The 57,671-nt window shown below is 41.8% G+C and carries 50 protein-coding genes and 3 pseudogenes (1 of these 53 running past the window's edge); 22 read left to right on the plus strand and 31 right to left on the minus strand.

The features are described 5' to 3' along the window. Nucleotides 1–189, plus strand: a pseudogene (locus B9T38_RS05970) (IS256 family transposase); the annotation flags it as partial. Nucleotides 190–221: 32 nt separating this feature from the next. Here B9T38_RS05970 and B9T38_RS05975 read toward each other — a convergent pair. After that, nucleotides 222–797, minus strand: a pseudogene (locus tag B9T38_RS05975) (P-loop NTPase fold protein); the annotation flags it as partial. A gap of 323 nt (nt 798–1,120) precedes the next feature. On the opposite strand from B9T38_RS05975, the gene B9T38_RS05980 reads away from it, so the two are divergent. After that, entirely contained in the window at nt 1,121–1,561 is a 441-nt protein-coding gene (locus tag B9T38_RS05980; protein ID WP_086195921.1) for a universal stress protein, read from the plus strand. A gap of 76 nt (nt 1,562–1,637) precedes the next feature. Here B9T38_RS05980 and B9T38_RS05985 read toward each other — a convergent pair whose 3' ends face one another. Both B9T38_RS05985 and B9T38_RS05990 read right to left on the minus strand, forming a co-directional pair. Continuing rightward, entirely contained in the window at nt 1,638–1,973 is a 336-nt protein-coding gene (locus tag B9T38_RS05985; protein WP_086195922.1) for an MGMT family protein, read from the minus strand. A gap of 82 nt (nt 1,974–2,055) precedes the next feature. After that, a complete protein-coding gene (locus tag B9T38_RS05990) occupies nt 2,056–3,555 on the minus strand; it encodes a cation:proton antiporter (protein ID WP_086195923.1) in 1,500 nt (499 codons plus the stop codon). A 237-nt stretch (nt 3,556–3,792) separates the two neighbouring features. On the opposite strand from B9T38_RS05990, the gene B9T38_RS05995 reads away from it, so the two are divergent. Continuing rightward, nucleotides 3,793–4,350 carry a hypothetical protein gene (locus tag B9T38_RS05995; RefSeq protein WP_086195924.1) on the plus strand — a complete coding sequence of 186 codons (558 nt, stop codon included), beginning with the start codon at nt 3,793–3,795 and terminating at the stop codon, nt 4,348–4,350. A gap of 46 nt (nt 4,351–4,396) precedes the next feature. On the opposite strand, the gene ypfJ is transcribed toward B9T38_RS05995, so the two are convergent. Further along, complete coding sequence (gene ypfJ, locus B9T38_RS06000; protein WP_086195925.1) at nt 4,397–5,302, minus strand: KPN_02809 family neutral zinc metallopeptidase; 906 nt, start codon at nt 5,300–5,302, stop codon at nt 4,397–4,399. Between the two features lie 51 nt (nt 5,303–5,353). Further along, nucleotides 5,354–6,280, minus strand: a complete 927-nt coding sequence (locus B9T38_RS06005; protein WP_086195926.1) for a DUF808 domain-containing protein — start codon at nt 6,278–6,280, stop codon at nt 5,354–5,356. 198 nt (nt 6,281–6,478) lie between these two features. Between B9T38_RS06005 and trpS the strand changes: the two genes are divergently transcribed. Further along, nucleotides 6,479–7,492, plus strand: coding sequence for a tryptophan--tRNA ligase (gene trpS / locus B9T38_RS06010; protein ID WP_086195927.1), 1,014 nt, complete (start codon nt 6,479–6,481; stop codon nt 7,490–7,492). A 336-nt stretch (nt 7,493–7,828) separates the two neighbouring features. On the opposite strand, the gene lysS is transcribed toward trpS, so the two are convergent. After that, nucleotides 7,829–9,358 carry a lysine--tRNA ligase gene (gene lysS, locus B9T38_RS06015; protein WP_086195928.1) on the minus strand — a complete coding sequence of 510 codons (1,530 nt, stop codon included), beginning with the start codon at nt 9,356–9,358 and terminating at the stop codon, nt 7,829–7,831. A 786-nt stretch (nt 9,359–10,144) separates the two neighbouring features. Between lysS and B9T38_RS06025 the strand changes: the two genes are divergently transcribed. Next, nucleotides 10,145–10,651, plus strand: coding sequence for a YqiA/YcfP family alpha/beta fold hydrolase (locus B9T38_RS06025; protein ID WP_086195930.1), 507 nt, complete (start codon nt 10,145–10,147; stop codon nt 10,649–10,651). Between the two features lie 41 nt (nt 10,652–10,692). On the opposite strand, the gene B9T38_RS06030 is transcribed toward B9T38_RS06025, so the two are convergent. After that, entirely contained in the window at nt 10,693–11,235 is a 543-nt protein-coding gene (locus B9T38_RS06030; protein WP_086176209.1) for an adenine phosphoribosyltransferase, read from the minus strand. A gap of 521 nt (nt 11,236–11,756) precedes the next feature. On the opposite strand from B9T38_RS06030, the gene rubA reads away from it, so the two are divergent. The 4 genes from rubA (at nt 11,757) to oxyR (ending at nt 15,086) form a co-directional block, all read left to right on the plus strand. Next, nucleotides 11,757–11,921 carry a rubredoxin RubA gene (rubA, locus tag B9T38_RS06035; protein WP_086195931.1) on the plus strand — a complete coding sequence of 55 codons (165 nt, stop codon included), beginning with the start codon at nt 11,757–11,759 and terminating at the stop codon, nt 11,919–11,921. Between the two features lie 73 nt (nt 11,922–11,994). Next, a complete protein-coding gene (locus tag B9T38_RS06040) occupies nt 11,995–13,173 on the plus strand; it encodes an NAD(P)/FAD-dependent oxidoreductase (protein ID WP_086195932.1) in 1,179 nt (392 codons plus the stop codon). Between the two features lie 56 nt (nt 13,174–13,229). Then, nucleotides 13,230–14,174, plus strand: coding sequence for an esterase EstB (estB, locus tag B9T38_RS06045; protein ID WP_086195933.1), 945 nt, complete (start codon nt 13,230–13,232; stop codon nt 14,172–14,174). A gap of 6 nt (nt 14,175–14,180) precedes the next feature. After that, nucleotides 14,181–15,086 (plus strand): LysR family transcriptional regulator OxyR, encoded by a 906-nt coding sequence (gene oxyR / locus B9T38_RS06050; protein WP_086195934.1) that lies wholly within the window; start codon nt 14,181–14,183, stop codon nt 15,084–15,086. 915 nt (nt 15,087–16,001) lie between these two features. Here the strand turns inward: oxyR and ppk1 are convergent. Together ppk1 and mtgA are read right to left on the minus strand one after the other, a co-directional pair. After that, a complete protein-coding gene (gene ppk1, locus B9T38_RS06055) occupies nt 16,002–18,083 on the minus strand; it encodes a polyphosphate kinase 1 (protein WP_086195935.1) in 2,082 nt (693 codons plus the stop codon). A gap of 116 nt (nt 18,084–18,199) precedes the next feature. Next, the gene (gene mtgA, locus B9T38_RS06060; RefSeq protein WP_086195936.1) at nt 18,200–18,874 is read right to left on the minus strand and encodes a monofunctional biosynthetic peptidoglycan transglycosylase; all 675 of its coding nucleotides are present in this window, start codon (nt 18,872–18,874) and stop codon (nt 18,200–18,202) included. A 79-nt stretch (nt 18,875–18,953) separates the two neighbouring features. Here mtgA and B9T38_RS06065 point away from each other — a divergent pair, with 79 nt between their 5' ends. After that, on the plus strand, nt 18,954–19,766 hold the full coding sequence (locus B9T38_RS06065; RefSeq protein ID WP_086195937.1) for a rhomboid family intramembrane serine protease: 813 nt from the start codon (nt 18,954–18,956) through the stop codon (nt 19,764–19,766). Nucleotides 19,767–19,799: 33 nt separating this feature from the next. On the opposite strand, the gene B9T38_RS06070 is transcribed toward B9T38_RS06065, so the two are convergent. Next, complete coding sequence (locus tag B9T38_RS06070; RefSeq protein WP_086195938.1) at nt 19,800–22,280, minus strand: ABC transporter permease; 2,481 nt, start codon at nt 22,278–22,280, stop codon at nt 19,800–19,802. A gap of 1 nt (nt 22,281) precedes the next feature. Continuing rightward, a complete protein-coding gene (locus tag B9T38_RS06075; RefSeq protein WP_086195939.1) occupies nt 22,282–23,010 on the minus strand; it encodes an ABC transporter ATP-binding protein in 729 nt (242 codons plus the stop codon). 56 nt (nt 23,011–23,066) lie between these two features. On the opposite strand from B9T38_RS06075, the gene B9T38_RS06080 reads away from it, so the two are divergent. Continuing rightward, nucleotides 23,067–23,651: an arylesterase gene (locus tag B9T38_RS06080; protein WP_502687112.1), complete on the plus strand. Its 585-nt coding sequence runs from the start codon at nt 23,067–23,069 to the stop codon at nt 23,649–23,651. 35 nt (nt 23,652–23,686) lie between these two features. Here the strand turns inward: B9T38_RS06080 and B9T38_RS06085 are convergent, their stop codons facing one another. Continuing rightward, complete coding sequence (locus B9T38_RS06085; protein ID WP_086195941.1) at nt 23,687–24,301, minus strand: carbonic anhydrase; 615 nt, start codon at nt 24,299–24,301, stop codon at nt 23,687–23,689. A gap of 384 nt (nt 24,302–24,685) precedes the next feature. Here B9T38_RS06085 and B9T38_RS06090 point away from each other — a divergent pair, with 384 nt between their 5' ends. Together B9T38_RS06090 and B9T38_RS06095 are read left to right on the plus strand one after the other, a co-directional pair. Continuing rightward, a complete protein-coding gene (locus B9T38_RS06090) occupies nt 24,686–25,639 on the plus strand; it encodes an alpha/beta fold hydrolase (RefSeq protein WP_251992215.1) in 954 nt (317 codons plus the stop codon). Nucleotides 25,640–25,654: 15 nt separating this feature from the next. Further along, nucleotides 25,655–26,662: a hypothetical protein gene (locus tag B9T38_RS06095; protein ID WP_086195943.1), complete on the plus strand. Its 1,008-nt coding sequence runs from the start codon at nt 25,655–25,657 to the stop codon at nt 26,660–26,662. Between the two features lie 101 nt (nt 26,663–26,763). Here the strand turns inward: B9T38_RS06095 and nfuA are convergent, their stop codons facing one another. Continuing rightward, nucleotides 26,764–27,402 carry a Fe-S biogenesis protein NfuA gene (nfuA, locus tag B9T38_RS06100; RefSeq protein ID WP_086195944.1) on the minus strand — a complete coding sequence of 213 codons (639 nt, stop codon included), beginning with the start codon at nt 27,400–27,402 and terminating at the stop codon, nt 26,764–26,766. A 158-nt stretch (nt 27,403–27,560) separates the two neighbouring features. Here nfuA and B9T38_RS06105 point away from each other — a divergent pair, with 158 nt between their 5' ends. Beyond that, nucleotides 27,561–28,178, plus strand: coding sequence for a rhomboid family intramembrane serine protease (locus tag B9T38_RS06105; RefSeq protein ID WP_086195945.1), 618 nt, complete (start codon nt 27,561–27,563; stop codon nt 28,176–28,178). A gap of 232 nt (nt 28,179–28,410) precedes the next feature. Further along, the gene (locus tag B9T38_RS06110; RefSeq protein ID WP_086195946.1) at nt 28,411–29,961 is read left to right on the plus strand and encodes a hypothetical protein; all 1,551 of its coding nucleotides are present in this window, start codon (nt 28,411–28,413) and stop codon (nt 29,959–29,961) included. A gap of 321 nt (nt 29,962–30,282) precedes the next feature. Here the strand turns inward: B9T38_RS06110 and B9T38_RS06115 are convergent, their stop codons facing one another. Continuing rightward, nucleotides 30,283–31,902, minus strand: coding sequence for an inorganic phosphate transporter (locus B9T38_RS06115; protein WP_086195947.1), 1,620 nt, complete (start codon nt 31,900–31,902; stop codon nt 30,283–30,285). Between the two features lie 468 nt (nt 31,903–32,370). On the opposite strand from B9T38_RS06115, the gene metH reads away from it, so the two are divergent. After that, a complete protein-coding gene (gene metH, locus B9T38_RS06120) occupies nt 32,371–36,060 on the plus strand; it encodes a methionine synthase (protein ID WP_086195948.1) in 3,690 nt (1,229 codons plus the stop codon). A 228-nt stretch (nt 36,061–36,288) separates the two neighbouring features. Continuing rightward, a complete protein-coding gene (locus B9T38_RS06125; protein ID WP_086195949.1) occupies nt 36,289–37,293 on the plus strand; it encodes a DUF2971 domain-containing protein in 1,005 nt (334 codons plus the stop codon). Nucleotides 37,294–37,329: 36 nt separating this feature from the next. Here the strand turns inward: B9T38_RS06125 and B9T38_RS06130 are convergent. From B9T38_RS06130 to def, 3 genes and pseudogenes are all read right to left on the minus strand, one after another. Then, nucleotides 37,330–37,587 (minus strand): annotated as a pseudogene (locus B9T38_RS06130) (endonuclease domain-containing protein); the annotation flags it as partial. A gap of 285 nt (nt 37,588–37,872) precedes the next feature. Further along, the gene (locus B9T38_RS06135) at nt 37,873–38,805 is read right to left on the minus strand and encodes a GGDEF domain-containing protein (protein ID WP_171263185.1); all 933 of its coding nucleotides are present in this window, start codon (nt 38,803–38,805) and stop codon (nt 37,873–37,875) included. Nucleotides 38,806–39,164: 359 nt separating this feature from the next. Continuing rightward, entirely contained in the window at nt 39,165–39,644 is a 480-nt protein-coding gene (gene def, locus B9T38_RS06140; protein WP_086195952.1) for a peptide deformylase, read from the minus strand. A 219-nt stretch (nt 39,645–39,863) separates the two neighbouring features. Between def and B9T38_RS16955 the strand changes: the two genes are divergently transcribed. Further along, nucleotides 39,864–40,067: an amino acid transport protein gene (locus B9T38_RS16955; RefSeq protein WP_086195953.1), complete on the plus strand. Its 204-nt coding sequence runs from the start codon at nt 39,864–39,866 to the stop codon at nt 40,065–40,067. Nucleotides 40,068–40,559: 492 nt separating this feature from the next. Here B9T38_RS16955 and B9T38_RS06150 read toward each other — a convergent pair whose 3' ends face one another. From B9T38_RS06150 to pnuC, 3 genes are all read right to left on the minus strand, one after another. Then, nucleotides 40,560–41,057, minus strand: coding sequence for a DUF2505 family protein (locus B9T38_RS06150; RefSeq protein ID WP_086195954.1), 498 nt, complete (start codon nt 41,055–41,057; stop codon nt 40,560–40,562). Nucleotides 41,058–41,193: 136 nt separating this feature from the next. After that, the gene (locus tag B9T38_RS06155; RefSeq protein ID WP_086195955.1) at nt 41,194–41,469 is read right to left on the minus strand and encodes a hypothetical protein; all 276 of its coding nucleotides are present in this window, start codon (nt 41,467–41,469) and stop codon (nt 41,194–41,196) included. Between the two features lie 17 nt (nt 41,470–41,486). After that, entirely contained in the window at nt 41,487–42,071 is a 585-nt protein-coding gene (gene pnuC, locus B9T38_RS06160) for a nicotinamide riboside transporter PnuC (RefSeq protein ID WP_086196098.1), read from the minus strand. A 222-nt stretch (nt 42,072–42,293) separates the two neighbouring features. On the opposite strand from pnuC, the gene B9T38_RS06165 reads away from it, so the two are divergent. Beyond that, nucleotides 42,294–43,079, plus strand: coding sequence for a crotonase/enoyl-CoA hydratase family protein (locus B9T38_RS06165; protein WP_086195956.1), 786 nt, complete (start codon nt 42,294–42,296; stop codon nt 43,077–43,079). A 189-nt stretch (nt 43,080–43,268) separates the two neighbouring features. On the opposite strand, the gene B9T38_RS06170 is transcribed toward B9T38_RS06165, so the two are convergent. Beyond that, nucleotides 43,269–43,751: a hypothetical protein gene (locus B9T38_RS06170; protein WP_086195957.1), complete on the minus strand. Its 483-nt coding sequence runs from the start codon at nt 43,749–43,751 to the stop codon at nt 43,269–43,271. Between the two features lie 117 nt (nt 43,752–43,868). Between B9T38_RS06170 and B9T38_RS16730 the strand changes: the two genes are divergently transcribed. Continuing rightward, nucleotides 43,869–44,012 carry a hypothetical protein gene (locus tag B9T38_RS16730; protein ID WP_171263186.1) on the plus strand — a complete coding sequence of 48 codons (144 nt, stop codon included), beginning with the start codon at nt 43,869–43,871 and terminating at the stop codon, nt 44,010–44,012. Between the two features lie 75 nt (nt 44,013–44,087). After that, nucleotides 44,088–45,038 (plus strand): DMT family transporter, encoded by a 951-nt coding sequence (locus B9T38_RS06175; protein WP_086195958.1) that lies wholly within the window; start codon nt 44,088–44,090, stop codon nt 45,036–45,038. Between the two features lie 79 nt (nt 45,039–45,117). On the opposite strand, the gene pgaD is transcribed toward B9T38_RS06175, so the two are convergent. The 7 genes from pgaD to B9T38_RS06210 all read right to left on the minus strand — a co-directional run bounded on the left by pgaD (nt 45,118) and on the right by B9T38_RS06210 (nt 53,469). Continuing rightward, on the minus strand, nt 45,118–45,531 hold the full coding sequence (pgaD, locus tag B9T38_RS06180) for a poly-beta-1,6-N-acetyl-D-glucosamine biosynthesis protein PgaD (protein WP_086195959.1): 414 nt from the start codon (nt 45,529–45,531) through the stop codon (nt 45,118–45,120). Then, a complete protein-coding gene (gene pgaC, locus B9T38_RS06185) occupies nt 45,521–46,813 on the minus strand; it encodes a poly-beta-1,6-N-acetyl-D-glucosamine synthase (RefSeq protein ID WP_086195960.1) in 1,293 nt (430 codons plus the stop codon). The genes pgaD and pgaC overlap by 11 nt, the downstream gene beginning before the upstream one ends. Before the next feature lie 11 nt (nt 46,814–46,824). Beyond that, a complete protein-coding gene (gene pgaB / locus B9T38_RS06190) occupies nt 46,825–48,759 on the minus strand; it encodes a poly-beta-1,6-N-acetyl-D-glucosamine N-deacetylase PgaB (RefSeq protein ID WP_502687113.1) in 1,935 nt (644 codons plus the stop codon). A 334-nt stretch (nt 48,760–49,093) separates the two neighbouring features. Next, nucleotides 49,094–50,968: a sensor domain-containing diguanylate cyclase gene (locus tag B9T38_RS06195; protein ID WP_086195962.1), complete on the minus strand. Its 1,875-nt coding sequence runs from the start codon at nt 50,966–50,968 to the stop codon at nt 49,094–49,096. Nucleotides 50,969–51,095: 127 nt separating this feature from the next. Continuing rightward, nucleotides 51,096–51,434 carry an FKBP-type peptidyl-prolyl cis-trans isomerase gene (locus B9T38_RS06200; RefSeq protein WP_086195963.1) on the minus strand — a complete coding sequence of 113 codons (339 nt, stop codon included), beginning with the start codon at nt 51,432–51,434 and terminating at the stop codon, nt 51,096–51,098. A gap of 430 nt (nt 51,435–51,864) precedes the next feature. Further along, a complete protein-coding gene (locus B9T38_RS06205) occupies nt 51,865–52,395 on the minus strand; it encodes a YaeQ family protein (RefSeq protein ID WP_086195964.1) in 531 nt (176 codons plus the stop codon). 63 nt (nt 52,396–52,458) lie between these two features. Continuing rightward, entirely contained in the window at nt 52,459–53,469 is a 1,011-nt protein-coding gene (locus B9T38_RS06210; RefSeq protein ID WP_086195965.1) for a CobW family GTP-binding protein, read from the minus strand. A 478-nt stretch (nt 53,470–53,947) separates the two neighbouring features. On the opposite strand from B9T38_RS06210, the gene B9T38_RS06215 reads away from it, so the two are divergent. Continuing rightward, nucleotides 53,948–55,555 carry a bifunctional 3-(3-hydroxy-phenyl)propionate/3-hydroxycinnamic acid hydroxylase gene (locus B9T38_RS06215; protein WP_086195966.1) on the plus strand — a complete coding sequence of 536 codons (1,608 nt, stop codon included), beginning with the start codon at nt 53,948–53,950 and terminating at the stop codon, nt 55,553–55,555. A 451-nt stretch (nt 55,556–56,006) separates the two neighbouring features. Here the strand turns inward: B9T38_RS06215 and B9T38_RS06220 are convergent, their stop codons facing one another. The 3 genes from B9T38_RS06220 to B9T38_RS06230 form a co-directional block, all read right to left on the minus strand. After that, nucleotides 56,007–56,621 carry a glutathione S-transferase family protein gene (locus B9T38_RS06220; protein ID WP_086196099.1) on the minus strand — a complete coding sequence of 205 codons (615 nt, stop codon included), beginning with the start codon at nt 56,619–56,621 and terminating at the stop codon, nt 56,007–56,009. 141 nt (nt 56,622–56,762) lie between these two features. Continuing rightward, entirely contained in the window at nt 56,763–57,656 is an 894-nt protein-coding gene (locus B9T38_RS06225) for a LysR substrate-binding domain-containing protein (protein WP_086195967.1), read from the minus strand. Nucleotides 57,657–57,669: 13 nt separating this feature from the next. After that, on the minus strand, nt 57,670–57,671 hold a 2-nt sliver of the coding sequence (locus B9T38_RS06230) for an MFS transporter (RefSeq protein WP_086195968.1). The gene runs 1,192 nt beyond the window's last position; only 2 of the gene's 1,194 nt are visible here; its start codon lies beyond the right edge, outside the window; only part of the stop codon is in view: it crosses the right edge, with 2 bases visible at nt 57,670–57,671.

Consider the following 57,671-nt stretch of genomic DNA (forward strand, 5'->3'; position numbering starts at 1 on the left):
TTAAACAGCGTAATACGCCAAGCGATCAAAAAACGTAAAGTCTTTCCAACGGATGATTCTGTACGTAAAGTGATTTACCTGGCAATTGATGCAGCGTCTAAAAAGTGGAATATGCCTATTCGCGACTGGCGTTTAGCCATGAGCCGCTTTATTATTGAATTCGGTGACCGCTTAAGCAATCACCTTTAAATTTATGAAAAGCAATTACACAAAATTATTTACAGGCTCTTTTTATCTGCTTCATGTGCTTCTATTTTTTCTTCAATGCTTTCTTTTATTTTATCGCCTATTTCATCAGTTGCAGACTCAACAGCTTTCTCTCCAACCTTATAAGCCTCTTGTACAGCTGTACCTAAAACTCCACCACTAATTAAATTCAATCCTAAAGTTAATAGAACCTTAGGTAAACTAGGTAACAATGCGTGATATGCAGCTGCAGCTTTTCCTTTAAAAGCATCTATATGTTTTTGGTCAAGATCACAATCTTTAGATAAACAACTTGTGATCTCAGAACTAATCACTAAAAAAGGATCATCTAAATAATCATTTGCAAAAGCGTCCAGATAAATCACATTATGATCCGTATCACTTAAATGTTTAGCCCAATGCCGAACAAACCATGTTTTACCTTCACCCCAACGTGCATCCAAAGCCAATACCGCACCGCATTGCAAACGATCTACATAGTTAGTCAGTTGTTCCCCTAAACGTTTCCGATCCCATAAATCTCCTTCCCAGGCTTCATTAATATTTTCAAAATTGTCACGTTGCCAATTTAATTGATCTTTTTCATGCATTTTTTAATTCATTATTAATAAGTTACTACATTTATGATATGACAATTTTAAAGAACTGTTCACATCTATTTTTACAGATGGTTGCAAATAAAAAATCTGCTTACAATTTCCTCAGACTTTAGTTTTAAGCCCGCTAGTTTTTAAACAAAATCATGATAGATTAAATTATAAAATTGTTTTAGGGAATAAATTATCCCCATGAAATTACTAGGTTTTATTTTAATAGAAATACAGCTAGTATCAAATTTCAAACGTTTTTATTGAACAAGAAGTTCTAGTCTTAATACGATACATTTTAGTAAGGATTATAAGGAGAAATACACATGGCTTATCAAAATATCTTAGTACCAGTTGACGGTTCAGAAACAGCTTATGCAGCAGTGGCCAAAGCAGCTGAGTTTGCTAAAGCATTTGGCAGTAAAATTACAGTAGTTCAAGTTTTAGCACTTGATCCGTATATCGCAGCAGAATACATTTCTGCTAGCCAAACCAATGACTTGATTGAACGTGCTCGTAATGCGATTGTTGATTCGCTAGCAACAGCAAAGGCAAAATTCAATGAACAAGGCCTTGAGGTGGAAACTAAACTTCTTGAAGGACAAGTGATTCACCGTGAAATTGTGAGAGCTGCTGAAGATAGCCATGCTGATTTGATCATCATTGGTTCACATGGCCGTACAGGTCTGAAAAAATTGTTCCTGGGTAGCGTTGCTCAAAGCGTACTCGGAGAATCTCATATTCCGGTGCTGATTGTTCGCCAATAATATTCCATTATATTTCCCATCTTTAACTAAAGGTGGGAAAATTTTATTCCGATAATCAATCTACCTACAGCTTCTATCAACTATTCATCCACTGATATTGTTTTAAATTAATTTTATCTCCAATCACCATTACCCCTTCTGCCACTAATTTTAATCGTTGAATATTTTCTCCGCTTTCATTTAATTTGCTTAGGCTAATTTTTCCTTGAGAGTTGATAACCCTATGCCAGGGAATATCCGCCTCTGCCTCCAGATGCTTTAATACATAACCGACTAAACGCGCATGTTTGGGCAAACCTGCCATACGGGCAATCTGCCCATAACTGGCCACTTTAGCATATGGAATTAAGGCAACCACTTGCAGAATTTGACGCGCCAACTCATCACTGGAGCGACCTGAATGTTCTGGCATATAAGCTCCCTAAATCATCCCATTTAAACTTTCAAGCTATAAAAAAAGCCCGTTATGAGCTTCTTTTATCCGTGTTTTACGCTTAGAAATTATCCGGACTTTCCAAACGTTTCACCACTTGCACCTTCTCTGGATTATGCATGACTGCAACACCATCTTCGGCTTTTTTATCAATTAAGGCATCCGGGTTATATACGGTAATAGTTTCATTGCCGTTGGTATCTTCACCGACAATATACTGAAAGCCTTTGCGATTCATTTTATGACACAAGCGTTGATACCAGCCCTTAAAACCCGTGGTTTCTTCATTGGGGTTATAATAAAAGGCATTCATGACCGCAGGCAAACCCAGTCCACAGACTACGCCGGAAAGTAGAACGGCAATAAAGGTATAGCCTACCAGGATACTGCTGTACTCACTGAGTTCAGGAATATTCGCCACCGCCAGAATCAAGGCAAGCGAGATTCCGCCACGTACCCCACCCCATGATAAAATTGCTAAACTACCATTATAGCTTTTGTTTCTAAAGTTCGGAAAAAAGGCAAAGGACAGATAGTTGGCAGCAAAGCGCGAAGCATGCAGAATCAGGAACGCCACAATACCGCCTAAAATCAGGCTGATGCTTAAATCCAGAATAAACAGTTCCAAACCAATCAAGGTGAACAAGAAGGAATTGATGATTCCTTCAACCGTATGCCAGAAATGATTGACTTCACGAATTTCACGTTCCTGTAAAATTTCCTTCCACTTATTCCCAACCACCAAACCACCAATCACACAGGCAATTGGTGCCGAAGCATGGGCAAATAAAGCCACCAAGTATGAACCACAAGCCAGCAATGCGGTGGTTAAAATCAAAGATTCCATTTCGTGTTTGCCACGAAGCAGTCTTAAAATGCCCAGACCAAAACCCCAGCCAATAATTATGGCCACCACAATCTCGTAAAGCAAAGTTTGCAACGTACCCACAATGGTAAAATGTTCACCCTGCAATACATATAATAAAGTCATGAATACGGCGATACACATGGCATCATTAAACAGTGATTCACCTTCCAGTTTAACCATCAGGTGATGCGGTGCACGTACCGAACTGAGTACACCTTTAATTCCGATCGGGTCAGTCGCACCCAGTGCAGCGCCTAACAGTAAAAGCACCAGTAAATCGACATGCTTGCCAATCAGGAATTGATAGCCATATAAAGTAACACCAAAAAACACCGCACACAGTACCAGTGCAATACTGGCCAATATACTGATCGGCTTCCAGTGGCTTTTTAAATCGGACACTTTAAATTTTAAAGCGGAAGAGGTCAGGATAAAACAGATCACACCATTGATTAAAAAATCATAGAAATCAATATGACGAACTGCTTCTTCAATATTGTGAATATTAATGGTGATGAACTTGTTGCCACTGAGTAAACTGGCACCCCATTGTAAAATAAAGACGAAAATTGCTGAAACAATGGGTACACCTATCGCCTGTGGGAAACCTAAAATACGCTTATTAAAAATAGTCGTTGCAATTGAAAGCGCAAAAATAACTGTAAAGACCTGAAGAAAAAAGAAATTTCCCATTAAAGTTCCAATTTGAGCGATTGATTGGAATAAAGCGAACGCATCCCACCATTTCCAAATAAATATTTAATTCAATACTATTTATTCACCGAATCAGTTTAACCATTTTTTCTTTGACCCACAAAATAGTTAAGTTTTTTTACATATTTTTAGCAATGATTTAACATAGCCCAAGATCCATTTATTTAGTATCTCCTCGTTTCTTTCATTTCTCTCTACATTAAGTTGAATTTAACCATGCATCAAACAGTTAAAACCATATTTCGGCTTTTTTTTGCAGGGATCATTTTTCTTATTACCTTGACTTTATTTTTGAGTATTTTTTCAAAAAGCCGAGAAATTATAAAAGCAGATCAAGCTTTTCAGTACGCTACGCAGATTTCCTTAAAATCTACACCTGACAAACAACTGGTGCTGGTCTCGAATAATCAACGCCCGGATCAGGCCATTTATATTGTGATCGCACAGAATGGTTATATTGCCAAATTAAACTGCCAGCATTATCTGCAAGATATTTGTACAAATGAATATAACCAGTCCCATACCCGACAAATCCAGCAATTAGAGCTATTAAAAATTGGGCAGCAATTCTATATCCAGCAAATCAATTATAAAAATAGCCTGACCCAAAAGCAGCAGCAATGGTCTTATTCCAAGCCGCAAATTGAGCAATTTTATCAGACTGATATTTCAGATTTAAAATATCACCTGTTTAGTATGGCACTGTTTGCATTGGCAGCACTGTATGTATCGATTCGAATTATCCGAAACTTTAAACAGTTTATTCATGGTTAACAAAAAAGAGGATATTAAATCCTCTTTTTTAATGTCTCATTTCTATTTAAATGGCTTGATTAAAAGTATCACAATCGTTGATATTTCCCGATTTCAAACCGGTTTCAAACCATTTCATGCGCTGCTGGCTGCTGCCATGAGTAAAACTATCGGGTACCACCTGCCCGGTCGCACGTTTCTGTAAATAGTCATCACCAATCTTATGCGCTGCATCCATAGCTTCTTCAATATCGCCCTGCTCCAGAAACTGGGTTCGTTGCTGGTTATGATACGCCCAAATCCCGGCAAAACAGTCTGCCTGTAATTCCTGACGTACAGAAAGCTGGTTACCTTGCACTTCACTCGATTGGGCACGGGCTTTTTGCACTTGTGCTGAAATACCTAACAGCGTTTGCAGATGATGTCCCACTTCATGAGCCACCACATAAGCCTGGGCAAAATCACCGGCCTGATCCTGGCGGGACAATTCCGTGCTGTTTTGCTCACCGGAAATACCCATTTGCTGACGCATATCCTTAAAGAAAGCCGTATCGATATACACTTTCTGATCTGAAGGACAATAGAAAGGCCCCATGGCAGATTGTGCGGTACCGCAGCCCGAATCCACGATGCCATTAAACATCACCAGTTTCGGTGCGGCATACTGCGCATTAAGCTGCTGCTGGAACACTTGCGACCAGGTATCTTCGGTATCTGCCAATACGGTACCGACAAAATCCATGGCTTCCTGCTGTTCTGGGCTTGGATTCTCCAAACCTCTGGTTTCAGCCGGTTGTGATTGTGAAGTGACCTGTTTGGTGGACTGATAGGCTTGTTGAGGATCAACTCCAAAAAACTTCCAGGCCACGAATGCGACGATCAGCCCCAAGATACTAATCCCACCTGCTTTAGCTCCGCCACCACCACGACGGTCTTCTACATTGCTACTGATTCGACGTCCTTTCCAGCGCATAGTGCTTTTCCTTAGAATTAGCTCAATCTATTTTAGCGAGCTTTTTCATCATTAAGCCTGTTTTGACTTGGACTTCATCTTCTGAATAACGCTAACCATAATTAAAACTAACAATCCAGCAACAAAACCAATCCCCAGATTAATTAAGGTCGGGGTCACTGCACCAATAATATTGCCCATTGAAGGAAGGTGTTGTACATAATCGACCGAATCTTCAGTGAAATGATGAAACCATGGAATGGTATGAGTAATAATTCCGCCACCCACTAGGAACATGGCAATGGTTCCGACAATGGTCAAAGTTTTCATCAGTTTTGGGGCAAACGCCAGCAAACCGCGTCCCACAGTTTGCTTGAAACCCGATGCCTGCTTGGTTAAGTACAATCCCAAATCATCAATTTTGACAATCATGGCGACAAAACCATATACCCCAATGGTCATGATAATCGCAATCGCTGAAAGCACCATCACCTTAGTACCAAAAGCAGCTGTTGCCACGGTACCCAATGAAATCACCACAATTTCAGCAGACAAAATAAAGTCGGTACGAATCGCACCTTTGATTTTTTCTTTCTCGAACTTGGCCAAATCGGTTTCAATGGCATTGAATTCTGCTTCAGCTGCTTCTTCCGTCGTAGCTTTTTTATGCTGCAAACTGTGCAGTACTTTTTCTACCCCTTCATAACACAGGAACAGACCACCAACCATCAATAACGGATTGATCAGCCACGGCGCGATCACACTAATCAGTAACGCCAAAGGCACCAGAATCAGCTTATTCACAAAAGAGCCTTTGGCTACCCCCCAAACCACAGGCAGCTCACGCTCTGCACGCACGCCACTCACCTGTTGGGCATTGAGTGCCAGATCATCACCCAATACGCCTGCGGTTTTTTTTGCCGCCATTTTACTCATGACAGCAACGTCGTCTAAAACAGTTGCAATATCATCTAATAATATTAATAAACTACTCGCCATTCCTGTTATCCCTAAAGGTTCTATCGGCTATTTTAAAGAGAAAGATTCAAAAAAACTGTATCCACATCATTAAATTGTTCTTATTTTTTCAATGATCTGTTTTTATAGTGCCTGACATTCAAAAACATTATGCCGTACAATAAGGCAATACATCAGCATATAAGTATGTAGTGTTCACTACTTTGGAATAGAGAGATAATGAGTAATCAAGACAATCGTCCTGTTATTTTGACTGGCGACCGCCCAACCGGACAACTTCATTTAGGTCATTTTGTAGGTTCTTTACGTTCACGCGTAGGTTTACAGGATTCTCACCATCAACATCTCCTTCTTGCTGATGCCCAAGCTTTAACCGACAACGCCGATAACTTTGAAAAAGTACGCCGTAATATTATTGAAGTGGCAACAGATTATTTGGCTGTAGGTATTGACCCGACCAAAACCACGATCTGTGTTCAGTCCTGCTTGCCAGCACTGAATGAACTGACCATGTTGTATTTAAACTTTGTCACTGTATCTCGTTTAGAGCGTAACCCGACCATTAAATCTGAAATTCAGATGCGCGGTTTTGAGCGCGATATTCCGGCAGGTTTCCTGTGTTACCCTGTAGCACAAGCCGCTGACATTACAGCATTTAAAGCCACTGTCGTACCTGTGGGCGAAGACCAAATTCCAATGATCGAACAGACCAACGAAATCGTGCGTCGTTTAAACCGTCAGATTGGTCGCGAGATTTTACCTGAATGTAAGGCACTGCTTTCCAATGTTGGTCGTTTACCAGGTTTCGACGGTAAAGCAAAAATGTCGAAGTCTTTGGGCAATACCATTGTGCTGGATGCATCTGACAAGGACATCAAAAAAGCTGTGAATGCCATGTATACCGATCCAAATCATTTGCGTATTGAAGATCCAGGTCAGGTGGAAGGCAACGTGGTATTTACTTACCTAGATGCATTTGATACCAACAAAGAAGAGCTGGAAGAGTTAAAAGCACATTATCGTCGTGGCGGTTTGGGCGATGGTACGGTGAAAAAACGTCTTGAAGGCATTTTGAAAGAACTGATTGGCCCTATTCGTGAACGTCGTATGGAATTACAGAAAGATCCTGACTACATCATGGATATTCTAAAAACCGGGACTGACAAGTGCCGTGATATTACCCAGCAAACGCTTGATGAAGTGAAAGCAGGACTTGGCGTTTTCCACTTCTAAACACTGTATATTTTTAAAAGCCCTTCTTTTCTAGAGGGGCTTTTTTATAGCTAAAAAAATGAGCAATCAATCACACTAACCCAGAGTGATTAACCTGAATTAACACAACTTAACTGAAAGCATCATGAAATGACTCAGCATTCATTTTAAGATGTCTTAAATGCTTAGAGCTACCCCTAGTTCTAACATTCTCCTTAACCGAACTGTGCAAACAGATTCGTTGTTCTACGCAATGATCACCCCAATCATTGCGTATTTTTTTTGCCTGATTTTCAAGCCATCATAAGCTTCAGGCAATAAAAAACCCGCATGAAGCGGGTTTTTAATCTTCACCACTTATGCATGTTTATGACGCATATGCGGGAACAAAATCACGTCACGGATGCTTGGTGCATTGGCAAAAATCATCACTAAACGGTCAATACCAATACCCTCGCCTGCTGTAGGAGGAAGACCGTATTCAAGTGCTTCAATAAAGTCTGCATCGAAGTGCATCGCTTCATCATCGCCGGCATCTTTTTCAGCTACCTGTGCCTGGAATCGCTCTGCCTGGTCAATCGGGTCATTCAATTCAGAGAAACCATTCGCCAGCTCACGACCACCAATAAAGAATTCAAAACGGTCAGTAATGTGCGGATTTTCATCATTACGGCGTGCCAATGGGGAAGTTTCCGCTGGATATTCGGTAATGAATGTCGGTTGACGCAGCTTTGTTTCAACGGTTTCTTCAAATACGATGGTTTGAAGTTTACCCAGACCGAAACCAGGTTTCACCTGTTCTTTCAGCTCTTCCTGAACAAATTTAGCCAGGAATTCACGGTCATTGACATTTTCAGGCGTAAACTGCGGATTATGTTCCAGAATGGCATCAAACATGGAAATTTTCTTGAATGGACCCTTGAAGCTATACACTTCTTCGCCGTAAGGAACGTCTGTCGTACCCAGAATATCTAGCGCCAGTTTCTCAAGCATATTTTCAGTTAAAGCCATCAAATCTTTATAGTCTGCATAAGCCTGATAGAATTCAATCATGGTGAATTCCGGGTTATGACGGGTTGAAACCCCTTCATTACGGAAGTTACGGTTAATCTCGAACACACGCTCAAAACCACCGACCACCAAACGTTTCAGGTAAAGCTCAGGTGCAATACGCAAGAATAACGGCATGTCTAAGGCATTATGATGTGTTTCAAATGGACGCGCAGAAGCACCGCCTGGAATTACATGCATCATTGGCGTTTCCACTTCCATGAAGCGTTCATTGCTTAAATAGGCACGAATCCCAGAAACCACTTTGGCACGAATTTCAAAGGTTTTACGGGTTTCTTCGTTTACGATTAAATCCAGGTAACGTTTACGGTACTTCACTTCGGTATCGGTTAAACCATGGAATTTGTCTGGAAGTGGACGCAGTGACTTGGTTAAAAGTTCAAATTTCTCGATGTGTACATACAGGTCACCTTTACCGGAACGGCCGATATAACCTTCAACTGCAATGATATCGCCCAGGTCCAGGCTCTTGATGGTTTCCAGTACTTCAGGTGCAAGTTCTTTACGTGCAACATAAAGCTGAATACGGCCAGTCATGTCCTGGATCACGATGAATGACCCGCGGTTCAACATCACGCGACCAGCTACTTTTACATGGACGTGTTCGCCAGCTTCAATTTCTTCTTTAGATTTTTCAGCAAATTGGTCTTGTAAATCTTGTGCATAGTGCTCACGCTTAAACGCGTTTGGCCATGGACTAATACCAGTTTCTTTTGCGTGGTCTTGAATCTGCTTTAACTTGGCATGACGCTGTGCAATTAAATCGTTTTCGGAAATGTGTGGTTCAGAAGTCGATTGAGCGTTATGTTGCGTCATCTCTGCCTCGAATATGTGTAAAAAACGGAAGTTGCATAGCATAGCAGATTTAGTGCAAATTTCGAATGTCTTATTGCTATACAAATGCACTGATTTGCTAAAAGCCGGGTTCTTTACTTCATCTGGCTAGGCTTTAGTAAGCTGTTTAACACTCTCACAACCCTTTTAAACCCGTTTTCCATCATTTCCCGATAGTCTTTAGACCTATCTACATTCACCCTGAGTATGTTTTTTCCATCTATCTGCTCCAGAACATATTTCTTTAAAGCACTCTTCCATTTTTTAACTTCTTCACCTTCCAAATCTTCAATACTCTCTCAAACCCTAGCTAAATGTTTAAAGATCACCACCTTCAACTCCTCCCAACGCTCAATCGTAGCAACCATACCGTTGCCGTAGGTCCATTGGCTATAGCTAAGGAGGCCATATACCTGCCGTACTTTTAAGGTAGAGGCTGCAATTAAAATTGCATAACTTCATGTTTCCATAGCGTGGCCAACGCTCCAAAACATGCTGTCCATAAAAGTAGAGAAACCATTTTTTACACCATCACTACATTTTGTTATTGAATACTGAGTTCAATAATCAATAACACCAAGTATTTATTTTTAATAAATAATTTATTTTTAAATTAAGTTCATTAGATTGATCTGAAATACACCTTAGACCAAAAGCTAACTTCTTTGTTCAGCCAAGTCACTTACAATAGATTCAAGAAAAATAGTTGAAAAGTAATCTATTCGACTGTGTCTATCTTTGTGAATAAAGAAAGTATGAACTAAAAAAATGACGACATGCCCTTTAAAAATCCTATTTTTGCATGGACTCGATTCTTCACGTGAATCAGCCAGATTCCATGCTATTAACGCCGATCATAAATATTGTATCGATGTAGATTATCGCAACCTGAATTTTCAAACCGTCGCTAATTTTTACCGGGAAATTATTGCCAAAATTCAACCGGAAATTCTGATTGGCCATAGCTTGGGGGCTTACTGGGCCTTGAAAATGTCAGTCCTATACAAAATTCCGGCGATTATTGCCAATCCCAGCTTAAGTCCAGACTTTCGTGCTGATTATCCACCTATTAGCGAAGATGATCTGGAACATGATATTGCACAAATTGCCTATCTGGAATTAGGCGATGAAGAACTGGATATGTATGCTGTACAACAGCAACTCGAACCCTATATGCAGGTTCAGGCCGTCGAAGGTGGACATCATCGTTTAGCCAGTCCAGAAAATATCAATGGCCTGCTTCTGCATATGCAGACATATTTTCTGAAAAAATAAAAAAGCCTTGGAATAACCAAGGCTTTTTTCACATGCGTTAATCAAGCAACAGCTTGTTCTGGTTGCGATTTTTCATCTAACACAGACCAAATATCTAAGCCCAGGTCATTATGCAAATCTGGCAAATCCAGAAAAACACTTGCCCCTAAAACTTCATGCTTGCATTTATTCACTAACTGTTTGACTGCTTTTAGCGTACCGCCAGTGGCTAACACATCATCTACGATAATGATTTTTTGCGCTTGAACATCAGCCGACATTTCCAGACGGTCCATGCCATATTCCAGACTATAACCGACACCAACCACTGGTGGCGGTAATTTTCCTGCTTTACGAACCAGCAATAAACCTTTGCCCAAACGTTGCGCCAATAAACTTGCAAGTACAAAACCGCGTGCTTCAACTGCGACAAAACTGTCGACTTCTGCCAATTTTTCAGCAGGAATACTGGCAACTAAAGCATCGGTTAATAACTCAATGTTTCCCATAAATAATGGAGTCAAGTCATAAAAACAAATACCTGGTTTAGGGAAATCCTGAACCGTACGAATATTAGACCACAAAGTTGTAGACAGATTGCTCATGGGAGAAAAGTATTTTAAAAGAGAATATATGAATTTTAACGCTTTATTAGGCCTATGACCAGTCAGCGCTTACTTTTAAACCATAATAAAAATAATCACAAAATTATAACTTACTGATTTAGTTATTTAATTTTTTAAATAAATAATAGGTATAGATTTATCTGATCATAGAATAACAAATACAGGTTTTTTTTTCTGCACGACCTTAGTCTATACCCCCCTCATCCACTTTAACTACGCTGGGAGCCAAAATTTTGTTTGTCGCACTGTTTAAAAAGGAAAGCTAATTTATATTGCTCCACTTCTGCCTATTTTCATGCTTTAAAGACCAGTTTTGTCCTTCTCAGCAATTCTGGTTTCAATTTCTGTCCTTAAACTCCGATATTTGCTTTACATTGTAGATAGAACTGCGTAAAAATTTGCTTGAATGTGTACATTGAAAGTCATATCAATAGAGTCACACGGTATATGGAATATTACTGACCGCATATTTTTGAAAAGTCAGTGTTTTGGAGAGTCAAATGAAGAAATATCAATGCATCGTTTGTGGATGGATTTATGACGAAGCTGAAGGTTGGCCACAAGATGGGATTGTCGCAGGGACCAAATGGGAAGACATCCCGGATGACTGGACCTGCCCGGACTGTGGTGTATCAAAAGTTGATTTCGAAATGGTAGAAGTCTGATTATTGATACAAAAGACCATAGTGAATGGTCTTTTTTTATGTCTTATTAAAGAAAAACAGTCTGGAGAATAATATGCATCCTATCGTCATCATTGGTTCTGGTATGGCCGGCTATACCGCAGCACGTGAATTTCGCAAGCTTAATCCCGAGCATGAGCTGGTCATGATCTGTGCAGATGATGCGGTAAACTATGCCAAACCGACACTTTCCAATGCTTTAGCTGGGAACAAGGCACCTGAACAAATTGCTTTAGGCGATGCAGCTAAAATGGCAACGCAACTGAATATGCGTATTGAAGCCCATACTTGGGTCAAAGAAATTCAAGCAGCCCAACATCAGCTTATTTTAGAAAAAGATGGTCAGCAAAGTACTCAGCCTTATGCCAAACTGGTTCTTGCAGTGGGTGCTCATCCTGTTCGCGTAGCAATTGCAGGCGATGGCAGTGATGATATTCATGTCGTCAATAATTTAGAGGACTACAAGGCATTCCGTAAAAATCTGGATCAACACCACGATAAACGTGTGGTGATTTTAGGTGCCGGTCTGATTGGCTGTGAGTTTGCCAATGACCTGCAAAACACGGAACATCAGGTGACTGTGATTGATTTGGCTCCTCAACCTTTGGGCCGCCTATTACCCGCCCATGTTGCAACATCTTTCCAGGAAAAACTTGAGGATACCGGCATTCACTTCGTTCTGGGCACCACAGTTGAAAAAGTCATCAAAGTGGAACAAGGCGATTATCAAATCACGTTAGCCAATGGTCAGTCTGTGATTGCCGACATTGTACTTTCTGCGATTGGTTTACACCCGAATCTGGAGTTAGCCAAAGCTGCTGATATTGATTGCAGTCGCGGTATTTTGACCAATAGTCATCTGGAAACCAACCAGGCAGATATCTATGCGATTGGTGACTGCGCCGAAGTCAATGGTTTGTTATTGCCGTATGTCATGCCCATTATGCAACAGGCACGTGCCTTAGCCAAAACCTTAAATGGTGAAAAAACCCACGTGCATTACCCGGCAATGCCGGTTGCGGTCAAAACACCTGCTGCACCACTGACAGTACTTCCTGCACCTGTAGACGTTGATGTAAACTGGGAAACAGAAGAACTCGAAGATGGAATGATTGCTAAAGCGCTCGATAGTGAAAATACATTACGTGGTTTTGTCTTGTTGGGACCAAGTGCTGCCAAACAGCGTTTGATTCTCACCAAACTGGTGCCGGACTTGATTCCTGCTGCAGTTTAAGGTTTTAATACCAAGGACATTTTTTCAGCAAAATGTCCTTTTTTAGGAAAATAACAATGGATAGCGCACTCAGTTTTACGGGTTCTCCCTATACATCTTTTATGCATGAAACCAAAGTCAATTTAGGTAATGGCGTTGAACTTCATGTGGAAATGGGTGGAAACCCGGAACATCCTGCCATCATGCTGATTATGGGTTTAGGTGCGCAAATGTTGTTTTGGCCTGATTTTTTCTGCAAATCCCTGATTGACCAAGGTTATCGCGTAATTCGTTTTGACAACCGCGATATTGGCTTGTCTTCCAAAATCCGTCATTCTGGTCCACGTCTCAACACATTGAAATTGATGGGACGTTTTGCCTTAGGCTTACAAAATCAAGGTGCGCCCTATAACTTATATGACATGGCGGAAGATGCAGCGCTACTGATCGACCGTTTGGGACTGGAAAAAGTCTCGGTCATTGGCGCTTCCATGGGGGGCATGATTGCACAAATTTTGGCAGCAAAACATCCACAAAAAGTCAGTAATCTGGGCCTGATGTTTACCAGTAACAATCAGCCGCTGTTACCGCCGCCTTTTCCCAAACAGCTGTTTGGCCTGATTGGCAGACCAGAATCGACTGATGAAGAAGGCATTGTGAACCATAGCGTGAAGGTGTTTAACATTATTGGCTCACCTGGATATATCAATCAACTGGAAATTATTCAGACAGCACGCAAATTATATCAACGAAGTTACTATCCAGCGGGTGTACTTCAACAGTTTTTAGCAATATTATGTACAGGTTCTTTGCTACAATTGGGTAAGCAAATTCAGCAACCTACCCTCGTGGTACATGGCTCTCGTGATCGTTTATTGCCACCGAGTCATGGCAAAGCAGTTGCAAAGGCAATTACTGATGCTAAGTTTGAATTAATTGAGGGAATGGGGCATGATATCCCACCGCATTTTATTCCATATCTGAGCGGATTATTTGCTGATCACTTTAAATCAAAACATTAGGACACTATGGCTGCATTACCCTCTTTAAGACAGCTGTCATACCTCGTTACACTGTCTGAAACGCTGCATTTTACTGAAGCTGCGCGCCGTTCATTTGTGACCCAGTCAACCTTGTCTGGCGGGATCATGGAGTTAGAGCGCTTGCTAGGTGGAGTCCTTGTTGAACGCGATCGCCAAAATGTACGTTTAACTCCGCTTGGCGAACAGGTTGTTGCACGAGCCCGTGTTCTTTTGGCAGACGCCCAAGACCTGATGCGTTTAAGTCGTGAAATGAGCGAACCTTTAACAGGTGATCTACATTTAGGGATTATTCCCACAATTGCACCTTTTATTCTGTCGCAACTGTTAGATGAAGTGCATAAACAACTTCCTAAAATTCAGCTGCACTTGCACGAAGCACAAAGTGAAAAAATTGTCGAAAAACTCGAACATGGTAATTTGGACATGATCGTGTTGGCATTGCCTTTTGACACACGTGGCTTAAAAGTTGCAGAAATTGCAAAAGAAAATCTGTATCTGGTTTACCATAAAGCGGATCAGAATGCGCAGAATGCCCGCAGTTTGGATGATCTGGATTTATCGCGCTTAGTATTACTTGAAGAAGGTCATTGTTTACGCAACCATGTGTTAAGTGCCTGTCCAATTGGTGAACGCAAAAATGATCATCGCCTAAAAGCGAGTTCATTACCAACACTGATAGAAATGGTTTGTTCAGACTTAGGCTTTACCCTGCTTCCTGAAATTGCCATTCATACCCATATGATTAAAGCCAATTCAGACTTGGTGGTGAAACCTATAGAGGCAGCGCCAAGCCGTACTCTTGCCCTAGTGACACGTAAAAGTACCCCATTGCAAAGCGAGTTTGATGTCCTGTTGCAAATCTTGCAAAAAATCACCCAGACTCTTCATTAAAAGATTCAATCTATTAAAAGGAGCAACTGCTCCTTTTTTTATGCTTAATGTAAAGTATGCAGTCTCATTTTTTTTAATTAAATGCCTTATTTTTTTCATAAAAAAATGCTTAGCACTCGGATAAACCTTAATTAAAACAAATGGACAACTTCTCATACATAGGAATAAATAGAGAAAACTACATTCAATAAATTACTCACTTCTGAATTGCAAACACCATCAAAAGTGAGCAATTCCAGGCAACCATTCAACTACTTTATATACTTGATAATAGGTATTTTATGTTTCATTTAAAAATGAAAGGTAAAAAAATAGCTTATCCACCCAGATAAGCCATGGAAGGCAAAATATTTCCATTACTCTGATTGTAATAGAAATATTGTAGCCCTTGGAGTTGAAATAGGATTGTTGAATCAACCCAAACAAAAAGCACTGTTATGCTATAAGCTAAATATCACTTTTCATATCCCTATAATTGGGTATTTTTCATCATTTATAAGAATGCCTGTACTTTGCACAAGAAAATAACTCAACCACAAATAAGTCGAAATAAAATAATTTATATCTAAATATTCTTTACTATACAGAGACTTAAATTTACTTTTATTTTATAAATTCACCAGTTTCAGGAATAGCTGTTTGTTTATTTTTATCACCAAGTAACCAAATAAAATATACCACCACTGTGAGTACAAGCTTGTGAGTGAACTGCTATTAGCCGTTTCTATCATGATGATAGAAGATCAACCCTTTTTTTAATCATCCATTAGAAAAGCAATATTAAAAATATCTACAGAAAAATTGCCCGCGTAGAACCTTAATTTTTTAAATTTAGGATGATTGATCCGGAATAATTTATGAGTAAATCAAGGAATCCAAAGACTCCTTGATTTGAGATGGGGACACTATTGTGGATTATTTAATCATCTCTAATAATATACGCTGTGCATTATGTGCTGCTTCTCCTTCGGCAACCTGTGCACGTAACCATGTACCATCACTTTGCAGTAACCAAGCTTGCTGATTATCCTTTAAATAATTAAGTAAACCTTGCTGATAAATGCGTTTTTTCAATGCCGCATCTTCAATCGGGAAACAGGCTTCCACACGATTGAACAGGTTACGATCCATCCAGTCTGCACTTGAACAGTAAATCCGGCTATCTCCTCCGTTCAAGAAGTAATAGACACGGGTATGTTCAAGGAAACGTCCAACGATGGAACGTACCCGAATATTTTCAGACAGGTCAGGCAAACCGGGACGCAGGCAGCAGATTGAACGGATAATCAGATCAATTTGTACGCCGGCTTGCGATGCTTCATATAATTTATTGATCAGTTGCATTTCCGTTAAGGCATTCACCTTGACAATAATTTGTGCAGGCTTACCGGCTTTGGCATTGGCAATTTCATCATCAATAAAATTAATCAGCTGAGCATGCAAGGTAAAAGGTGCATGCAATAACTTTTTCAGTTTTGCCATTTTCCCCATACCGGTTAATTCCTGAAAAATACGATGCACATCTTCACAAAGCTCTTTGTCTGTGGTCAGCAAACCATAGTCGGTATAAATACGGGCATTGCCGGCATGGTAGTTACCTGTACCTAAATGTACATAACGCACCAGTTTATTGTTTTCACGGCGCACCACCAGAATCATTTTGGCATGGGTTTTATAACCCACAATGCCATACACGACGACTGCTCCAGCTTCTTGCAGTACATTCGCCACTTCAATATTGGATTCTTCATCAAAACGGGCACGGAGTTCAATGACTGCCGTCACTTCCTTGCCATTACGTGCAGCTTCCGCCAAGACCTGAACAATTTCAGAATCCGGACCACTTCGGTATAGCGTTTGCTTGATGGCTAAAACTTGTGGATCACGTGCTGCTTCACGTAACAAGTTAATGACTGGGGCAAAAGATTCAAACGGATGATGGAGTAAAATATCCTGTTTCTGCATGGCAGAAAAAATATTTTCAGATTTTCTCAGCACTTTCGGAATAATAGGCGTATGTGAATCATAGCGTAAATGTGGACGCTTAAAATTGGACAATAACCGTGCCAAGTTAACCGGGCCATCGACCTTATACAGTTGCTCTTCTTCCAGATCAAATTCATCCAGCAAATAGTCATAGATATGTTTCGGGCAATTATGAGTCACTTCCAGACGTACCGCACGGCCAAAACGACGCGAGTTCAGTTCCCCTTTTAGAGCTTTGGCCAGATCTTCTACATCTTCATTTAAGGCTAAATCGGCATTTCGGGTGACACGGAACTGGTAACAACCCGTTGCCGTCATGCCCGGGAACAGGTCTGAAACATGCTCATGAATAATCGCAGACAGCATCACATGATGCTCTTTCCCTCCGGTAAGTTCATCCGGTAAACGTACCACTCGCGGCAATGAACGTGGTGCAGGTACTACAGCCAGATCAATCTGACGGCCAAAAGCATCTTTACCTTCCAGGGTCACAATAAAGTTGAGGCTTTTGTTAACCAGACGTGGAAATGGATGTGCCGGATCAAGACTGATTGGCGTCAGTACCGGCGCCACCTGTTCCTGAAAATATTTTTTGATCCAAGCCGACTGTGCCGGGGTTAATTCACCGCGACGCAAGAAACAGATGTCTTCTTCACGCAGTTTAGGCAAAATTTGTTCATTTAAAATACGGTATTGGCGGTCAATTGCCTCATGCGTGGTTTTGGAAATGATATCCAGCACCTGTTTAGGGGTTAAACCATCAGGACTACGGCTTTCATTGCCCAAGTCCAGTTGCTCCATCACGCCGGCAACGCGAATTTCAAAAAATTCGTCCAGATTACGCGAGAAAATCAGTAGGAAATTCATCCGGTCAAGCAAAGGATGTAAAGGATCGACCGCTTGTTCCAATACCCGCAAATGGAAGTCGAGAATAGAAAGCTCACGATTAATGTAGCGATCATTATATGTATATTCTATTTGCGCCGGAGTCGTATTAGCAGCCGTATTCATACCCTAACCTATGATTATTCGAAAGTAGTCCGTATCTTCATAAGTATGCTTCAAATTTATGACAATTTCATAAAAAAAAGCCCAAATCACCAGGCTTTTTGAAAATAAATCCTAAATTAGGGAATATGGCTATAACGCATATATTTTTGAATCATGCGTTTACGATATTGTAATTTTTTATCATGTTGATGATCTTGGTAATATTTAGGGTTAGGTAAAATGGCTGCTAAGAATGCCGCCTGTTCACGACTCAGGCTTTGCGCACTTTTGCCAAAATAATGCTGGGTGGCGGCTTCTATGCCATAGATATTGTCGCCAAATTCTACCGAGTTGAGGTAGACTTCCAGAATACGTTCTTTTGACCACATGCGTTCCATCATCCAAGTGGCAACCGCTTCCTGTCCTTTACGCAGGAAGGAACGCTTATTGTATAAAAACAGGTTTTTGGCCAGTTGCTGGGAAATGGTTGAACCACCTGCTACCACCTTACCCTTGTCTTTGTTGCGTTCCAGGGCGAATTGCATGCCTTCCCAGTCGAAACCTTTATGCTGCAAAAACTTTCCATCTTCCGCAGCAACCACGGCATGTTTCATATAATCACTGATCTGATCATAATCACGCCACTCATGTTTAATCGGTTTCGAAGGTTCGGACCAATAATCCAGACGCATCATCATGGTGGTATCCACCGGATGGGTGCGCCACCACAGCAAACTTGAAAAAATCCACAGTTGAACCAAAAGCACCAGACTGACAAGTATTAACAAACTACGAACAATAAAAGCTTTCATGTCAGTGAGTTACTCCAAAAATCTGTTTTTTTCGTGCTAAGCTGGATACTGAATATAGCAAAGATTATAAAAGAATAGCATGGCCGAACTTTCTCCCCCTCCCATTCGAACTAAACCCGAGGTTCATCTTTGGTGGCTGACGGCAGTTTTTATTGCCATCAATGTCGGTTTATTTCTCTGGCAAGTCCTGAGTGGAGTCAATATTACGACTCCAAGTCTGGTCGATGCGATTCATTGGGGTGCTGATTATGCACCTTTAACCTTTTTAGAGGAACCCACTCGCCTATTTACAAGCATGTTTTTTCATTTTGGCTTAATTCATTTAATGCTAAACATGTGGGCACTGTATATTTTTGGCAGTGTGGCTGAACAGCTGTTAGGCCGGTTTTATTATCTGGGACTTTATATTCTTGCCGGTCTGATGGGCAGTTTACTCAGTGGTTTCATCGATATTCAGAATACCTTTGCACTCTTGCAAAGCAATGATCCTAAGTTTCTTCCCACCGTCAGTGCCGGTGCATCGGGTGCCGTGATGGGTATTGGCAGTGCATTGACTGTTTTATCCCTACTCCCCCTATTACCGAAACAACGTTTTATTCTAGATAAAAAAAGCCTGCTGATGATTATAGGCATCAATTTGTTGATTGGCTTTACCATCGCCGGAATTAACAATGCCGCACATATTGGCGGCATGTTGATGGGTGCGGTGCTGACAGCAATCTGGTATGTGGGACAAAGAATACATAAACCCAATTTGGCTTTTGTAGTAGGCATGGCAGTAGGCATCATCAGTTGTTATTTGCTGTATGCTTACTGCATGCAGAAAGTGCAGATTCTGGAACCAGTCTGGCGGCAAATATTGGCCGCTATGCGGGCACAACTGCATTTTTAATGCCCAGAATTTTGTCTACTGAAGATGAATCTGCTATTGATTCATCTCACGTAAACTTTGCAGTGGCGGAATATCACACAGATAACTCAAACGATAACGTCCAATCAGCGCGCACAGTAGCGTCATAAGTATGGGTAAAATCAGCCAGATTTGCCAATGGGGCTGAATCAGCAGATTCATTTTATAACTGGCAATGGCACTGATGACTTCGGCAAACAGGCAAGATACGATTCCTGCCATGAATCCCATAAAACCAATTTCTAGGGTCATCATCTGCTTGAGCTTTTGTTTGGAACTGCCAAATGAACGTAGTAAAGCCACTTCACGTTTACGCTCATCCATCAACAGGTTTAAACAGGCTATTAACACCAGAATACCCGAAACACTGACCAACAGTGCCAGAATGGTAACAATTTGTACCAGGACATTCACCAGACGTTTGACCTCATCCAGAATCTGGCTAACATCAATAAAAACGGTGTTAGAGAATTGCTGAATCAGCGCAACCATCTGGTTTTTATCCTGTTCCGGTACATAAAAACTGCCTAAATAGCTACCCGCATTTTCATCCATAGTTTTGGGGGCGAAAATAAAGAAAAAATTCGGACTAAAGCTTTCCCATTCCACACTGCGCAAGTTCACTACTTTGGCCTGAATCTGACCTTCAGGCAGGCTGAAAGTCAACTGATCACCGATTTTGATGCCCAACTCCTCTGCAATTTTGGCTTCAACTGACACCTCATCAGGATGTTTCAAGGCTGCCGTGCCCTGTACGATGATATTGTCAGCAGGATATTCGGTGGTCTGGGTTAAATTGAGTTCACGGCGTAAAGAATTGTTGCTTTTGACCAGATCTGCTGCAAAGGGCTGATCATTCTTCGCCACCAATCGGCCACGAATATTGGGATATAAAGGCGTACTTGACCAGCCATGTTGCTTAATCTGAGCTTTGAAGGCTGGCATATCAAACGGTGGCAGACCATACACAAACTGATTCGGTGTGCCTTCCGGCAATTGCTGTTGCCAACGTTCCAGCAAGTCTGTCCGTAACACGGTCAATACCGTCATCAGGCTCAGGCCCAGTGCCAGAGCGGTTATTTGAAAAGCGGTTTGATAAGGCACACGTACATAGGCTGAAATCCCCCCTTTCAGGTTTTTGATGAACTTTAAACAGCCCCAGATCAATACATAGAGCAGCGTACACAGCAATACAATCGCCCCCATCACCCAGGCGGTGAGCACGAGATTTTCTGTCAATACGATACTGAACAGGGCCAAGCTGGCTGTGCCCATGATTAACATCCAGAGCATGGATTGTACTGACTTTTCCTGCTGGCGAATGACCCGAATCGGCGGGGTATTGAGCAATTGCCATAAGCTGGGCACAATGAATCCCAATAGCACCACTGCGCTGGTCAGCATGGCAATCGGTAATGGTCCTAGCAGCATCTCTCCTGCTGAAAATGCAATCTGTAAATTTGGAATCAGTTGCAGCATCAGTTGCAGCAAACCGTAACCTAAGGCTACCCCCACCAGACTGCCAATCAGCATGGCGACCAGCAAGACCACGGCCAGCAAGGCAAGATAGGCATTGAGAATCTGTCCCCGTGTCGCACCGATACAACGCATCAATGCAATATTGTCCTGATTTTGTTGCACATAGCGCTGGCTAGTCAGGGCAATCGCAATCCCGCAAAGCAAAATGGTCAAGATATTGCTTAGTTGCAGAAAGGTATCCAGATTGGCAATCGGTTTCATTAAACGGGTATTGCCTTCGCTGGCATTTCTTAACCTGAGACTATTTTGCTCATCCTGCATTGGTGCATCGTGTGCTGTTTTCGGCAAGGTCGCGTGCTGCTGTTGCTTAAAATCTTGTTCAAACTGCTTGGTTTGCTCGGAATCACCCGCCATTAACAAACGATACTCGGCACGGCTACCCACCTGGATGGCATTGGTTTTGGCGACGTCGCTACCGGAAATCATCACCGTCGGTGAAAAACCGGAAAAACCCAATTCCTGATTGGAATCATGCACAATTTTTGCCGTGATCTTAAACTGGCCATCTGCAATATTGATTTGGTCACCCAATTTAACATGCAATAAATCCATGGCACGTGGGCTCATCCAGACCTCACCGGGCTGGATGGTTTGGGCCTGGGGCAACACCCGAAGCTCGCCGCGTAAGGGAAATGCCTGATCGATGGCTTTGACATTGACCATGACAAATTGATCATCGGTACGCGCCATTGAACTGAATGCAGTGACTTGGGATTGTTGCAGTTTTAATTGTCTGGCCTGATTCTGCCACTTTTGTTCCAGTGGCTGATTGTCGGTCAGCACCAGGTCAGCTGCCAGCATTTCTGCTGCCTGTAAGGCTACGGCATTCTGAATCTGTTCATTGCTAAATTTCAGCGCAGTGGTGGCACTAATCGCCAGGGTCAAGGCAATAATCAGCAGATAAACACCACTACTTTTAAAACTCTGGGTCAACAAGGGCCGAAATAATCGATTCATTTCAGTTCTCTCCCGAGCCATGTTCGATCAAATGGCCATCACGCAACTCAAAATGACGCTGGCATTGCTGGGCCAATGTTGAATCATGAGTGACCAGCACCAGCGTGGTGCCAAACTCACGATTCAGCTGAAACAACAGTTGTTCAATTTCATTGGCGGTTTGCGCATCCAGATTACCGGTTGGTTCATCGGCAAAAATAATTTGTGGATCGCTGATTAAAGCACGGGCAATCGCTACCCTTTGCTGCTCACCACCAGACAAGACTTTGGGAGTTTGGGTGGCCTGACGTTCCAAGCCGACTTTTTTCAGTAAGGCTAAAGCCTTTTTTTCCGCTGCAGCAAAGTTAAAATTTTGCTGTAAGCGTAGCGGTAACATGACATTTTCCACCGCCGTTAAGTGCGGTAGCAGCTGAAAGGACTGAAACACAAAACCGATATTTTTTAAGCGCACCAGCGCACGCTGTTCTTCATTCAATTCGCCAATCGATTGCCCACATACCTGCAATGTTCCTGAACTGGCCTGATCCAGCGTGGCCAGAATACCCAGCAAGGTCGATTTACCCGAGCCGGATCGTCCGGTAATCGCTACCTGTTCACCACGATAAATATCAAAGCTTAGATTTTCAAAGATGCTGAGCTCTTTTTGGGCAAATTTTATCTTTTGGCTAAGCTGCTGTGCAGAGATAATCACTTGTGGCATGATGGAATGGTCGCTATTAACGTAAGTCATAAAATTCCTATATGCAAAATCGCAATCTGAAAACTCTTGTATGGGCTTGCCTGGCCATGCTCAGTCTGGGTCTTAGCCCGGTCATGGCATCTGCGAAAACCATTATGATTGTGGGTGACAGTATTAGTGCAGGTTATGGCCTACAGGCAGGACAAGGCTGGGTAGCATTATTACAGAAACGTCTAGACCAACAGTATCCGAAACAGCATAAAGTGGTCAATGCCAGTGTCAGCGGTGAAACCACCAGTGGTGCTGTGGCGCGTTTACCGAAATTGCTGCAAACACATAAGCCACATATTGTGGTGATTGAACTGGGCGGAAATGATGGTTTGCGCGGTCAGCCACCGCTGTTGATTCAAAAAAATCTGGCAACTTTAGTGCAGCAAAGTCAAAAGGCAAAAGCAAAAGTGATTGTTTTTGGAATGAAAATCCCACCCAATTACGGAACAGCTTATAGCAAAGCCTTTGAAAAAGATTATAAGATTGTCAGTCAACAACATAAGGTAAAATTGTTGCCGTTCTTTTTAGAAGGGGTTGCTGGCAAAAAAGACCTGATGCAAACCGATCTGGTTCATCCCAATGCATCTGCCCAAAGTATCTTGTTGAACAATGCTTATCCCTATATAAAAGGCGCTTTATAAAGCGCCTTTTATGAATCATGCTTTTTGCTTTTTACTTAAAAATCAAAGAAAACCACTTCACCCGTTTCAAGTGAATACTCTGCACCTACTACTTTTAATTTGCCTTGGACAATTAGATTTTCCAATACCGCAGACCCGTGACGCAACTGATTCACAGATGCAAAAACGTTGGAACGTACTGCATGTTTAGACAGTTTATCCAGATCATCTTTAAGTTCAGTCTGCATTAAAATTTCAACTGAAGGACGTACGCGGTTGACAATAGACATCAAGTTTGCTGATGGGGGAGCTGCTGGATTGGTCAAGGCATCAATGGTGGAATGAATGGCACCACAATGCGTATGACCCAATACGATCACTACAGGGCAATGAAAGCTTTCTGCTGCAAATTCGACACTTCCCACTTGAGATGGCGCAACAATATTACCCGCTACACGAATAACAAATAAATCACCCAGCCCCTGATCAAATACCATTTCAGCCGGTACGCGGGAATCTGAACAGCCTAAAACAATCGCAAATGGGTCTTGGCTTTCGGCCATTTCTGCGCGCTGTTGGTGAGTCAAAAGCTTCAAATGGGTTGTTTCACCGTTTACAAAACGCTGGTTCCCTTTTTTTAAACGATCCAAAGCTTCTTCTGCTGTTAGCATGCTGGTCTTCCAATGTTTTAAGTTGCAATATTTTAATGCCATCAAAACCGAAAGTCACTTGCAAAAAACATAGCTCTACAGTTTATAATGACCTGAGAAAATATTTTTATTTAGCTTCAAAAAATGACACGGTTCACATTTTTAAAGCTTTCAGGTTACCGAGTTCAAAAAACAATTCAGTGACATTTCTTTAATAATACTTACAATAAACTACAGACATTTTAAAAAAATTAAATGCTGTCTGAAATTAAATATTTTTATTCCTGATTTATAAATATTATCGTCATGAGTCTTCAAGGATGATCGTCAATGACACAGCCTGGTTCAAATTTTGCTCGATTTGTACGCAACCTCTGTTTGGTGAGTGCCTGCTGTTTTACAGGCATGACTATGGCTCAAAACAATAAAGTGAATATAGAAAAAATAAATTTACAAAACTATCTGATCCAGGAGCGCAGTGAAGCGGGTTTAAAAGCTAAAACCATTAAAGTCGGTGAGATTAGCTGGGCCTATAATGAAGGGGGTTCACGGCAAAAACCGACCATTCTGCTCATTCATGGTTTAGCCGGAAATCGCGACAACTGGAATCGGGTGGCTCATTTTTTAACGCCTTACTATCATGTGGTGATTCCCGACTTACCCAATAATGGTGAAACCAGAACACCTGAAAATTTTGATGCTTCTGTACCCAATGTAACAGAAAACTTGCGTCGTTTTGTCGAAGCCATTGATGTCGAAGATAAGTTGAATGTGGCCGGACATTCCCTGGGTGGATCGATTGCCACTGTGTATGCATCACAATATCCGTTTGATACGCAAAGCCTGTTTCTGCTCAATAGCGCCGGTATTTATACCCAGGCCAATACCCGTTATTCTAAAGATCCGCTGACCCTGAAACAGCTGATTGTGTCCAAACCTGGCGATCTTGAACAGGTGATGCATCGGGTCATGCAAAATCCACCCAGCTTACCTAAGGCCGTAAAATCTGCCCAAGAGAACTACCTGATTACTCAGGCAGCAAAGAATGGCAAACTGATTGATCAGCTGGTGGCACTAAACCGCATTTATACGCCAGAATCCTTTGCCCGTCTGACTCGAACGGTGGAAGCACCTACCCTGATTCTTTGGGGTAAACAGGACAAGATTATTAATGTCGAAGTGGCAAATGAATTAAAATCGTTATTGAAACGCGCCGAGGCTCCTGTCATTCTTAACAATGTGGGACATATGCCAATTTTGGAAGCAGAGCAGGAAGTGGCAGCACATTATTTACCTTTTCTTGCCAAAACCCAGAAGATGAAAAACCCGCTTGCGGATAAACTTATTCCATTAAATTAATTTTTTCGAGACAGTATGCAAAAACATCCGATGATTGAGCAGTTAATTGAAGCTCATCTTGACTTTTTAGAACAAGAGTTTTCACATACTGCCACGATTGAAACCGAATTCCTGAATTTTTATCAATGGTTTAGAAAACAGCCACTGCAACAGATCTGGTCCTTTGAGCAAATTAATGCACTTTTGCAAAAGCAGATTTTAGCCACGCCAGCGAGTAGCTTTTTGATTGAACAAATCGCTGAGCATCTGCATTTTGCCTTGGTTCATCCGCTTAATGAAGATACTAAAATCGCGGATGTCATTCCGGTTTTAACCATCGACAAAATTGCCCAATATGTCGCGGGCAAAAGTGATCACCGTCAACGCTTGATTAAAAAGGTGGTCAATAATCCTGCTTTTTCCGCCATGATTACCCAGCTCATTCAGCACTCCATTCAAGACTATCTGGATAATTCAGTCATGGCCAAACGGGTGCCTGGCGTGTCGCGTTTTATGAAAATGGGCAAATCGGTGTTAGAAACCGTGACCGATTCAAATCTGGATGAAACCATTGCACATTATTTGCAAAAGAATATTTTAAAACTGAGCCAAATGAGTGAACATGTTCTGAATCAGCACTTTGATAACGAAAAGCTCTATCATTTCCAGGCCAACCTTTGGCATAAAGTCAAGGATATGCCGTTAACGGTACTGAAAAATTATATTGAAGTTCAAGATCTCGGTAACACGGTGAATTTAGGCCATGAAATCTGGGATCACATCCGTCAAACGGATTACCTGAAACAGCAGATTCACGATGGTGTCTATGCCTGGTATATCCGCAATCAGGAACGCCCTTTTGATTTATTACTGCGAGACCTGAATATTGATGAAGCCCTGATTCAACACGAATTGCAGCAGTTGCTGGCACCTGTCGTGCAAAAACTGGTTTCATCTGTCTATCTACGTGAACGTGCCAGAGCCTATTTAGAGAAATTTTATTATGCCGAAACTGCACAGAAAATTTTAAATCCTGATGCTTAATAAGAACTATATAAATAAAAAAGTCGCATGATGTGGCTTTCTTATCCCCCATATAAAAAATAACCTCCGGAATGGAGGTTATTTTTTGAAATTATTCGGTCTTATTTGAAATAAGCACCTTCGGTGTTGCTGTGGTCGGTTTGGTCAACCACACGCATCAATTCAGGAACATGCTGTTTCAAGGTGGTTTCTACACCCTGTTTTAACGTTAAATCAATTGATGAACAACCCTGGCAGCCACCACCAAATTTCAGTACTGCAGTTAAACCGTGCTCTTCATCTTCAACCACTTCAACCAATGCACAGTTACCGCCATGTCCTGCAAGTCCCGGGTTAATTTCGGACTGAAGTACATAAGTGATACGTTCTTCTACCGATGCATCCGGACCGACACGTGGTACTTTTGAATTAGGTGCACGGAAGGTTAATTGACCGCCAAAACGGTCTTTATTGTAATCAATCACAGCATCCAGCAAATACGGAATTGACGGAGTATCAATAAATGCCGGGAAATCCGGGTAATCCTGTTTATAGTCGGTTGGCACAACTTCGTCAGGTGCACTATATGCCATGCAACATTCAGCACGTGGCGTACCAGGATTTTCCACAAAAACACGCACCCCAATGCCAGGTGTGTTTTGCTTTTCTAACAAATCCTTTAAATACTCTTGAGCAGTCGGAGTAATCAATAAGTTTGGAATCTCTTCTACAACTGCAGTGCTGGTGTTCTCAGTCGACATAACAATTTTTCCTCAAGCTGAAGTGTCCATTTTAACTGAAGATGTGGGGTAATTTCATAAATTCAACTAAAATTGTCGGATTTATTGTGAAAGTTCCACTTAAGCTGCCATTTAATGGCATTATGAACGATAAATTTTGAAATGTAGAACTTGCTTTTATGTTGGATTTACCTTTTAACCATACCGTTACGCTGATTCTTATTACCGTTATTATCTCGCTGATTGCGTTTTCAAACCAGAAAGTCATGAGCCGACTCATTTTCTGGCCACCCGCGATGCAGCGTGGACAATATGATCGTTTTATTACCCATGGTTTTGTGCATGCAGATGGGACTCACCTGTTATTCAACATGATTACCCTGTTCTTTTTTGGCAGCGTGATTGAAAGTTTTTATCGGCAATATATGTATGATTTGGGCTTTGTGCTGTTTTATTTGGGCGGGCTGATTGCAGCAATTATTCCAAGTTATTTAGAACATAAAAATGATCATCGCTGGGCCAGCTTGGGTGCCTCTGGGGCAGTGTCTGCGGTCCTGTTTGCCTATATTTTATTTGAACCGTGGAAATTGATCTTTGTGTTTTTTATTCCCGTACCGGCGATTATTTTTGCCGTGCTGTATGTCGCTTATAGCATCTGGTCAGGTAAACGCGGCAATTCCAATATCAACCATAGTGCACATTTATGGGGCGCGGCTTATGGAGTAATCATGACCATCATTATTGAACCACGGCTTATTGGCCACTTTTTGAATAAATTGATGCAATTTCCTTTTTAAGGATACTGAGAAGGATAGAATCACCCTGCATATATGCTTAAAAAATTGCAGGTTTGCCCAATAAGGCGATTGCTGACATTTAACTATTCAGGAGCACAATGCTCCTTTTTTATTGTTTATTGCTAAAAGAATATTTACATAATTTTGTCATTAAATGCTACCCCTCAAATCAATTTGGCATAGATAATGTAGACATCTGTATATTAATGCGCAAAAAAAAGAGATCTTTTGCATGTCCACTTCATTAAATGGTCTTCAATTCCCGATTAATCCCACCAGCAAAAAGGCCAGTACCTCACAAACAGGCAAAGAAATTATTGCTGAAGCCCTGTCTATAGTCGACAACAAGTCATCGATGTATGCACTTGCCGAAAAAAATTGGCGCAAGAACTATCCGATTTACTTCAAGGCCTTGGTGGAACAAGGCATTCACACCATCAACAACTCTATTACCATTGCCAAACAAGGCTTGCATAAAGCCCATCATAGCTTTGACTTTTATCGTGATGGTCAACGCTATTTATTGAAAGACATCATGAAAGATGTTGATACCGCCACCTTGTATACCATTCAGCTCAAAGGTGAAAGTGATGCTGCACCAGAATGGTATGTCCCTTATAAAGGGCAAAAATTACAAGGCCAGGCTTTACTGGATCAAATCCAGATCTGGCAAGATGCAGGCATTATCGAATGCAGCCATGCCGATGCCTTGCGTACAGCACAGGCACATCCGGAATGGTTTGATCTTTCTGACCGTACCATGGTGCTATTTGGTGCAGGGTCTGAAGCCGGTCCGCTGACCTGGCTGGCACGCTGGAAAGCCAATATTGTCGCAGTAGATTTACCCAATACCCGGGTGTGGGACAGAATCCTCAATACCATTCAGCAAGGCAACGCCACACTTTATGCACCTTGCACGGAAAAACTGGCAGAAGATACCTCAAGCACAGTGCTGAAAGAAAAATTAGGCGCAGACTTGCTCACCCAAACCCCTGAAATTGCCCATTGGTTAAGCCAAAGTGAACGTCAGCTTGACCTGGCTGCCATTGCCTATCTCGATGGTGAAAAGCATGTCCGTGTTGCCATGGCCATGGACAGCATCATGGAATATGTCAGTGAGCAAAAATCGGATACCAGTTTGATGTTCATGTGCACGCCAACCGATGTCTATGCCATTCCGAAGGAAGTCGTTGAAGCATCTTATGACAAGTTCCAATGTCGCTCCAAAGTCCGGCAGCTTATGAGTAAAGGTATTTCAGCCGTTACCGCCAAGCGCTTTTTCCAGCAGAATCTACATATGCTCATTCCGTCGGACAATGGTCAGGAATATGGCATTGCGGACTGTCTGGTGGTCGAGCAAGGCCCAAACTATGCTTTGGCCAAACGGATCCAGCAGTGGCGTGCAACACTGGCGCGTCATTATGGACAACGGGTCAGTATCAATATTGCGCCGTCTACCACGACCCATTCAGTGACCAAAAATCCGTTATTGAAAGCAGCCTTCAATGGTGCCAGCCTGTTTGATGTTGAATCCTTTCACCCTGAAACCACCAATGCTTTAATGGCTGCCTTATGGATTTATGACCTGCGTCATCCAGAGTCGGTTGCCAATCCAGAAACCCATCTGGATCATCCGCTGGAACTGATGATGAAAGGCGCGAACCATGGCGGATTGTGGCGTGTGCCTTATTTGGCCCGCACTGCTCTGCCTTTTGCCGCACTGTATGGCTTTGCCAACGAAAAATTTCCGATTAAGCGAGTGTTAGGCAAATTTAAGAAATAAGGGTGGATTTTCTCTCTTGATGAATATTTTTATTGTCCTCTCGTTTTAGTCACTCTCCTTCTAAGAGATGAGTATCCTCAGAATATATTCTGAGTACGCAAGAGAGAAGTCATTTTTTACTGTACTAAAAGGTACATATATTAATAAAACCCTCCACCTCTTACGGAATATATTCCTCATCCCAAAGGGAGGAGGAATTTCTCTCTTTTTAAAAGATGATTAGTTCTGCTCATCCAGAAAGAGTTTATTTTTTTAAACCAAGTATTCATTAGAAACAAAAAACGCTGCCAATTGCAGCGTTTTTTGTTTCTAACAGAAGTCTTAAACGAACTGTAAGAATAGCCAGTACAAACCACCAGATAAACAAATGGTCGCTGGTAAAGTGAAGACCCATGCCGATAAAATCGTACGCACCATTTGCAAATTCAAACCTGATTTATTGGCTACCATGGTACCTGCAACTGCACTGTTCAAAACGTGTGTTGTCGATACAGGCATACCAAAACCATCTGCTGCAGCAATAGTAGTCATCGCAACAAGTTCAGCTGACATGCCTTGACCATAAGTCATATGGTTTTTACCAATACGTTCACCTACAGTGACCACAATACGTTTCCAGCCCACCATCGTACCCAAACCTAATGCCAAGGCAACAGCCACTTTCACCCAGGTTGGAATGTACTGAAGGAATGAATCCAGGTTTTTACGATATTCTTTAACTAACTTGCTTTGATCTTTTGACATTACAGGAAGCTGCTCAGCTTTATCTAAACGCTTAAATGCAGTCGTGCTGAGATACATATCATTGCGGATCGCAGAAACTTCAGCCTCTGGAATAGTGTGAATATCATCATATTTGGCAACACGTTCGCCCAAATGATCTGTCAAGCTTGCTAAAGCAGGAACCACTTCAGGGTTCACTTCTTTGGTTTGAATATATTTGGTAATGACAGCACGTGCCTGAGCATCCGTAATATTTTCATGCTGCGGATAAATAGCAGTAGCCGTTTGCTGAGACAATTGCTCAAAAGACTGAATATGTGCACTGTCTAAATTCTTATTTAAAGAATAAGCCAAGGGCACACAACCAATCAAAATCAGCATAATCAAGCCCATGCCCTTTTGACCGTCATTTGAACCATGCGCGAAACTCACACCAGTACAGGTGAAAATCAAAATCGCACGAATTAAAGGTGGCGGCGGCTTGTTACCTTCAGGCGGATGAAAAAGCTCTAACTGTTTACGGAAGATTTTTTTCACCAGTAAAAACAGGACAGCAGCAAAAGCAAAACCAATCAGCGGAGAAAACAGCAGTGCTTTACCTACTTTCATCACCTGTTCCATATCTATGCCGCTTGCGCCAGCGCCTGAATGAAGCAGGTAGTTCATAATACCCACACCTAAAATCGAACCGATTAGAGTATGTGAGCTTGATGCCGGAATACCCATGAACCAGGTACCCAAATTCCAGAGAATCGCAGCAATCAGCATGGCAAAAACCATGGCAAAGCCTGCGCCTGAACCGACATTCATAATCAGCTCTACAGGTAATAAAGCAATAATGCCGTAAGCAACAGCACCACTTGCCACCATTACCCCTAGGAAGTTACAGAAGCCTGCCCACATGACAGCTACAGGTGCAGATAAGGCATTGGTATAAATAACAGTTGCGACTGCGTTGGCCGTGTCATGAAAACCATTAACAAATTCAAAGCCTAAAGCAATTAATAAAGCAGTCGCCAAAAGAATAACGGAATATAAACTTAATGCTGGCACATGCGCCAAATCGGTCGAAAGCTGAAAACCGATATACACTAAAGTTGAAATAATAACCGTGAGAAACACCGGCATAAAAAATTTCGGTGTAGCAACATGCACATTCGTCGATTTCGCTGGTGCTGATGGCACCTGATCTTGGACGGGAGGAATATTAGAATTCATGCAGACGGTTCAAAGGGATAATAAAATCCCCTTATTGTTCAATTTAATTGTGACAATTATATGACAAAGAGCTGTCATATAAAGCAGTTTTTCATACTTTATTTACTGTTATGCACTCACTAAAACCCATCAAATTATTTCACTTTAATAAAATAAATCAATTGGTTAGAACACATAATTCACTGTTATTTATTTTGAAAATCAATGTTTCAGCTTATCTGATATAAATTCATATTTATTGTCATATTTGCTCCTGCCTATTGCTCATTTTCCATCATGCCTGATTAATATGACAAATTCGTGAAGCATTCCAAGCATTTATATTAAATATACTTGGCAACAAATATGTCTAATTATTCAACAACCTAATATATAGTGCGTGCCCCTGACCTGCGAATATCAATAAAACTGGATTGAATTCTGTTAATATATTTGCCGATTTTATATTCCACCGGATTGGGGTTATTTATGTCCACGCTTGCCACCCTAAAAGAGCTGCTCGCTCAACGGATTCTGATTATCGACGGTGCGATGGGCACCATGATTCAGCGTCACAAACTCGAAGAAGCTGACTACCGTGGTGAGCATTTTGCTGACTGGGCATCTGACCTGAAAGGCAACAATGACCTTTTGGTGTTGACCCAGCCGCACATTATCCAGGGTATTCACGAAGCTTATCTGGAAGCGGGTGCCGACATTATTGAAACCAACAGTTTCAACGGTACACGTGTTTCTATGTCGGATTACCACATGGAAGATCTGGTTCCGGAAATTAACCGTGAAGCGGCACGTATTGCCAAAGAAGCCTGCCAAAAATATTCAACCCCAGACAAACCGCGTTTTGTTGCCGGTGTACTTGGGCCGACATCGCGTACCTGTTCGATTTCACCGAATGTAAATGACCCTGCTTTCCGTAACATCACCTTTGATGAATTAAAAGAAAACTATATCGAAGCGGCGCATGCGCTGATTGAAGGCGGTGCAGATATTCTGCTGATTGAAACCGTATTCGATACCTTGAACTGTAAAGCGGCGATCTTTGCAGTAAAAGAAGTCTTTAACCAGATTGGCTATGAATTGCCATTGATGATTTCAGGCACGATTACCGATGCTTCAGGCCGTACATTAACAGGCCAAACTGCAGAAGCATTCTGGAACTCGGTTCGTCACGGTGATTTGTTATCAATTGGCTTTAACTGTGCTCTGGGTGCAGATGCCATGCGTCCACACGTAAAAACGGTGTCTGACGTTGCCGATGTATTCGTATCTGCCCATCCAAACGCAGGCTTGCCAAATGCCTTCGGTGGTTATGATGAGACTCCGGAACAAACTGCTGCCTTCCTGAAAGAATTTGCCGAAAGCGGTTTAATCAACATTACTGGCGGCTGCTGCGGTACCACACCGGATCATATCCGTGCCATTGCCAATGCGGTAAAAGACATCAAGCCACGTCAAGTGCCTGAAACCAAACCAGCTTGCCGTTTAAGCGGTTTAGAACCATTTAACATCACAGAAGAATCCTTATTCGTCAACGTCGGTGAACGTACCAACGTCACCGGTTCGAAAAAATTCCTGCGTTTGATTCGTGAAGAAAACTTTGCCGAAGCTTTAGAAGTTGCACAGCAACAGGTTGAAGCCGGTGCGCAAATCATCGACATCAACATGGATGAAGGCATGCTCGATTCACAGGGTGCAATGGTGCACTTCCTGAATCTGGTCGCATCTGAACCTGAAATTTCACGTGTACCAATCATGATTGACTCATCTAAATGGGAAATCATTGAAGCGGGCTTGAAATGCGCACAAGGCAAACCGGTCGTCAACTCGATTTCACTGAAAGAAGGTTATGACGAGTTTGTCCATAAAGCACGCCTTTGCCGTCAGTATGGTGCAGCCGTGATCGTGATGGCATTTGACGAAGATGGCCAGGCCGATACTGCCGCACGTAAACGTGAAATCTGTAAGCGTTCCTATGATGTCTTGGTCAATGAAGTCGGCTTCCCGGCTGAAGATATCATCTTTGACCCGAACGTGTTTGCGGTAGCCACCGGTATTGAAGAACACAATAACTACGCGGTGGACTTCATTGAAGCGACTGGCTGGATTAAACAGAACCTTCCGCATGCCATGATTTCCGGCGGTGTATCGAACGTATCGTTCTCATTCCGTGGTAACGAGCCTGTTCGTGAAGCGATTCACTCGGTATTCCTTTACCATGCCATCAAGCAAGGCATGACCATGGGGATCGTAAACGCTGGTCAAATGGCAATTTACGATGACATCCCTGCCGAATTGAAAGCTGCAGTTGAAGATGTGATCCTGAACCAGAACCAGGGTGAAAGCGGTCAGGAAGCGACTGAAAAGCTGCTTGAAGTGGCTGAACAATATCGCGGTCAGGCCGGTGCACAAAAAGCTGTTGAAAACCTTGAATGGCGTAACGAGTCAGTTGAAAAGCGCCTTGAATATGCACTGGTCAAAGGTATTACCACCTTTATTGATGAAGATACCGAAGAAGCGCGTTTAAAATCAAAACGTCCACTGGATGTGATTGAAGGTCCACTGATGGACGGCATGAACGTGGTCGGTGACCTGTTCGGTTCAGGGAAAATGTTCCTGCCGCAAGTGGTGAAATCTGCCCGCGTGATGAAACAAGCCGTAGCCTGGTTGAACCCGTACATCGAAGCAGAAAAATCTGGCGGTGAATCTAAAGGTAAAGTGTTGATGGCGACCGTAAAAGGCGATGTGCACGATATCGGCAAGAACATTGTTGGCGTGGTATTGGGCTGTAACGGTTATGACATTATCGACCTTGGTGTGATGGTACCGTGCGAGAAGATTCTGCAAACGGCAATTGACGAGAAGGTTGATATTATCGGTCTTTCTGGCCTGATTACCCCGTCTTTGGATGAAATGGTCTTCGTTGCCAAAGAAATGCAGCGTAAAGGTTTCAATGTACCGCTGATGATTGGTGGTGCAACCACATCGAAAGCGCATACAGCGGTGAAAATTGATCCGCAATATTCAAATGATGCCGTCATTTACGTAGCTGATGCTTCACGTGCGGTGGGTGTAGCAACCACCCTGCTGTCTAAAGAGATGAAACCTGCCTTTGTGGCAGAAACCCGTGCTGAATATGAAAAAGTGCGTGAACGTATTGCTAACAAACAGCCGAAAGCTGCGAAACTGTCTTATGCTGAATCAGTTGAAAATGGCTTGAAAATTGACTTTTCAGCCAATGCACCTGTGAAACCAAACTTCATTGGTACACAAACACTGACCCATTATCCTCTGGAAACTTTGGTTGAATATTTTGACTGGACACCGTTCTTTATTTCGTGGAGTCTGGCAGGTAAGTTCCCTGCCATCCTTAAAGATGAAGTGGTGGGTGAAGCGGCGACTGACTTGTACAATCAGGCGCAGGCAATGCTGAAAGATATCATCGAAAATAAACGTTTCGATGCACGCGCGGTATTTGGCATTTATCCTGCCAACCGTTCAGGTGCAGATTCGGTTGAAGTCTATGACGAAACTGGTGCGACTGTTACGCATACTTTCCAGCATATCCGTCAGCAGTCGGACAAAGTCACTGGCAAACCAAACTTGTCTTTGGCAGACTTTGTTGCACCTAAAGCCGTGGCTAAAGATTATTTAGGTGGCTTCACTGTTTCGATTTTCGGTGCGGAAGAACTGGCCAATGAATTTAAAGCCAAAGGCGATGACTACTCAGCAATTCTGGTGCAATCTTTAGGTGACCGTTTTGCTGAAGCTTTTGCAGAGCATTTACATGAACGTATTCGTAAAGAGTTCTGGGGCAATCAGGCATCTGAACAGTTGTCGAATGACGAGTTGATTAAAGAGAAGTATGTCGGTATCCGTCCTGCACCGGGTTATCCTGCATGTCCTGAGCACTCTGAAAAAGCGCCGTTGTTTGACTGGTTAGGTTCGACCGATAAGATTGGCACATTCTTAACCTCTAGCTTTGCAATGTGGCCACCTTCATCTGTCAGCGGTTTCTACTATGCGAACCCTGAGTCGCAATACTTTAACGTGGGTAAAATCGCAGGCGACCAGCTTGAGGATTATGCGAAACGTAAAGGCTGGACTTTGGATGAGGCAAAACGCTGGTTAGCGCCTAATTTGGATGATTCGGTGGTTTAAGAATCTTCGTAAGCTAGAAAAGAAAAATCCCCTCACTTGAGGGGATTTTTTTATTTGGTAATCACCCCTAATCCTGAACCATTTATGGCGCAAGGTCAAAGAGGGGGACTTTCACGTATCTATTTAATTACGTGATAGCTCCTCCCTTTCTTAAAGGGAGGTTGGGAGGGATTCAAAATTGAATAACTATGCGATATATTTAACTAAAACAACCAAAATAGAAGCAATATGTTAGTTTACAAATATCGTGGTGGGGCTTTCAAAAGAGATTTAGAATCTTTACAAAAAGATCAATTTTGGGCATCTAATACGCAACAATTAAATGACCCTTGTGAAGGACTTGTATCTATCAATAACTATGAAAAACAGATAGAAACTTTAAAATTAATTTTTCCACAACAAGCAAAGCATACAGTTATGCTAAATCAATGTTTTCAAAATATCATTGATATGAAAGATCAAAAATTGGGAATCTTTTCGTTAAGTAAAAATTATAATGATGAACTACTTTGGGCTCATTATGCTGATAGCCATAAAGGTTTTTGTATTGAATATGAGTTAAATAAGTTACTTAAAGGACAAAATCCGAAACACAGGTATTTTGATGGCACTTATACTGACAATCTTCCCAATATAAGCCTATCCGATATATTATCGAAAGAAGATGACAATTCACTAATAAGAATGATGTTAGGTTATAAAGCCAAAAAATGGGAATATGAAAATGAACTCAGAATTATTACAGAAAATTATGGACTAAATAGTTACGATTATAGAGCTGTTAAATCCATATATTTCGGACTCAGAATGTCTGATTCTGAAATAACAAAAATAATGGACACCATGAAAGGTAGAAATATTCGATACTTTAAAATGAAGTTAAAACCTAATTCCTTTCAACTTGATGCTATCCAAATTGAAGATAAATTTCCTACTAAAAAAAGATATAAATACTCGATAGCACCTATAGCTGAACGGGCTGTTGATCCTTCCACGCTAAAATCAGAATACAAAGAGTTTAGCCCATATTTAGATAAATTAGCCGAAATAATTCGTCGAGAAGCTGATTGTATTGAAGTTAGTTATGTTGATCTAAGTCATTCAAAAAGCACGCTAAATCATCCTATATTTTTTGCTCAATATAAGACCAAAAAAAATGACTGGTTAACACATACAGTACATTACTCGAAACAGCAAATTGACGAAGAATACGACAAAATTGATGACTTGTAGTTACTATCTAATCTCCTTTAAAAAAAGAGAGGAATATCAAGAATCTATTACCGAAATCAAATTCGTGCAAAGTCCTCCTTTAAAAAGGGGGGATTCTTTCACACAAGCTCGATAAACCTGCTCCACCACATTATCCAACTGCTTCACGATCTGCCCATTATCAAACCTAAGCACCTTTAATCCCAACTCAGCCAAAGCTTCATCCCGAATTTGATCTGCTTCCAATCCGTCATCAGTAAAGTGCTGACTACCATCACACTCAATCACCAAATTGGCAGAAGGACAGTAAAAATTGCCCTCACCCCAACCCTCTCCCACAGGGAGAGGGAGCGTCATCCGATTGAATAATTACTTGGCTTTCACAATAAGATTCCCTCTCCTTTTAGGAGAGGGTTAGGGAGCGGTGCCTTGAAAATCATCCTTCCCCATAAAAGAATCGAATATATTCAGTTCTTTTTTCAGACCAAACCGAGTGCTGGTATTCTTTTAACAAGATTTCAGCTTTATCTCTACCACATTCAAATGATGCCTCATCGCCCTTAAAAAAACGAAGTACGCAAACAACCGAGAAACAGAACATTAAACAGCAGGCTTTAAGTTTAACTCTAAATAATTCCGCACCTGATTACGTCCCTTTTGTTTAGCTAAATATAAAGCCCGGTCTGCCATACGAATGATGTGTTCTTTTTTGGCATTGGCCTGAGAAAGGGCTACCCCAAAACTGGCACTGGTTTTTAAAATTTTCCCTGTTTCCAGCTCAAATTCTTCCTGTTCAATAATTTTTCGACAGCGTTCTGCAATCTCGATCGCCTGCTGCAAATTCTGATCCTTTAAAATCAGGATAAATTCTTCACCACCAAAACGCCCCACCACATCCTGTATTCGCGTTGTGGTACATAAAATGGTGGCTACACGCTGCAAAACAGCATCTCCGGTTTCATGACCATAATCATCATTAATTTTTTTAAAATAGTCCAAATCCAGCAACACCACGGCATAGGTCGCTTTTTTCCTGCTTTCCAAGGTACTGAGCTGTTCCCCAATATAACGACGATTAAATACATTGGTCAGCGCATCGGTCTGACTCATTTTTTTAATCTTCATTTCACGACGGCGCCACTGCGAGAGCAAAATTTCAAAAAATAAAATTGAAGTGAGCAAGATAGGGAGATAGACCTCAGCCATACTTTTGATCCAGAATGGATTATGATAAAACTCGCTATGTGTCAGGGTATCACTGAACACAGGTGCATAGCGAATGACCCCATTAAAAGTTAAATAGCTGATAACAATAGTAAAAATAGAAGCAAAAAGGGCGATGCCATAGATCATTTTACGTGAATAATAGACCAGGCCAATCAGCACAATATTGACAAAACCGGCAATGGTTGCAGGACTAAACATACCCACGGTATAGCCTGCATAAATCATCACCGCACCAAAAAACACCGGTGAAAAATAGGCAATAAATTGACGGAATTTTGCATTGTGTTTATATCTGTAGCTAAGCACAATCATGCCGATAAAAACAATTAAGGTGGCAACTACCGTACTAATACGGACGAAAAAAAAGTCATGATTAATCCAGACCCGATTTTCTTCTGAATAGCAACTAAACAGATACCATTTAATCGCGCTGACTTGGCAAAATGCTCCAAAAAAGCAGAGCAATATGCCCTTGTCAAAATTGGACCAGTTAATAATTAAATTATCGGATTCAAATAAATGAAACTTGACTCTGCCCCAGAAATGAAAAGTCAGCCTGAATATTTTTCTAAAAAATTTCATGTTCGTTATTGTATCTTTATAATTTATAGATTTTTTATTAGCTCAAAATTATACCAAAAGTACAAAAAACAAACAATATATGCTTATATCCTGTCGATAAACAGCACTCCATCCAAATGATCCACTTCATGTTGCACAATTCGGGCAGGAAAACCACTCAAGGTCGTTTCTACCAATGTACCCTCTAAAGTGCAATAACGTAGCTTAATGCTTTCAGCACGAGCGACTTGCCCACGTTCATCCGGTACACTTAAACAGCCCTCTTCACCCAAAACCGTCAACTCAGATTTTTCTAGAATTTCAGGATTTACCATCACTAGCGCATCCATTTCAGGTGCATCGGGATAACGCGAGTTCGGACGTGAGGCCACAATAATGACCCGTTTTGACACATAGACCTGAGGGGCTGCAATCCCTACCCCGTTGCGTGCCAACATGGTGGCATGCATGGCTTCTGCAAGTTCTTTTAGCCAAGGACTATTCAACTCAGTCCTTGCCACTTCTGCCGCTGTTAACGTCAAAATGCTTTCACCACGTTGTGCAACAGCTAAAATGGTGCTCATCTATTTTTTCCTTACCCAGCGAGAACGCCAGAATCACTATCTTTTTCTATTCAAAATTCTATAGAAATATTAACCCCAAAATGTGCTGGGTGATATTCAATTTTAAACTTTCTATTGCACATTTATGAATGATTTATGCTGTTCGAAATGCTCAAACTTTTAAGCCACTTTTAATTTTTCCTGCTTATTATTTGCCAAATTTCTTTATCAATAAAAAATATGACAACTGCCCAACTCCTGCTCGGTGTGCTTTTTAGTTCTATAGGCTTAGGCTATTTTTTGTATGGGAAAAAGCAAAAAGCGGTCGTGCCCTGGATCTGTGGCTTGGTTCTGATGATTTTCCCTTATTTTATAGAAAGTACTGGTCTATTGACCACAATCGGTGTTGTTCTATCTATTGCCCCCTATTTTATCCGGCTTTAATTGAGTGACAGATCAGGTTGATTTTATTGATAAAATGAAAATACCTGAGGTTTTGACCGGGACTATTACCAGTCGATTGGCAGACTACATGAGAACGGAAAAAGTGATGTTATAGCGTTATTTAGCTAAAGATTAACTATAAAAAAACCTTCAGTTGAAATAATGCTGATCAGTTAAGGAGTTTAGAAATAAACTCTTTAATTTTTTCGTAATTCATGGCGGAGTCTTACCGTTTTAAATCAAACTCTTGCAGCTCATTTGTTACTTTGGTTTCGCCCAAAGTAACCAAAGGCATTTGTCATCCGCAAAACTCGTCAACCACCATCAACCAGAAAATTCGTCGCAGAAACAATCATTTTTTTTTGTAGTCCTGCCTCAAACAGTTGCGGATGACTTTCCCACATATCAAATACAGTCATGAATTTAAAAAAGAAAATGCCAATCAATTTCTTAACTGACTGGCATTACTTCAGTTGAAGAGCTTTTTATGGATTAAGCGACTAAACTTTTCTTTAACTCATCTTCAACAATCTGGATTTCCAGCTGGCTAAATTTGCGAATTTCTGTTTCGGCATGTTTTTCCAGCATAGCTGAAATCAAAGGGACTTTTACTTTGACATGCCAATTCAGACTAATGTGAATTTTCTGCTCATCTCCTGTCACCAGACGTTCGCAATTCGCTTCTAAAGGCATATTTGCACCCAAGGTAATATTTGAAGTTAATGCGGCTAAATCGGTAACATCGGTACGTTTGACTCGAAATGCATCTTTAAGGAATTTTTTCGCTATGTCTGGAATGTTGACATCTAGGTTATAGGCACGGCATAAAGTGTAAATATCACCGCTTGTTTTCGATTCAATAATTTCCAGTTTTTCCCCAGGAATACGTCGGCATACTGCTTCATGTAAGGCTGTATTTGCTACAAGTCGCTTGAACTGATCAATTGAAACACCCTGAATTGTAGAATTCACAGTAAAACGATGTGCCATATTTTCTAATCCTTTGTTTTTCTAGTGGTTGTTTTAAATTTTTCTAAACCATTCGATCATCACTGATCTAGCCTATTTTTATAGCTCTTTATTTAATTAAATCTTAAAGCTGTTGTCATTGACCCTCTATACCAAACTATTCAGCACGTATGCCACAATGAATGACTATTTTCTCGGCACAGCAAATACTGAGAAAATGCCCACGATATTCAATGATCGCATCAAACTGTTCGGCACCATCATCCAGACCTGTGGCAGTCCAGGTTGTACCTTGAGGAAAATCCTGCAACCAGGCCGCTTTATAAAAGTCAGAAACAGAATCAAAGTTGAGATATTTTTCCGGCTCGGCTTGAATTCGGGCTGCCAGTTCATCAAACCTGTGCAACTGGTATTGAGTAAAGTCAATCAGCATGCATCACTCCTCAGGGTTTAAACACCTTTGAACTGAGTCAAAGCCTGTTTCTTTTTCACCTGCTCCCACTGCCACCAGCCAAAAGTAGCCAAGCCCACAAAAGCCGCATATAAAGCAGCAGTTAAAAATAGGTCTTTATAAATAAACATGCCGACATAAATAATATCGACAAAAACCCACAACACCCAGGTGGCAATATGTTTACGGCTGGTCCAATAGGTGGCCAGCAGACTAAATGCAGCCAGTTGTGAATCCAGCATAGGCACAGCAGCGTCGGTAAAATGCTTTAGCGTTAAACCGAAAATTAAACCGCCAATCGCGGCCAGTAACATTTGGAAAATCACTGTTTTTGTGGCGATCAGCTCAATCCGAATTTCATGATCTTGCTGCTTGCCTTTCAGCCAATGATAGAATCCATAAAAGTTCACCACGATGAAAAAGAGCTGCAATACGGTTTCGCCATAGAGCTTGAATTGATAAAAAAGATAGGCATATAGTACAAAAGCTGCAAAGTTAAACCACCAGCACCACATATTGCGTTTAACGGTGAGTGTCACCCCAATCAGACTAATAATAACCGCAACAATTTCTAGAGGTGACATGACAATAATCAAACAACGAACAGGTTTTGCTATTATGAAAAAAAAAGCCCTGAACGCAAGATAAATTATGTCTATTTTGTCCCATCCCTCACCTATCAATACTGTGCTTTCACCTGCACATTGCGTCATTTCAAAAGTATTTAAAAATTTGCCTGCACTCATTTGACAGTTTTCTAACAAGCGTTTAAAACCTAAAAAAACAGTTCATCTGGAAAAATAACCATGTCACTACAACAAGGAAAAGTCAGTCGGGAAATTCGCGGGTCTCTGTTCCTGATTGGCCTCGACCGTACTGCCAAAAGAAATGCCTTTGATAGCCATATGATTCATGATCTGTCACTGGCCTTAACTGAATATGAAGATGACCCGGAATTGCGTTGCGCAGTTATTTTTGCCCATGGTGATCATTTCACTGCCGGACTGGATTTGGTCGAATTACAACCTAAACTGGAAACAGGCGTATTTGATTTTGATCATGCGCAAATTAATCCTTGGGGTACCAGCTCAAGAATACGCAAGAAACCGGTGGTTGTTGCCGTACAAGGGATTTGTTATACCGCAGGCATAGAGTTGATGCTGAATGCCGATATCGTCATTGCGCAGGACAATTGCCAGTTCGCACAAATGGAAGTACAGCGTGGCATTTTACCTTTTGGCGGTGCAACCGTCCGTTTTGTACAGGCTGCGGGCTGGTCCAAAGCCATGCGCTATTTACTGACCGGCGATCACTTTGATGCAGCAACGGCGCTGGATTTAAACCTGATTAGTGAAATTATCCCTGAACCGCCATTACAACGTGCCATTGAACTGGCGGAACATATTGCCCAGGCTGCTCCACTGGCCGTTCAAGCAACCTTAGCTTCTGCCAAAGAAGCAGCTGAACATGGGGCTGCAACTGCATTTGCCCATTTACCGCAACATCTGGCTCCATTGCTGAAAACTCAGGATGTACAAGAAGGTGTCATGGCCATGCTGCAACGCCGCGCCCCTGAATTTAAAGGCCGATAATTAAATAGCCAAGTATCTGACTCCAGTCATAACACGAGTTTGCCATGCCAAATCACAAGCAGCACTTATAAAGCAGTCCTTTTAATCTCAGTCCAGCTGACTGTTCAGCGATATCAACAGCAGTATAAAAAGCATATAATTTTAGGGATTTTTATTCTTGTGTATTCAAGTCAAAAAGAGTAGTTTCAGTCAGACACGGCTATGCTGTTCCTTGAATTCACATTTATGCTCACAACCGAAACGGTCAATATGAGTATAAAATACCCCATAACGTCCGACATAATATTCTAAAGACTGGTCATAGAAAGTCCAGTAAATCGACCATTCGCCCAAGTCCAGCTGACGAATCCGGGTTTGGGCTTTGGCAGGCAATTTTCTTAACACACCTTCTTGAACCACGATAGCCTGACTTAAGTTGCGTTCGGTCAGATGGCGTTCAAAAAATATCTGGCAGACATCATCAAACAGCTGTTGTTCATATTCTTCCACCTCATCTACCCGCGCTTGTGCTGTGGATAAGGGCTGTGCCGAGGTCGCATCGGGTTTGATTAAATCGGCGAGCTGCTTAATTCTAAATTGCTGTAAATGTTGATTGATCTGAATTTTTAAAAATATTTTCCAAAGGACAATCAGTCCAATGCAAACACATAGCCCCAAGAGTATTTTCACCATAGCGTCACTCTCATGAATAAATAATTATTATTTTTATATTATATAAACAATTTGAATAAAAATTATACGATTTTTAAAATTTTATGTTATAAAAAAGAATGCCAAGGAATTTTACTCATGTTCCCTATTTCTTCATCTGCTCAACATACGCTTGTCACTTGCCTCGCTTGGGATATTCAGGTCAACCAGGCCAGTTCACGACGTGTGGAGTTTTTACATGAGGTGCCTTGGAAACTGTACCCTGATGATGATTTAGAATAAATCACTAAGTAAAAAATACCCCAAGGTCGCCTCAATAGCGGCCTTTTTTATTGCCTGAAAACAAGGAAAAAGCTGATGAATAATCCAATCAATAAAAATGGATTCCCCACACCACTGTCCAAACCGGTTGTAGCCCCTTTTAGCCAAAACTCACGCTTTGCTACAGCCGGTCAATTTATTACTGTTGTGCTGATTTGGTCACTCACTCCGCTTTCAGCCGTCTGGACAGTGCATGAAATTCATTGGGCGTGGGGTTTATTTATCCGGTTTAGCTTGGCCATACCGATTGCACTAGCCTGTCAGGCCTACTTCAAGGTCAAAATACCAGTGCACCCGCAAGCTTTGCTCAGCTATGCCGCGGGTGCTCTAGGCCTGTTTGCCTCCATGGCCTTCTGCTATATGGGCGCATCCAGGGTACCTTCCACGGTGATTTCAATCATTTATGGTAGTGCTCCCTTTGTCTCTGGTTTAGTGGCCATTTATATTTTTCGCAGTGAAAAGTTTAGTGCCTATCAATGGCTGGGCTTGCTATTGGGTATGTTGGGCTTATATTTCGCACTGGGCTTAAACGAGCAAAACCTGTTATTAGATAGATTTGGCATTGGTTTGGAAATCGTGGCCATGCTTTTGTATGTACTTTCTGCATTTGCTGTGCGTGCGGTTGCTGCAAATATCCATCCGGTCAGTCAGATGACCGGTGCTACTATCATGTCATGGCTGGGTTATTGTAGCTTGCTGCCCTTTTTCTCCTCCGACATGCCAGATGAGCTGCCGTCGTTAGATACCGCTATCGCAATTGTCTATAGCGCAGTATTTTCATCTGTACTGGCAATGATTTTTTATTATCAGCTGCTGAACAAAGTCAAGCCCACTACACTGATGCTGATGAACATCATTTGCCCCGTACTGGCCACGCTGTGGGGCACATGGCTTAATCATGAACTGCTCAGCTCACATTTCATCCTGGGGCTGCTGTTATTGTGTATGGGTTTAGCCTGCTATGCGTTGCGCGTACCGGGCAAATAGCCGATAAAATAAAATAGAAAAATCCCGGGCTTGATATCAATCCGGGATTTTCTTGGTTCTGGATACAGATAAAAATCGGTTATTCAATGTGAATGATTTTGCCGTGTTCATCATGATGAACCACACTGACCTTTTGCTGGCGTCCCTGTTCAATTTCTTCAACAGCCAAACCAAAATGCTGTCCATAATCGGCAATATTTTTGGCAGAGCTTGTCTTTACTGTTTTTGCAGGAACAAAATTCGACCATAGCAGCAAGCCCACAGCACAGGCCAATAATGCACTCACGCCATGTTCAATGCCCAAACCAAAGGCAGAAAAAAGCTGATGCAATACATGCTGTTTTTGCAGGCTCACAATCCCCAGCACAATCAACAACGGTCGCCATAACAACAGCCATACCGCCCACATCATGGCGGTAGAGGTATGTGATGCATAACGTTTATGCCACGGCAAGCAATGACGTAAATCAATAATTAAAGGATTATTTTTCATGGATGACTTCTTCATTATTGAGTTTGGAATTACGCATCCCGCGGTCTGGACTGACCCAGCGTGCGCGCTGGCCATTGCCGCGTAACAATACTTTAGGAAATGCCACGATACTGGCCGTCAGGGTGATCAGCCAAAACACAAAGGGATACCAGATCATCCAGAAGTAATTTTTGCCTAGCGAAGGTTCATAACGGCTGTCCATCCATTTGCTGATCGCAAACTGCAATAGGCAGGTCACGCCCAAAAGCATGCCGGTGCCATAGGGTAAAAATGGTGAACTAATGCCCGATATGCCCAATGGAAGCACAAAATGGATTAACCAGAGAACGGCCATAAACAGCATCAAATAAGACCATACCAAAGTCAGAACCAGCTCACACAGCAGCGGCCATAAAAAATTCAGTTTCGGTTGAAACAGCACATCTATATTTTTAATCAGCACCTGTGCCCCGCCCATGGCCCAGCGTAGCCGCTGTTTCCACAAACCCTTAAAGGTTTCCGGCATTAAAATCCAGACCAGGGCATTCGGTTCGAAGTGAATATTCCAGCCTGCACGTTGCAGCTTCCAGGTAATGTCGATATCTTCGGTCAGCATGTCGGGTGACCAGTAGCCGACTTCATGTACCGCACTTTTACGAAAGGCAGTAATCACACCAGAAACGGTAAACAGCCGTCCAAAGCTGCGTTGTGCCCGTTTAATCATGCCGACAATGGAGGAAAATTCTCCCACCTGAATACGTCCAATCAAAGTCGAACGGGTACGAATTCGTGGATTACCGGTGACCGCAGCCACGGTTTCATCCTGCAGAAAATGCCGCAACATCCAGGTCGCCGCATGCGGATCAAGCAAGGCATCACCATCAATGCCCAGCAGATATTCAGCATCGGTGAGCAAGCTTCCCGCCTGCAGTGCCATGGCTTTGCCCTGATTATGTGCCAAATGCACTACACGCAATTTTTCATACCGGTCTGCCAGACGGTTGAGCACGGCTGCAGTGTTATCCGAACTGCCATCATTGATCGCAATGACCTCAAAATTTGGATAATCCAGCGCCAGTGCATGACCCAGTGTTTCTTCGGCATTATCACCTTCGTTAAAACAAGGCACCAGTACAGCCACCTTAGGATAATCAGGTAATGCCTCAGGCTGCTGATACGGCGGATCCTGTCGTTCTTTCCAGTAGAAAATCAGTGCACCGATCATCCATAAATACGACATAAATAATGGATAATAAAAAACAAAGTGCAATGCAGAATGCCAAAAATGCTGCAGCGTTGACATATGGAATTCCTTTAAGGAATAAGTTTGCTGGATTTCATATCAAAGGCTTTGCGTAACACGCCTGTATCTGGATAGTCCTGAATCGGATCATCCGGATAATACGCTTCATGCATCACACCTTGGGTATATAAAGACTCAATGGTTCTGGCTATTTCATCGGAAGGAACGCGTTGATTGGTTCGCCAGTTCACTGACTGCAATTCAAAGACGGTTTTCTTCATGCCATTCGGATATTGCTTCACGCGATTAACAATGTCCCGGTAAAAAGCATCGCTATCTGCGGCCTGCTCCATATAGGGCATTGCCATGATCGCAGTGAAGTCATAACGGTTAAGCGACTGTTCCAGAGACTGTGAATACCAGTTTTCCGCATAAGGCCGCAGGGCAACCTGGGCATATAAATTACGCGCAGTCAGCAAGAATGGATGATACTGACGGACTTCTTGCGCCAGTTGCATGGCAAAGTCATCAATGTATCTGGTTTTAAATCCGGTCCATTTTTCCAGCTCGGCATCGTTATTACGGATTTTGGCCAGATCGGTCGGTAAGCCTATCGCAGCATAGGCTTTTAAAGCATCAGGGCTGGCATCTTCATAGTCCGATAAAGTGGTGTCATCGTGGAATAAAATGCCGTTAAATGGCACTGATTTGGCCAGATCCTGATAAATACCGGCAATGGTTTTACGCGCATCGGCAGAAAAAGGACTTAAACGATGATAGCCCATATTCAGATGGTTGGAATCATCGGCTTGCTGGGTCACCACCACATCTTTGGACACCGGGTTATCTTTTGGTAATTCCCAGGCCAGTAATGGCATCCAGGCATAGACCCGGCTCACTTGGGTACGGGTTTGAATTTGCCAGGCAGCACGGTTAAACAGGTCGGCACGCATGGGCAAATAATGGTTCGGAAAATACACCATATCCGCAGAACCATTGGCATCCGGATCGGAAAAGGCTTGCAGATACACGGTATTGACTTTCATCGCCACAATCCGGTCAAGTAAGTGATCCAGATTACGTTCCTGCTGAATAGGATCTTTGTCGTAAATGTAATCCAGATCGATATGCATGATTTTTTGCGGACGGTTATTGTCGCCTAAATGTTGCTGGCGATTTTGAATTTCCTGAGCCAAATCTGCCGTGGTCATATTGCCTTCAATCAGAATACGGTTGAGCTGCCCCAATGAATCTTTAGCCGAATCTGCACCATCGTCCAGACTAATGGCTACCGGCATACCTAACTGTTTGGCAATTTTTACGGTTTGCATATTATAGTGACCATAGGGCCAAACCATCACACGAGGTGATTTCAAACCATGTGCAGTCAATAACTGGTTATTCTGCTTTAAGTCACCTGTAATCCGTTGCTGATAATGACGTTCGGTTTCATAACTGGCAGATTTAGGATCGTATAACCGTGTCACTGCCGCCGGTTCCATATTGCCCTGCGGATTGCCCAAAATGCCGCGATGCAAGTTATAGCTATGACTGGCAATTTCGACCAGACCACTGTCCTGCATCTCTTTCAATTCAGCCCAGGATAACATTTGACTACGCTGAATTTTCTCACCTGAAAAGTCAACGCTTTGACCTGCTTTAGGCTCTAGCCATGAACCCACGACCGCCAGCACCACGGGAATTTTATTGGCTTTGGTCACCGGATAGGCACTTTTATAAAATGATGCATAGCCATCATCCACCGTTAATAAAACCGGTTTGCTCGGCAAGCGATATTTCCCTTCGTGCGCTTTAATCAGCTGATCAACATTAATAAAATGAAAACCGTTATTTTTAAGCCAGCTAATATGTTGCTGAAACTGCTGCGTCGTTACCGAATAGTCAGGAATCAATGCCGATTGACGATCGGTAATTTCATGGTATCCAATCACCGTGAGGGTGGGATTGCTGGATGGTAGTGTTTTACTCCAGGCTAAATGAGGCATCTGACATAAAACGGCGGAAAGAGAAGCAGAAAGCAAGGTGGACAGCAAGCGAGTCTTCATTGAATGGTGCTCAAAAAACATTTTATGCTCTGAACACGTAGCATCATTGATCAATAGAAAACTACCCTTTTCATGATTTACGACGTTCAGAACTCTGAATCTGTCTTTTTATCCAATCAAGCTGAAATGAAGCTTAAAAAATAATAATTTTTTGAAAATGAAACGTTTAAAAATAGAGGAACTGTGATCAAGATCATCATACTTTAACTGGCATACCTACTTTTTATTTTAGTCAAAAGAGCTAAAAAAAGGTTAAATATCCACAAAATTTAAACTAAGTTCCAGAGGGCTGATATTGATCCCGTCCGGCATCCTTGGCTGCATAAAGCTGAATATCGGCAGCTTTCATCAGTTCATGAATATCACTATAGGGATGATTTCGATCCATCCATGCCACTCCCATACTTAAAGTCACATACTGTTTTTGATCAGGCCGGTTTAAATGTTCAAATTGAGCATCTCTGACTGCATCTAAAACCTGCTGCAACACATTCAAGACCACTTGACTCGGAATATTATGCAGAATAATGGCAAACTCTTCCCCACCGTAGCGGGCAACATAAGCAGACTCAGGCAAGGCCTGCTGGATCAGCTTGACTAGGTCTTGCAAAATTACATCCCCCTTCAAATGCCCATAGTAATCATTATAGTTTTTAAAATAATCTACATCTAACATGGCAAATGCCAGACTATAATGGGTATGATTTTGTGTCAGGGTAAATAATCGCTGAATTTCAGCATTTAAAGCCCGCCGGTTAAAAGCTCCGGTTAATGCATCTATTTGAATTTGTCGCTCTAGCTTCTGGTTCAGTTGATGTAACTGTGAAGTGCGCTCCTGTACTTTATGATCCAGAGAACTATTCAGCTCAAGTAAGCTATTATTCAATTGCTCAATATGCGAGGTATGCTGTGCATAGTTTTTTGACTGCTGAAACATAATCAGCAAAGCATAGAAACTGGTTGAAATAAATGAAAGATTAAATGAATCGAGTAAATTTAAGGTCAACAAGAAATCATGAAAAAAAGTCACACATAATAAAATTATCGCCCATACATTGACACTGGAATATTGCTCTTTTGATTTCAGGGTCAGATAAAAACCGTAGCCAAAATTTACAATCACAATCGGGCTGATGACCCAACTATAAAAGGCAAAACGCTGAAACACTTCAGGCACAGTAAACAAGGTCACCATCATATCCATGATCAGTACGCACATGGCCACACTGTAAACAATCGGATGCAGATAACGCCGACTGAGTAAAAACATATAACTGATAAAAAAAGTGACTGCCAGATAAGTAAACAGATATTCTAAACGCTCTCCCCATAACCAGCTGATATTGGTAAAGGTAGTATAGGCATAAGGGGCTGAAAATAAATTATGTAAGGCCAGAAACAGGATAAAAACACCAAACACAAAAACCCGGATACTGCTGCGATTAATCACCCCCTGGAATACGGAAAACATTAAGGTAAACATTCCGATACCCAAGACTGCTCCACACACCAGGCCAATACTCATCATCATCTGCTGGAACTGGCGACCAATGGTTGTACCTATGCCTATCCGCATCGGATTTTCAAGACCACCATGCTGAGGATCAAAATTGGATGCCTGAATGGTGATGGTGAAATACTCTTTTTCCACCACAAAAAAGGCAATTTTAGGTGCATTTTCCGTTTGATGATGGCTTGGGTCTTTTCCAACTTCTCCTAAACGCAGTATAAAATCACCATTCAAGAACATTTTATAAGCCCCATATTGATTGGGAATAAAAATGGCTATACGGCGCCCTACAAATTGCTTAGGTATTTTAAAATGGCCAATAAATGTGCCATAAGTCTGGTTAGTTCCAGTGATTTCTTTAAAAGAGACTGGCAAAGTTACGCTAGTCGATTTTAAAACTGAACTGGGTTGCGTGATGAATTGCTCAGGATAATACTGCCATGTCCCCTTAAGAGGCGTAGAGCTATCTTCAGTAAACTGAACATCATTCAAGAATTTTTGATGTAAATAATAGGATTCGGGTGCGGCTTCATAAAGTGCCCAGACCTGCTTCTGCCCCAGACCTATGCATAGACATATTGCTAGAAAAAGTTTTAAAAAATGAATTAATTTCTGAATTTTATACAAAAAGCGAATCATCCTTAAATACGCTTAGCTATTTCTTAATGTAGCGGTAAAAAAATAAAATTCAAACTATTTTTCACCTATCTGCAAGATTCATCCTTGTCTCTTGCAGAATATTTTTTAACCGATAATCAAGGCGCACTTAATCACGTGTTTTTACGTCAAATAGTTCAATTTCAAAAATAAGGTTTGAATTGGCAGGAATAATTTTACCCATTTTACGTTCACCATAAGCCAGGTGTGCCGGCACCATTAATTTACGTTTACCACCAACTTTCATGCCTATAATGCCCTGATCCCAGCCTTTAATCACACGACCAGTACCAATCACGGTTTCAAAGTAGTTGCCACGGTCAATGGACGAATCGAACTTGGTTCCATCTTCCAGCCAGCCGGTGTAATGGGTCGTAATTAGTGCACCTTTCACCGCTTCTTTACCTTCACCTACTTTTAAATCGATAATTTCTAATTCATTTATCATGGTCATTTACCTAAACTGAGCAGCAATTTTTCAATGCCTAGTATAACCGGATTTGGCTGCATGCTTTAGAATTTAAGAGGTATCTGTTCTTAGCTGTATTTAAAAGCTGAGCTCCAGGATATTCGAATCATTCAATAAATAAGCCATCAATTTTTTATGATTTTCATCTTTAAAAATCACCCCTGCCCGGACAAATCCAGCCCAGTCAGAATATTGGCAGGAACTCAAACTGACCATAATCATGGTTCAAAGGCCGGCCGATTTGCTGCAATATTATCACTCTGCATCAATAATTGCCCCAATGCCGAGGGCAATCAGCAAACGATAGAAATCCGAATGCATATGTTTTCCCTTTATTCATTTTTATTATTTTCAGGTATAGGCAATTTTGTGATCAGGATGCAAACCTAAGCCTGCAACCTGCATCTATTTATTGTAAGCGTTCCCATTCCACCACGACTTGAGCGTGATCCCCAATCAAGGTCCATTCGCCATCCATCACGTTTAACTGCAATTGCATGGTACGCTCACACAATTGTGGCAATGCCTCTGTGGTTGCGGTAGAGAGTTTCCACACTTCTACATTGCTTAAGGTTTTTAATTTGCTGTTGCGTTTGTACCATTCATCCACAGCTGAACCATAAGTGACCACAGCCACCTGCTTACAACGCGCACTGGCCTTTTTCACCTTGTCTTCATCCGGACTGCCCACTTCAATCCATTTAATCAGTTGGCCGGTCAGGTCTTTTTGCCATAACGCCGGCTCATTAGTTTCAAACAGATCTTTAGTAAATTCCAGAGCATCATCAGCAAAACGCGCATAAGCCAAAATACGTACCATCAAGCGTTCAATGGTTTCTGAAGGATGTAAAGCCATGGTGAGCTGATAATCACCGTATTGATGGGCATCCATATTGGCAATATTCAAATCTGCCTTATAAATTGTTGCTTTTAGCGCCATAAAAGAGTCCTCAAATTTGGCGCCTAGCATATAAGATTTGCGGCTATTTTGCTGAAATGTTTTTTAATCCTGATCTGGATTAATCTGACACTGGAATAGTTGCTGTTCAAATAACTGCCAGTCGCGCGGATGCTGCACAATAATTTCAATACGGTTATCCACGCCTTCTTCTGCAGACTGATAGTTAAACTGCTCGGGATTAAAATTGAAGGTTTTCCAGCCCTGGTTGGTATTAAAAATCCCTTTAATCCGCAGCCACTGTTGCTGTTCACACAGCAGATCCAGCAAGGCATAAAAGTCGAATTGCCAGCGCTTGGGCAACTTCCACCCCGCTACACTATAGCCTTGTGCAGTTTCAACATAGTGATAAGGCAACTGTTTAATTTCTGATAGAGGCTGTCCAGCTGAAAATGTTTTTTGGATTTTCAATAAAGGCTGAATTTTACGTCTGGTTCCCACATAAGGCAGGTCAATTTGTTGCAGAGGAATTTTATCTTGCCCGCTCATCAGCCAGGTTTGCTGATAAGCCTGATATTCATGCTTTAATGCCTGCAAAGCCTGATTATCTGCAAAACTCATAGTATCCGTATGGGACACCACAATGATTTGTGCTGCTTTTAACTGATCGGCATATAAATTCTGCTTGCTCCAATCACCATCATGCAAACGCGAACCATCTACTACTGTAACCAGCGCACGCATGGCAATACTCGGCTGCCAGTGCGGTTCGGTCAGCTGTTCCAGCAATTGTGCAGGATGCCCCAAACCTGTGGGCTCGATAAACAACCGGTCCAGTTTGCTTTCTGACAATAAACGCGACAAGGCAATCTGCATCGGTAACTGGCTGCTACAGCAAAGACAACCGCCCAACAGCTCTTTCACTTCATAGCCTTGGGTTTGCGGTAACAGCTGCTGATCGACCCCAATTTGCCCAAACTCGTTCATCAACACCGCCCAGACCTGATTTTCTGGCTTCTGACTGAGCAAATGTTGAAGCAAGGTGGTTTTTCCAGCCCCTAAAAAACCAGAAATAATATGAGTCGGTACCGCTTGAGTAGGAGAAATCAGTTTCAAAATCAACTCGCTTTCAGATAGATATAATCAGTTCACCAGTAAGCACAACTCACCCACCCATACGGATCATGAGAATGCTCACTTTCATTTTTTCCGTACTGCATAGTAAAGCATCCTGTTTATTTTGAATCCGTCATCATTCAATTTTATTTTTTGACGTTTTTAAAATCTAACTGCAAATCATTCACTCCATGCTGTTGTATCCAAAGCAGGATTAAGTCAAAAAGCGGAATGAGGTAAACCCTTGCGCTTTTTATGTTTAGCAAATATTTATATATGATAGAAAAAAATGATCATTAAGCCCGAAAACCATATAGTAGACAATCTAAATAATTATTTATTTTCAATATTTTAAATAATTATATGTATTTCCGCTGTTTTGTTTTCATTCAACATATCTACTATGGCATAGCTTGTTTAGACCCTCAAATTCACCGTTAATACGCTTAAATGTGAATTGATTGAATGGGCATTCGCTATGAGCAACAAAACAAATTACACCACTGAAGTGGCAATCTTGGGCGCAGGCCCTGTGGGTTTGACTATTGCGAACTATTTAAGTAAACAAGGCATTCAGGTCACTGTAATCGAACAACTGGACAGTTTGATTGATTACCCGCGTGCCATTGGTATTGATGATGAAGCATTGCGTACTATTCAGTCACTTGGCTTAGTGAATCAAGTTTTACCGCATACCACACCAAATCATGCCATGCGTTTCTTGACGCCTAAAGGTCGTTGCTTTGCCGACATTCAGCCATTGACTCGTGAATTCGGTTTCTCACGCCGCAATGCCTTTATTCAGCCTCAGGTCGATAATGTCTTGCTGCAAGGTTTGAACCAGTATGAAAACACTCAAGTACTGTTTTCACGTCAACTGAGCGAATTTAGCCAAGATGCCAACGGCGTAACGCTTAAGATTCAAGATAAAAACCAGAAAGAAGAAATTATTCAGGCAAAATATTTAATTGCATGTGATGGCGGTAACTCTATTGTACGTCGTACTTTAAATATTGGCTTTGATGGTAAAACCGCACCAAACCAATGGATTGTAATCGACATTGAAAATGATCCTTTGGCAACACCGCATATTTATCTATGCTGCGACCCGGTACGTCCGTATGTATCTGCTGCCCTGCCTCATGGTATTCGCCGTTTCGAATTCATGGTGATGCCAGGTGAAACTCAAGAAGAGTTAAGCAAACCGGAAAATATTGCCAAATTGCTGTCTAAAGTATTGCCGAATGCTGAAAATATCGAAGTAATCCGTCAGCGTGTCTATACCCACAATGCACGTATTGCCGATAAATTCCGTGTTGACCGCATACTACTTGCCGGTGATGCTGCACACATTATGCCTGTATGGCAAGGTCAGGGTTATAACAGCGGTATGCGCGATGCCTTTAACCTGGCCTGGAAAATGGCATTGGTTGTTCAGGGCAAAGCTACTCCAGACCTGCTGGATTCATACCAGATTGAACGTAAAGACCATGCAAAAGCCATGATCGATCTTTCAGTGATGGCAGGTCATGTACTTGCGCCACCGAAAAAATGGCAAGGTTTCGTGCGCGACGGTATTGCCTATGCATTGAATTACATCAAGCCAATTAAACAGTATTTGCTTGAAATGCGTTTTAAACCGATGCCGAAATATCATGACGGTGCCTTGCTGGCAGACGGCAAGAAAGAGTCTCCGGTCGGCAAGATGTTTATTCAGCCGCAAGTGAAACTTGAGTCGGGTGAACAAGTTTTACTGGATGAGATGATTGGCAATGACTTTGCGATCATTGCTTGGGGAGTCGATCCTCAATGGGGCATCTCGGATACTACCATGCAAGTCTGGAAAAAATTAGGCGTCAAATTTATTCAAGTCATTCCTGAAGTTCAGTTTGGCAATGAAAATCGCAAGAACGTTGATGGCGTGATTACCATTGGCGATATCGGAACCGATATTCGCAGCTGGTTTGGTAAAACTTCAGAATCGGTGGTAATTCTACGTCCTGACCGTTTTGTGGCGGCCCTGGCGATTCCACAAACGCTGGATCACGTGAGCCAACAACTGTTTAAAAAGCTGCATGTAAAATAATATCGATATAAAAATACATTTACTGAATCATATTCAGAGGCCTGACCACGTGAAAGCGTGGTCTTTTTTATTTTACCTTCTATTCCGTATTTCAATTAGATCTCTTTCATAAACCCAAAAAGTTTAATATGAGATTTTTTTAATCAGCACTATCTCATTTGATTGATTACATTGTGACATCTTTGCGTAGGCCATACTTCTGCTTTTGAAAGGTCAAAATGAGGATCTCAAAATATATTTTAAGCTCACAAGAAAACCTTTTACTTCCCCTATCCCCTACACAACATTCTGAACTAATTTTAAGCACTGCTTTAAAATTTAGCACAAGGGATGGAAAACGAATGACATCCCTTCTACACGCATAAATCGAATATCTGTTTAAATCTATTTTTAATTGCAGTATTACGAACTACATGTAGTCATTGAAAAAATATTTAATGAAAGAAGTCTATTAATCATTAATTTTCTGCAACCACGGTACACCTTTCATGGAATCACGCTGTGCCAGAAGCTGAATAAACGGCTTGAACTCATCCAGATAAGGCAATATTTTGAGAGAGATAGCAAAAATTACCCAATAACCCAGAAATAAATCTGCTGCTGAAATTTTATCACCCAGCAAATACGGATTTGCTTCTTGCATACCCTTTTTTAGCAATGCCAATACACTCTCTTCATGACCAAAGGTCAGGCTTCGTTTTCTTTGCTCAATTTGCTCGTCCGATACGCCTAGACCTTTTAAATCCATAAACTCAGTCAAAGGACCATGCGCAAAGAACATCCATTTCAGATATGCACCTCGCTTGGGGTCATCCAAGGCAGGTGCCAAACCTTTTTCCATATATTTATCTGCCAGATAAGTAAATATGGCCGCAACTTCAGAAATCACTACGCCCTGATCGACCAGACAGGGGACTTTTCCCATGGGATTAATAGTTAAATATTCAGCCTGATGCATATTTTCATAGGGCACATTTATCTCTTCAATCTGGTCTTCTATACCCAGCTCTTTTAATAAAAGCATCACGGTCATGCCACGCGACTGGGCATTGTTATACAGCTTCATCATTTTAATTCGACCTCTGTTGTTATTTTAGTTTTTAAGTATAAAGCGCTTTGATTATTTATTGATGATTATGTGATACATTCACTCATTAACGATGCTTTTTATCGCTTTAAAAGCACCGTGTGATATCAAACAGTTATTTTAAAAAAAACCCATATAAAACTGTTCTTTCAATATTTTTAAAATCAGTTCAATCAGCTCATTTTTTTGCCCTTTACGATAACTGGCATACAGGTTAATCATCGGTAAGGGCTCAATAGTATTTTTCACGATAATTTTATCGCCCAATAGAGGGATCACATAAGCCGGTACCAGGCTCCAGCCTACCCCCATGCCGACTAAATTGACATTTAACAAAATATTGGTCGAGTGCTGTACGACGTTTACATCCAGTTTCGACTGCTTGAAGAAATCGGTAATAATCTTGTATAACTGCGGTGAGGCATCTTCGTCACTAATGACAAAATCCTGATGATTAAAACTCTTGATACTAATATGACGCTGCTCGGCAATCGGTGAATCCTTCGGCACGATTAAAGCCAGAGGCTCACTAAAAATCTGTACGTGTTCCAGTTCATCCGATTCATCGACATAGCGGGTAAAGGCAATGTCAATATCACCTTTTTTTAAGGCCTTCAGCTGGTTGGCATCGGTCAGGCTATGAAAGTTGATTTTGATGTCGGGAAAATGAGCCCGTATATTCGGCATGATATAGGGAAAAATTTTCATTTCTGCCACAGGGACAAAGCCAATATTCAACTGGTCTTTGCTCAGGTTGGCAATTTTCCGCGCAGCATCAATCGCCTTTTCTGCATGCTCCAAACTCAGCAGCGCTTCTTTCAGAAATACTTTTCCCGCTTCAGTCAACTCAACTTTACGGTTGGATCGAATCAATAACTGAACACCCACCTCATGTTCCAGATCTTTAATCTGCTGGCTCAAAGATGGTTGCACCGTACACATGCGCTGTGCTGCCTTGGTAAAATTCAGTTCTTGTGCAACTGCAACAAAATAGCGTAAATGACGTAATTCCACGTACCGTACCTCTTT

The organism is Acinetobacter sp. ANC 4218 (assembly GCF_002135245.1).
Classification (GTDB): domain Bacteria; phylum Pseudomonadota; class Gammaproteobacteria; order Pseudomonadales; family Moraxellaceae; genus Acinetobacter.

Coding starts and splice junctions, on each gene's coding strand:
- B9T38_RS06170 (WP_086195957.1), bottom strand. CDS start 43,751: ATGGTGAAAATACTCTTGGGGCTATGTGTTTGCATTGGACTGATTGTC.
- B9T38_RS06080 (WP_502687112.1), top strand. CDS start 23,067: ATGCTCAGTCTGGGTCTTAGCCCGGTCATGGCATCTGCGAAAACCATT.
- B9T38_RS06215 (WP_086195966.1), top strand. CDS start 53,948: ATGAGCAACAAAACAAATTACACCACTGAAGTGGCAATCTTGGGCGCA.
- B9T38_RS06155 (WP_086195955.1), bottom strand. CDS start 41,469: ATGCTGATTGACTTTACTCAATACCAGTTGCACAGGTTTGATGAACTG.
- B9T38_RS06030 (WP_086176209.1), bottom strand. CDS start 11,235: ATGAGCAATCTGTCTACAACTTTGTGGTCTAATATTCGTACGGTTCAG.
- B9T38_RS06075 (WP_086195939.1), bottom strand. CDS start 23,010: ATGACTTACGTTAATAGCGACCATTCCATCATGCCACAAGTGATTATC.
- B9T38_RS06220 (WP_086196099.1), bottom strand. CDS start 56,621: ATGAAGCTGTATAACAATGCCCAGTCGCGTGGCATGACCGTGATGCTT.
- pgaC (WP_086195960.1), bottom strand. CDS start 46,813: ATGTCAACGCTGCAGCATTTTTGGCATTCTGCATTGCACTTTGTTTTT.
- nfuA (WP_086195944.1), bottom strand. CDS start 27,402: ATGTCGACTGAGAACACCAGCACTGCAGTTGTAGAAGAGATTCCAAAC.
- B9T38_RS06205 (WP_086195964.1), bottom strand. CDS start 52,395: ATGGCGCTAAAAGCAACAATTTATAAGGCAGATTTGAATATTGCCAAT.
- B9T38_RS06110 (WP_086195946.1), top strand. CDS start 28,411: ATGTCCACTTCATTAAATGGTCTTCAATTCCCGATTAATCCCACCAGC.
- B9T38_RS06175 (WP_086195958.1), top strand. CDS start 44,088: ATGAATAATCCAATCAATAAAAATGGATTCCCCACACCACTGTCCAAA.
- B9T38_RS06115 (WP_086195947.1), bottom strand. CDS start 31,902: ATGAATTCTAATATTCCTCCCGTCCAAGATCAGGTGCCATCAGCACCA.
- pgaB (WP_502687113.1), bottom strand. CDS start 48,759: ATGCCTCATTTAGCCTGGAGTAAAACACTACCATCCAGCAATCCCACC.
- B9T38_RS06200 (WP_086195963.1), bottom strand. CDS start 51,434: ATGATAAATGAATTAGAAATTATCGATTTAAAAGTAGGTGAAGGTAAA.
- lysS (WP_086195928.1), bottom strand. CDS start 9,358: ATGACGCAACATAACGCTCAATCGACTTCTGAACCACACATTTCCGAA.
- rubA (WP_086195931.1), top strand. CDS start 11,757: ATGAAGAAATATCAATGCATCGTTTGTGGATGGATTTATGACGAAGCT.
- B9T38_RS06070 (WP_086195938.1), bottom strand. CDS start 22,280: ATGAATCGATTATTTCGGCCCTTGTTGACCCAGAGTTTTAAAAGTAGT.
- B9T38_RS06095 (WP_086195943.1), top strand. CDS start 25,655: ATGCAAAAACATCCGATGATTGAGCAGTTAATTGAAGCTCATCTTGAC.
- B9T38_RS05980 (WP_086195921.1), top strand. CDS start 1,121: ATGGCTTATCAAAATATCTTAGTACCAGTTGACGGTTCAGAAACAGCT.
- pgaD (WP_086195959.1), bottom strand. CDS start 45,531: ATGAAAAATAATCCTTTAATTATTGATTTACGTCATTGCTTGCCGTGG.
- B9T38_RS06040 (WP_086195932.1), top strand. CDS start 11,995: ATGCATCCTATCGTCATCATTGGTTCTGGTATGGCCGGCTATACCGCA.
- B9T38_RS05985 (WP_086195922.1), bottom strand. CDS start 1,973: ATGCCAGAACATTCAGGTCGCTCCAGTGATGAGTTGGCGCGTCAAATT.
- B9T38_RS06025 (WP_086195930.1), top strand. CDS start 10,145: ATGACGACATGCCCTTTAAAAATCCTATTTTTGCATGGACTCGATTCT.
- mtgA (WP_086195936.1), bottom strand. CDS start 18,874: ATGAAAGCTTTTATTGTTCGTAGTTTGTTAATACTTGTCAGTCTGGTG.
- def (WP_086195952.1), bottom strand. CDS start 39,644: ATGAGCACCATTTTAGCTGTTGCACAACGTGGTGAAAGCATTTTGACG.
- B9T38_RS05995 (WP_086195924.1), top strand. CDS start 3,793: ATGCATCAAACAGTTAAAACCATATTTCGGCTTTTTTTTGCAGGGATC.
- B9T38_RS06005 (WP_086195926.1), bottom strand. CDS start 6,280: ATGGCGAGTAGTTTATTAATATTATTAGATGATATTGCAACTGTTTTA.
- metH (WP_086195948.1), top strand. CDS start 32,371: ATGTCCACGCTTGCCACCCTAAAAGAGCTGCTCGCTCAACGGATTCTG.
- B9T38_RS16730 (WP_171263186.1), top strand. CDS start 43,869: ATGTTCCCTATTTCTTCATCTGCTCAACATACGCTTGTCACTTGCCTC.
- pnuC (WP_086196098.1), bottom strand. CDS start 42,071: ATGTCACCTCTAGAAATTGTTGCGGTTATTATTAGTCTGATTGGGGTG.
- estB (WP_086195933.1), top strand. CDS start 13,230: ATGGATAGCGCACTCAGTTTTACGGGTTCTCCCTATACATCTTTTATG.
- B9T38_RS16955 (WP_086195953.1), top strand. CDS start 39,864: ATGACAACTGCCCAACTCCTGCTCGGTGTGCTTTTTAGTTCTATAGGC.
- B9T38_RS06090 (WP_251992215.1), top strand. CDS start 24,686: ATGACTATGGCTCAAAACAATAAAGTGAATATAGAAAAAATAAATTTA.
- ypfJ (WP_086195925.1), bottom strand. CDS start 5,302: ATGCGCTGGAAAGGACGTCGAATCAGTAGCAATGTAGAAGACCGTCGT.
- B9T38_RS06105 (WP_086195945.1), top strand. CDS start 27,561: ATGTTGGATTTACCTTTTAACCATACCGTTACGCTGATTCTTATTACC.
- B9T38_RS05990 (WP_086195923.1), bottom strand. CDS start 3,555: ATGGGAAATTTCTTTTTTCTTCAGGTCTTTACAGTTATTTTTGCGCTT.
- B9T38_RS06150 (WP_086195954.1), bottom strand. CDS start 41,057: ATGGCACATCGTTTTACTGTGAATTCTACAATTCAGGGTGTTTCAATT.
- B9T38_RS06195 (WP_086195962.1), bottom strand. CDS start 50,968: ATGATTCGCTTTTTGTATAAAATTCAGAAATTAATTCATTTTTTAAAA.
- trpS (WP_086195927.1), top strand. CDS start 6,479: ATGAGTAATCAAGACAATCGTCCTGTTATTTTGACTGGCGACCGCCCA.
- oxyR (WP_086195934.1), top strand. CDS start 14,181: ATGGCTGCATTACCCTCTTTAAGACAGCTGTCATACCTCGTTACACTG.
- ppk1 (WP_086195935.1), bottom strand. CDS start 18,083: ATGAATACGGCTGCTAATACGACTCCGGCGCAAATAGAATATACATAT.
- B9T38_RS06125 (WP_086195949.1), top strand. CDS start 36,289: ATGTTAGTTTACAAATATCGTGGTGGGGCTTTCAAAAGAGATTTAGAA.
- B9T38_RS06085 (WP_086195941.1), bottom strand. CDS start 24,301: ATGCTAACAGCAGAAGAAGCTTTGGATCGTTTAAAAAAAGGGAACCAG.
- B9T38_RS06165 (WP_086195956.1), top strand. CDS start 42,294: ATGTCACTACAACAAGGAAAAGTCAGTCGGGAAATTCGCGGGTCTCTG.
- B9T38_RS06065 (WP_086195937.1), top strand. CDS start 18,954: ATGGCCGAACTTTCTCCCCCTCCCATTCGAACTAAACCCGAGGTTCAT.